The organism is Burkholderia sp. S171, from assembly GCF_009766085.1.
Taxonomy (GTDB): Bacteria; Pseudomonadota; Gammaproteobacteria; order Burkholderiales; family Burkholderiaceae; genus Caballeronia.
In genome coordinates this window covers 1-57,671 of sequence record NZ_LMUF01000047.1, presented here as the reverse complement: position 1 = coordinate 57,671, position 57,671 = coordinate 1, and the positions used below count along the sequence as shown (strand labels likewise).

The 57,671-nt window shown below is 60.4% G+C and carries 53 protein-coding genes (1 of these 53 running past the window's edge); 28 read left to right on the top strand and 25 right to left on the bottom strand.

The window, feature by feature from the left end; all coding sequences use genetic code 11:
* From GSQ93_RS25505 to GSQ93_RS25495, 3 genes are all read right to left on the bottom strand, one after another.
* Positions 1-798 carry the 5' portion of a GGDEF domain-containing protein gene (locus tag GSQ93_RS25505; protein ID WP_158938426.1) on the bottom strand. Its footprint begins 429 nt before the window's first position, so 798 of the gene's 1,227 nt are visible here — the first part of the coding sequence; the start codon lies at positions 796-798; its stop codon lies off the left edge, out of view.
* A gap of 162 nt (positions 799-960) precedes the next feature.
* Complete coding sequence (locus tag GSQ93_RS25500; protein ID WP_158938425.1) at positions 961-1,566, bottom strand: pyridoxamine 5'-phosphate oxidase family protein; 606 nt, start codon at positions 1,564-1,566, stop codon at positions 961-963.
* 84 nt (positions 1,567-1,650) lie between these two features.
* The gene (locus GSQ93_RS25495; RefSeq protein WP_158938424.1) at positions 1,651-2,442 is read right to left on the bottom strand and encodes a substrate-binding domain-containing protein; all 792 of its coding nucleotides are present in this window, start codon (positions 2,440-2,442) and stop codon (positions 1,651-1,653) included.
* 677 nt (positions 2,443-3,119) lie between these two features.
* Between GSQ93_RS25495 and GSQ93_RS25490 the strand changes: the two genes are divergently transcribed.
* The 7 genes from GSQ93_RS25490 (at position 3,120) to GSQ93_RS25460 (ending at position 10,660) form a co-directional block, all read left to right on the top strand.
* Positions 3,120-3,563, top strand: a complete 444-nt coding sequence (locus GSQ93_RS25490; protein ID WP_158938423.1) for a hypothetical protein — start codon at positions 3,120-3,122, stop codon at positions 3,561-3,563.
* A 109-nt stretch (positions 3,564-3,672) separates the two neighbouring features.
* Entirely contained in the window at positions 3,673-4,371 is a 699-nt protein-coding gene (locus GSQ93_RS25485) for a response regulator transcription factor (RefSeq protein WP_158938422.1), read from the top strand.
* A 26-nt stretch (positions 4,372-4,397) separates the two neighbouring features.
* Entirely contained in the window at positions 4,398-5,768 is a 1,371-nt protein-coding gene (locus GSQ93_RS25480; protein WP_158938421.1) for a FecR domain-containing protein, read from the top strand.
* Positions 5,769-5,777: 9 nt separating this feature from the next.
* Positions 5,778-8,228, top strand: coding sequence for a CHASE2 domain-containing protein (locus GSQ93_RS25475; RefSeq protein WP_158938420.1), 2,451 nt, complete (start codon positions 5,778-5,780; stop codon positions 8,226-8,228).
* A 19-nt stretch (positions 8,229-8,247) separates the two neighbouring features.
* On the top strand, positions 8,248-8,829 hold the full coding sequence (locus GSQ93_RS25470) for a DUF4136 domain-containing protein (RefSeq protein WP_158938419.1): 582 nt from the start codon (positions 8,248-8,250) through the stop codon (positions 8,827-8,829).
* Between the two features lie 159 nt (positions 8,830-8,988).
* Entirely contained in the window at positions 8,989-9,807 is an 819-nt protein-coding gene (locus GSQ93_RS25465; protein ID WP_367889782.1) for a MipA/OmpV family protein, read from the top strand.
* A 259-nt stretch (positions 9,808-10,066) separates the two neighbouring features.
* The gene (locus tag GSQ93_RS25460) at positions 10,067-10,660 is read left to right on the top strand and encodes a cupin domain-containing protein (RefSeq protein WP_367889781.1); all 594 of its coding nucleotides are present in this window, start codon (positions 10,067-10,069) and stop codon (positions 10,658-10,660) included.
* 103 nt (positions 10,661-10,763) lie between these two features.
* Here the strand turns inward: GSQ93_RS25460 and GSQ93_RS25455 are convergent, their stop codons facing one another.
* Both GSQ93_RS25455 and GSQ93_RS25450 read right to left on the bottom strand, forming a co-directional pair.
* Positions 10,764-11,396 carry an NAD(P)H-binding protein gene (locus GSQ93_RS25455; protein WP_158938417.1) on the bottom strand — a complete coding sequence of 211 codons (633 nt, stop codon included), beginning with the start codon at positions 11,394-11,396 and terminating at the stop codon, positions 10,764-10,766.
* A 46-nt stretch (positions 11,397-11,442) separates the two neighbouring features.
* Complete coding sequence (locus GSQ93_RS25450) at positions 11,443-12,273, bottom strand: SDR family NAD(P)-dependent oxidoreductase (protein ID WP_158938416.1); 831 nt, start codon at positions 12,271-12,273, stop codon at positions 11,443-11,445.
* An 87-nt stretch (positions 12,274-12,360) separates the two neighbouring features.
* Between GSQ93_RS25450 and GSQ93_RS25445 the strand changes: the two genes are divergently transcribed.
* The 3 genes from GSQ93_RS25445 (at position 12,361) to GSQ93_RS25435 (ending at position 15,111) form a co-directional block, all read left to right on the top strand.
* A complete protein-coding gene (locus GSQ93_RS25445; RefSeq protein WP_158938415.1) occupies positions 12,361-12,963 on the top strand; it encodes a TetR/AcrR family transcriptional regulator in 603 nt (200 codons plus the stop codon).
* 245 nt (positions 12,964-13,208) lie between these two features.
* Positions 13,209-14,390, top strand: coding sequence for a DUF2235 domain-containing protein (locus GSQ93_RS25440; protein WP_158938414.1), 1,182 nt, complete (start codon positions 13,209-13,211; stop codon positions 14,388-14,390).
* A 130-nt stretch (positions 14,391-14,520) separates the two neighbouring features.
* Complete coding sequence (locus GSQ93_RS25435; protein ID WP_216857672.1) at positions 14,521-15,111, top strand: GNAT family N-acetyltransferase; 591 nt, start codon at positions 14,521-14,523, stop codon at positions 15,109-15,111.
* Between the two features lie 61 nt (positions 15,112-15,172).
* On the opposite strand, the gene GSQ93_RS25430 is transcribed toward GSQ93_RS25435, so the two are convergent.
* On the bottom strand, positions 15,173-15,499 hold the full coding sequence (locus tag GSQ93_RS25430) for a cupin domain-containing protein (protein ID WP_158938413.1): 327 nt from the start codon (positions 15,497-15,499) through the stop codon (positions 15,173-15,175).
* 51 nt (positions 15,500-15,550) lie between these two features.
* Complete coding sequence (locus GSQ93_RS25425; RefSeq protein ID WP_158938412.1) at positions 15,551-16,186, bottom strand: FMN-binding negative transcriptional regulator; 636 nt, start codon at positions 16,184-16,186, stop codon at positions 15,551-15,553.
* 122 nt (positions 16,187-16,308) lie between these two features.
* On the opposite strand from GSQ93_RS25425, the gene GSQ93_RS25420 reads away from it, so the two are divergent.
* From GSQ93_RS25420 to GSQ93_RS25410, 3 genes are all read left to right on the top strand, one after another.
* Complete coding sequence (locus tag GSQ93_RS25420; RefSeq protein ID WP_158938411.1) at positions 16,309-17,844, top strand: PLP-dependent aminotransferase family protein; 1,536 nt, start codon at positions 16,309-16,311, stop codon at positions 17,842-17,844.
* Between the two features lie 163 nt (positions 17,845-18,007).
* Positions 18,008-19,591: a hypothetical protein gene (locus GSQ93_RS25415; RefSeq protein ID WP_158938410.1), complete on the top strand. Its 1,584-nt coding sequence runs from the start codon at positions 18,008-18,010 to the stop codon at positions 19,589-19,591.
* Positions 19,588-22,578: a tetratricopeptide repeat protein gene (locus GSQ93_RS25410; RefSeq protein ID WP_158938409.1), complete on the top strand. Its 2,991-nt coding sequence runs from the start codon at positions 19,588-19,590 to the stop codon at positions 22,576-22,578. Before GSQ93_RS25415 ends, GSQ93_RS25410 begins: the two co-directional genes overlap by 4 nt.
* Positions 22,579-22,742: 164 nt before the next feature.
* Here the strand turns inward: GSQ93_RS25410 and GSQ93_RS25405 are convergent, their stop codons facing one another.
* The 3 genes from GSQ93_RS25405 to GSQ93_RS38285 all read right to left on the bottom strand — a co-directional run bounded on the left by GSQ93_RS25405 (position 22,743) and on the right by GSQ93_RS38285 (position 25,870).
* Complete coding sequence (locus GSQ93_RS25405) at positions 22,743-23,945, bottom strand: porin (RefSeq protein ID WP_158938408.1); 1,203 nt, start codon at positions 23,943-23,945, stop codon at positions 22,743-22,745.
* A 135-nt stretch (positions 23,946-24,080) separates the two neighbouring features.
* A complete protein-coding gene (locus tag GSQ93_RS25400) occupies positions 24,081-25,592 on the bottom strand; it encodes a sodium:solute symporter (protein ID WP_158938407.1) in 1,512 nt (503 codons plus the stop codon).
* Positions 25,589-25,870 carry a DUF3311 domain-containing protein gene (locus GSQ93_RS38285; protein ID WP_158938406.1) on the bottom strand — a complete coding sequence of 94 codons (282 nt, stop codon included), beginning with the start codon at positions 25,868-25,870 and terminating at the stop codon, positions 25,589-25,591. Before GSQ93_RS38285 ends, GSQ93_RS25400 begins: the two co-directional genes overlap by 4 nt.
* Before the next feature lie 287 nt (positions 25,871-26,157).
* On the opposite strand from GSQ93_RS38285, the gene GSQ93_RS25390 reads away from it, so the two are divergent.
* The gene (locus tag GSQ93_RS25390) at positions 26,158-26,538 is read left to right on the top strand and encodes a TIGR04076 family protein (RefSeq protein WP_158938405.1); all 381 of its coding nucleotides are present in this window, start codon (positions 26,158-26,160) and stop codon (positions 26,536-26,538) included.
* On the top strand, positions 26,535-27,593 hold the full coding sequence (locus tag GSQ93_RS25385; protein WP_158938404.1) for an aldo/keto reductase: 1,059 nt from the start codon (positions 26,535-26,537) through the stop codon (positions 27,591-27,593). The genes GSQ93_RS25390 and GSQ93_RS25385 overlap by 4 nt, the downstream gene beginning before the upstream one ends.
* A 110-nt stretch (positions 27,594-27,703) precedes the next feature.
* Here the strand turns inward: GSQ93_RS25385 and GSQ93_RS25380 are convergent, their stop codons facing one another.
* Both GSQ93_RS25380 and GSQ93_RS25375 read right to left on the bottom strand, forming a co-directional pair.
* On the bottom strand, positions 27,704-29,020 hold the full coding sequence (locus GSQ93_RS25380; protein WP_158938403.1) for an MFS transporter: 1,317 nt from the start codon (positions 29,018-29,020) through the stop codon (positions 27,704-27,706).
* Between the two features lie 81 nt (positions 29,021-29,101).
* A complete protein-coding gene (locus tag GSQ93_RS25375; RefSeq protein WP_158938402.1) occupies positions 29,102-30,283 on the bottom strand; it encodes a M20 aminoacylase family protein in 1,182 nt (393 codons plus the stop codon).
* Between the two features lie 137 nt (positions 30,284-30,420).
* Between GSQ93_RS25375 and GSQ93_RS25370 the strand changes: the two genes are divergently transcribed.
* The gene (locus GSQ93_RS25370; protein WP_158938401.1) at positions 30,421-31,353 is read left to right on the top strand and encodes a LysR substrate-binding domain-containing protein; all 933 of its coding nucleotides are present in this window, start codon (positions 30,421-30,423) and stop codon (positions 31,351-31,353) included.
* Here GSQ93_RS25370 and GSQ93_RS25365 read toward each other — a convergent pair.
* Positions 31,336-31,809, bottom strand: a complete 474-nt coding sequence (locus tag GSQ93_RS25365) for an Lrp/AsnC family transcriptional regulator (protein ID WP_158938400.1) — start codon at positions 31,807-31,809, stop codon at positions 31,336-31,338. The genes GSQ93_RS25370 and GSQ93_RS25365 overlap by 18 nt on opposite strands.
* Before the next feature lie 121 nt (positions 31,810-31,930).
* On the opposite strand from GSQ93_RS25365, the gene GSQ93_RS25360 reads away from it, so the two are divergent.
* Complete coding sequence (locus tag GSQ93_RS25360; protein ID WP_158938399.1) at positions 31,931-32,830, top strand: DMT family transporter; 900 nt, start codon at positions 31,931-31,933, stop codon at positions 32,828-32,830.
* 279 nt (positions 32,831-33,109) lie between these two features.
* Positions 33,110-33,967, top strand: a complete 858-nt coding sequence (gene dapA, locus GSQ93_RS25355; protein ID WP_158938398.1) for a 4-hydroxy-tetrahydrodipicolinate synthase — start codon at positions 33,110-33,112, stop codon at positions 33,965-33,967.
* A gap of 52 nt (positions 33,968-34,019) precedes the next feature.
* Here the strand turns inward: dapA and GSQ93_RS25350 are convergent, their stop codons facing one another.
* A complete protein-coding gene (locus GSQ93_RS25350; protein WP_254074049.1) occupies positions 34,020-34,883 on the bottom strand; it encodes a hypothetical protein in 864 nt (287 codons plus the stop codon).
* 281 nt (positions 34,884-35,164) lie between these two features.
* Here GSQ93_RS25350 and GSQ93_RS25345 point away from each other — a divergent pair, with 281 nt between their 5' ends.
* Positions 35,165-36,313, top strand: a complete 1,149-nt coding sequence (locus GSQ93_RS25345) for a CaiB/BaiF CoA-transferase family protein (protein WP_158938397.1) — start codon at positions 35,165-35,167, stop codon at positions 36,311-36,313.
* 42 nt (positions 36,314-36,355) lie between these two features.
* On the opposite strand, the gene GSQ93_RS25340 is transcribed toward GSQ93_RS25345, so the two are convergent.
* A complete protein-coding gene (locus tag GSQ93_RS25340) occupies positions 36,356-37,909 on the bottom strand; it encodes a sensor histidine kinase (protein WP_158938396.1) in 1,554 nt (517 codons plus the stop codon).
* Between the two features lie 225 nt (positions 37,910-38,134).
* Between GSQ93_RS25340 and deoC the strand changes: the two genes are divergently transcribed.
* From deoC to GSQ93_RS25300, 8 genes are all read left to right on the top strand, one after another.
* The gene (deoC, locus tag GSQ93_RS25335) at positions 38,135-39,148 is read left to right on the top strand and encodes a deoxyribose-phosphate aldolase (RefSeq protein ID WP_158938395.1); all 1,014 of its coding nucleotides are present in this window, start codon (positions 38,135-38,137) and stop codon (positions 39,146-39,148) included.
* A 47-nt stretch (positions 39,149-39,195) separates the two neighbouring features.
* A complete protein-coding gene (locus GSQ93_RS25330; RefSeq protein ID WP_158938394.1) occupies positions 39,196-41,589 on the top strand; it encodes an aldehyde dehydrogenase family protein in 2,394 nt (797 codons plus the stop codon).
* Positions 41,590-41,672: 83 nt separating this feature from the next.
* Positions 41,673-42,158 (top strand): RbsD/FucU family protein, encoded by a 486-nt coding sequence (locus tag GSQ93_RS25325; protein ID WP_158938393.1) that lies wholly within the window; start codon positions 41,673-41,675, stop codon positions 42,156-42,158.
* Positions 42,155-43,114, top strand: a complete 960-nt coding sequence (gene rbsK, locus GSQ93_RS25320; RefSeq protein WP_158938392.1) for a ribokinase — start codon at positions 42,155-42,157, stop codon at positions 43,112-43,114. Before GSQ93_RS25325 ends, rbsK begins: the two co-directional genes overlap by 4 nt.
* Positions 43,115-43,129: 15 nt before the next feature.
* Positions 43,130-44,164 carry an ABC transporter permease gene (locus GSQ93_RS25315; RefSeq protein ID WP_158938391.1) on the top strand — a complete coding sequence of 345 codons (1,035 nt, stop codon included), beginning with the start codon at positions 43,130-43,132 and terminating at the stop codon, positions 44,162-44,164.
* 75 nt (positions 44,165-44,239) lie between these two features.
* A complete protein-coding gene (locus GSQ93_RS25310) occupies positions 44,240-45,244 on the top strand; it encodes an autoinducer 2 ABC transporter substrate-binding protein (RefSeq protein WP_158938390.1) in 1,005 nt (334 codons plus the stop codon).
* Positions 45,245-45,320: 76 nt separating this feature from the next.
* Entirely contained in the window at positions 45,321-46,850 is a 1,530-nt protein-coding gene (locus GSQ93_RS25305; protein ID WP_158938389.1) for a sugar ABC transporter ATP-binding protein, read from the top strand.
* Positions 46,847-47,920 (top strand): ABC transporter permease, encoded by a 1,074-nt coding sequence (locus tag GSQ93_RS25300; protein ID WP_158938388.1) that lies wholly within the window; start codon positions 46,847-46,849, stop codon positions 47,918-47,920. Before GSQ93_RS25305 ends, GSQ93_RS25300 begins: the two co-directional genes overlap by 4 nt.
* A 79-nt stretch (positions 47,921-47,999) precedes the next feature.
* On the opposite strand, the gene GSQ93_RS25295 is transcribed toward GSQ93_RS25300, so the two are convergent.
* From GSQ93_RS25295 to GSQ93_RS25250, 10 genes are all read right to left on the bottom strand, one after another.
* On the bottom strand, positions 48,000-48,209 hold the full coding sequence (locus tag GSQ93_RS25295; protein WP_216857670.1) for a type II toxin-antitoxin system HicB family antitoxin: 210 nt from the start codon (positions 48,207-48,209) through the stop codon (positions 48,000-48,002).
* A complete protein-coding gene (locus tag GSQ93_RS25290; protein ID WP_158938387.1) occupies positions 48,206-48,925 on the bottom strand; it encodes a DeoR/GlpR family DNA-binding transcription regulator in 720 nt (239 codons plus the stop codon). Before GSQ93_RS25290 ends, GSQ93_RS25295 begins: the two co-directional genes overlap by 4 nt.
* Before the next feature lie 142 nt (positions 48,926-49,067).
* On the bottom strand, positions 49,068-49,997 hold the full coding sequence (gene mdcH, locus GSQ93_RS25285) for a malonate decarboxylase subunit epsilon (RefSeq protein WP_158938386.1): 930 nt from the start codon (positions 49,995-49,997) through the stop codon (positions 49,068-49,070).
* Positions 49,994-50,635 (bottom strand): malonate decarboxylase holo-ACP synthase, encoded by a 642-nt coding sequence (locus tag GSQ93_RS25280; RefSeq protein ID WP_158938385.1) that lies wholly within the window; start codon positions 50,633-50,635, stop codon positions 49,994-49,996. The genes mdcH and GSQ93_RS25280 overlap by 4 nt, the downstream gene beginning before the upstream one ends.
* Positions 50,620-51,456, bottom strand: coding sequence for a biotin-independent malonate decarboxylase subunit gamma (gene mdcE, locus GSQ93_RS25275; RefSeq protein ID WP_158938384.1), 837 nt, complete (start codon positions 51,454-51,456; stop codon positions 50,620-50,622). Before mdcE ends, GSQ93_RS25280 begins: the two co-directional genes overlap by 16 nt.
* Positions 51,456-52,301 (bottom strand): biotin-independent malonate decarboxylase subunit beta, encoded by an 846-nt coding sequence (locus tag GSQ93_RS25270; protein WP_158938383.1) that lies wholly within the window; start codon positions 52,299-52,301, stop codon positions 51,456-51,458. The genes mdcE and GSQ93_RS25270 overlap by 1 nt, the downstream gene beginning before the upstream one ends.
* Complete coding sequence (locus tag GSQ93_RS25265; RefSeq protein ID WP_062086412.1) at positions 52,298-52,600, bottom strand: malonate decarboxylase subunit delta; 303 nt, start codon at positions 52,598-52,600, stop codon at positions 52,298-52,300. The genes GSQ93_RS25270 and GSQ93_RS25265 overlap by 4 nt, the downstream gene beginning before the upstream one ends.
* 15 nt (positions 52,601-52,615) lie before the next feature.
* Positions 52,616-53,473: a triphosphoribosyl-dephospho-CoA synthase gene (locus GSQ93_RS25260; protein ID WP_158938382.1), complete on the bottom strand. Its 858-nt coding sequence runs from the start codon at positions 53,471-53,473 to the stop codon at positions 52,616-52,618.
* A gap of 4 nt (positions 53,474-53,477) precedes the next feature.
* Positions 53,478-55,154: a malonate decarboxylase subunit alpha gene (gene mdcA, locus GSQ93_RS25255; protein WP_158938381.1), complete on the bottom strand. Its 1,677-nt coding sequence runs from the start codon at positions 55,152-55,154 to the stop codon at positions 53,478-53,480.
* 46 nt (positions 55,155-55,200) lie between these two features.
* Complete coding sequence (locus tag GSQ93_RS25250) at positions 55,201-55,941, bottom strand: GntR family transcriptional regulator (RefSeq protein ID WP_158938380.1); 741 nt, start codon at positions 55,939-55,941, stop codon at positions 55,201-55,203.
* Between the two features lie 191 nt (positions 55,942-56,132).
* Between GSQ93_RS25250 and GSQ93_RS25245 the strand changes: the two genes are divergently transcribed.
* Entirely contained in the window at positions 56,133-57,446 is a 1,314-nt protein-coding gene (locus tag GSQ93_RS25245) for an MFS transporter (protein WP_158938379.1), read from the top strand.
* Positions 57,447-57,671 lie beyond the last annotated feature (225 nt).

The window sequence follows — 57,671 nt, the reverse complement described above, 5'->3', positions numbered from 1 at the left end:
CTGCTTGAAGTAGTCGATGTCGCACAAGATCACCGCGAGCTTGAGCTTGTATCGGCGGGTACGCTGGAGTTCGGCGTCGAACAACACGTCGGTCAGGTACCGCCGGTTGAAGCAGCCGGTGAGATAGTCGCGCACAGAGAGGTTGCGCAACAAGGCGTGCTGGCAGAATTCATCGCGGACGAGGCGATTATGGCGGCGGGCGGTGACATAACCGAGCACGTTGGTGAAGGCCAGAAGCATCGACGACGTCAGCAACGACGACGAGTCAAGCGTCTTCGATGCCGCGCAAATCGCGATAAACGCGATGGTCGCGGCCAGAGATATAAGCAAAGCCCAGAGCAGCTTGTTCTGAATGAAGTTGTACACCACGATCAACAGGATGCACATGGACATGCAGTGCGCCGCCATGCCGTTGGGACGAAGCCAGGTGATCAACATGAAGGAACTGAAGCCGACCACTTCGAACGCACTCGCGGCTGCCCGGACGGCGGCGAGGGAAACCTTCGGAAAGCTTACGATGCGAAGACTGATTACGCCCGTCAACGCAACGCAGCAGCGCGCCAGGAAAAGCACGAAGGTCGTGCGGGAATAACCCAGGGCGGCTATGTCTGTAATCGCGAAAGCGACGTAAAACAAGGTGCAGAAGACGAGCGTCCGCATCAGGGAGGTATGGTTTGCGATCCGGTGATGGCGCTGAAACTCTTTTTCCACTGACGCGTCTTCAAACTCGGACCATAGACGGTCAAGCTTGAAATTCGTGTCTGCGTCGAAGCGTGGAATTTCGGTTGGTTCTGCCATCGCTCGCCATGTCTGATGTCGCGGTTGGGGCAACATGATAAGTCATTTTTTATGTCGCGCCCCATGCGCCGGCGTCTGGGCAAATGCAATGTCGAGCTTATATCGAGGCCAGCGTCGCTATCGTGTCACGCAACCACACGTGCGCCAAATCGGCCTGACTGCCTAGTACAAGTCGGTCTTGAGCCGTCCGGGCAGTGCACGATCGTAGGCGTCGCTATCAAAAGTGGCGTCGCTTACGCTTTTGAGCAGGTCGCCGGCCGAGGGCAAGCGCGAGCGGTCCACGTATTTCTCCCCGTTCCACAAGTCCGATCTCACGACCGCCTTCGAACAATGGAAATACACGGACTCCACATGCACGAGGATCACTGTGCGCGGCGGCTTCCCGTTGACGCTGAAGGAGTCCAGCAGCTCGCGATCGTCAGCAATCGATGCACGGCCATTCACCCGCATCATTTCTCCCACGCCCGGCACGAGAAACAGCAAGGCCACGCGCGGGTCGTGCACGAGGTTCCTGAGCGTATCGATGCGGTTATTACCCGGGCGGTCGGGAATGGCCAGCGTATGGGCATCGAGGATCCGGACGAAGCCCATTGCATCGCCCTTGGGCGAGCAGTCGAGCCCGTCTTCTCCCGCCGATGCCAGCATCACGAACGGTGACGCAAGGATAAACGCCGCGTAGTCGTCGCTGATGAACGAAATCTCCTTGCGCACCGAACGCTCGTTCGGCTTGCCGTAGATATCTTCCAGTTGCTCGACGCTCGTCAACATGCTCGCTCCTTCAATGACCGGGGTTCAGCCTATACATTAGCAGGCCCGGCTGAACGTATCGTGACGTAACGTGACCTGACGTGACTAATGCGGCGCGACTGGATCGAGGCCTGTTTGCGTGACGACGGGCGCCGCTTCCGGCGAAGCGAGATACACAAGCAGAGCCCTTGCTTCGGCCGGATGTTGCGAGCCCACGGGAATGCCGGCCGCAAATCGCGTAATCGATTGCACGGACGCGGGGATCTTGCCAACGAACGTTATGCCCGGCACGGGCAGCAGTTCACTCACTTGCTGGAAGCCGAGTTCGTAGTCGCCATTGGCTACCACCGACGCCACCGGAATCTTCGGCACCATGGTCGCCTTCGGCCGGATCTGGTCCTCAATCCCCAAGCGCTTGAACAACTCGTTCTGTATGTACACGCCGCTCGCGCTGTCGGAATAGGCGACCGACTTCGCGTGCAGCAGCGTCTCCTTCAACGCTGCAACCGTGCTTATGTCCGGCTTCGGCGCGTCAGCGCGCACGACCATGCCGATGGCCGAATCGGCGAGTTCCACGCGTGAGCCCGGAATTACCTTGCCTTGTTTGATGAGGTCGTCGAGCGCGTAGCCGACCATGATCACCACGTCCGCCGGTTCGCCCCGGGCCAGCCGGTTCGGGATCGCTTCGGGCGCTTTGCCCATGGACGGCCCAAGGGCAGTGTCTAGGGTATTGCCGCTTGCCGCGGCGAATTTTGGCCCGAGGATTTTGTACGACGCCGTGAATCCGCCCGAGCTCATGACATGCAATTCGGCGGCATTAACAGTGGTCGCGATGGTCGCGGCTGCAACGCCGCCAATGAACGCGAATGCGGAAAGCTTCAGCAAGAACGATTTCATGGATGACCGTAAAGAGTGGATGAGTCGATACCGTTTGCGCCGACGCAGTTTAAACGCATCGAAGGTAATGGTCGTTAGGGGACACCCCGGGTTATTCCGCGCAGGAGGACGCGCAAACGGCTTCCGACTTAGCCTGACGATTAACTTACCGCGAAAGCAAACGTTTTACTTTCGACGCCCTCGACATGCACGCCGGGGCTTTCCCGTTGAACTGTCAAATACTGAAAAGTGCGTCAAATAGCGCAGTGATTGGCGTTAGAGTGCGTCATCGAAAGACATTTTTGGTTTGTCCTTCGGTCAATAATATTAGTGGGGAAAAACGTGCCCGGCGCCACGCGCCGAGGGATGAAAACCCATGAAGGCGAATCGAATTACTCAGCGCTGAGAGGCGGGTTCGCCACGCACAAGACGTCAGTTTTCGGGGATATCAAGTGAATATCAAAACGCCATACCAAGGAAATCGTGCGTCGATAATAATCGACGCGGAAATAGTCCATATTGAAGCAATCATGTCTCGTTGTCTCGCGATGGGAGCCGATGGCGCAATTTTTCAAGCGAACTATTGGCGCAACCGTTTATTGACGCTGAGGGATTCCGGTCTGAGCCATACGCAGGACGTCGCGGTGCAATCGCTTTTAAGCGATCTCGTGGCGTGTCACTAGAGCAGGGTGCTTTGAATGTTGAATAAATCCAGGGGCGGCCCGCTTGCGTGGAAGTCGACAATCCGGCCAGATCAGTCGGCCGACAGCTTGCGTTTTGTGACGCTGGATCTCGCGTCGGATTCGCATGCTCGCGCGGCAATCGAGGCGTATGCCGATTCGTGCGCGGCCGAGTTACCGTGGCTGGCGGATATTCTGCGAGCACGACTGGAAAAGTTAAACCGTTCGGTAGACCGCGTTCAGAATCGGTTTCCAGGAATTCAAGCGGGACTTCAAGCAGGATTTCAAGCAGGACTTCAGGAAGATGAAGCCGCTCCCATGCCGCTGACTTATTGCGAACAGACGGCGCGGCGATTGATGGCTTTTGCGTGCATGTGCGCGCGGGCACGTGAGGATTACTCAGATGCGGCGTGGGATCACGTCATGAAAAGCTTTGACCGGATGCTGATTCAAATGCGCTGATTTCGCATAAAAAAGTATGATAAAAATGCAAAATAATCTGCCACGGCATTCGGCGCCCAAGCAAAATAAATGACAAGGCCGTTTTGACTATTTAACGGGATATCAGGCAATGCGGATTTGCGTGCTGGACGACGACCTGAGCCAGACGGCGTTCGTGGCTCAGACACTGACGGCGGCCGGGCACCTCTGCCAGGTTTTCACCGAGGGCAAGAGCCTGATCCATGAGCTGAGGCGTCAGCCGTACGATCTGCTGCTGCTCGACTGGAACATGCCCGAAATGCCGGGTGACGTCGTGCTGAAATGGGTCCGGCAAAACCTCACCACGAACCTGCCGGTCCTCTTCCTGACGAGCCGCAGTGTTGAAAGCGACATCGTGCAGATGCTTAATGCCGGCGCCGACGACTACATCCTCAAGCCGGTCTCGCGTCCTGTGCTGCTTGCCCGGGTGGAAGCCTTGTTGCGGCGGATCTACATGCATCAGAACGAGGTGACCGAGGAAACCTACGGCATTTATCGATTCGATCTGACTACCCAGACCGCACGGGTCAGCGACGCTCTGGCCGCCCTGACGCAGAAGGAATTCGAGCTTGCGCTGCTGCTCTTTCGCAACCTGTCGCGGCCGTTGTCACGCTCTCACATCCGCGAATCGGTGTGGCGGCAGGATGTGGATATCCCGTCGCGCACAATCGATACCCATGTCTCGCAGATTCGCTCCAAGCTGGTGTTGCGACCGCAAAACGGCTACCGCATAACACCCATCTATAGCTACGGCTATCGGCTGGAAAAAGTGGGGAATGATTCGCCGTGAACGGGTTCTATAAAAAAGCGCGCGGTGTGAACGTTTCAATGGCGGTAGCCGGTGCCATCGCCATTGCGTGCTCGATCCAGCCGGTCTACGCCAAACGCGCTCCGCCGCAGGACATGACGCCCTATGTGGTGCGCGCGAACGATTCGCTCTATACACTCGCCGACCGCTATATGCAGAGTCCCGCCGACTGGCGGCTGTTGCGCGACATCAATCACGTTGCGAATCCGCGGCACCTGCAGGTCAATGCCCACCTTTCCATGCCCACCGCGCGGCTCAGGCAGACGTTGCTGACGGCCCGGGTGGTGGCGGTGCGCGGTAGCGTCGACAAGTTCGGCACAGCGGGCGCGCCAGCCATGCCGGTGAGTGCGGGAACGCTGCTCATGGAAGGCGATGAAATCAGCACCGGCCGCGACGCGTTTGTTTCCATGCTGCTACCTGACGGCTCGCATGTCGTGCTGCCGTCAAGCAGCCGGATCCAGATCGGACGCATGCGGACCACGCTGCTGACGGGCGCGGTCGATCGCCAGTTCGACCTGAAGCAAGGCGAGGTGACGACCGATGTCACGCCGTTCAAGAACCCGCGCGATTCGTTCCGGGTCATCACGCCGTCGGTGGTGGCAGGCGTGCGCGGCACGCGTTTCCGGGTGAATTACCTGGCGGCGGAAGATGCGACCAGCGTCGAGGTGCTGGCGGGCAAGATCGGCGTGGATGGGGCAGGGGCTGACGGAGCGGTTAATGGCACGTCCGCGCCGCTCCCAGTCCAGGGCGGCGCGCAGACGCTCGTGCTGGCCGGTTACGGGAACCTGACGCGCACGGGCAATGCCGCGGGCGCGTCGGTGCGGCTGCTCGATCCGCCGGATATCGTCGATCCGGGCAAGTTGCAGCGCGCCTCGCAAGTAAGCTTTGACCTGACACCAGTCGAGGGCGCGGGTGCATACCGTACCGAGATCGCGACCGATGCCGATTTCCTCGACCTGCTTCGCGACCAGCGCACGACAGGCCTGCACGCGGCGTTCGACAACCTTCCCGACGGCAACTATTTCGTGCGCGTCTCGGCCACGGACACGCACGGCATTGACGGTCTGCCGCAAGTGTTCACGTTCAGCCGTCATCTCGATACCACCAACGCGGCGGCCACGCCTATCGAAGGGAATGGCTACGCATTCCGCTGGCATGTCGATGGCGGCGCGTTGGGCGCGCGGTATCGGTTCATCCTGTCGGATCATGCGGACCTGAGCGCGCCGTTGATCGACCTGCTCGACGTGTCGGGCGGCGAGATGTCGGTGGCGCATCTGAGCCCCGGAAAGTACTACTGGACGATTGTTGTCGATACCTTCGAGAACGGCCGGCTCCTGTCGATCCCGAGCGAAATCCGGTCGTTCACTCAAACACGGTAGGCGCTATCCATGCCATGGCGCTTCTCCTTCCATAACCGGCGCTGGCCGGGTCCGTCGATCGGCAAGCGCTTCTTCCTGGAATGGACGCTGATTGGCGTGGTAGGCGTGGCTGCAGTGCTCTTCGGCGTGGTGAGTCCGCTGACGGAACGCGCCAGTTTCCTCTTCTACGATCAGTTGTTGTTGCACGCGGCGAGCCGTCCGTCGAGCGGCATTGTCGTTGTGGCGATCGATGACGAGAGCATTGCGGAACTCGGGCGCTGGCCGTGGCCGCGCGAGACCCACGCGGCGCTGCTGACGCAACTTGCGAAGGCGAAACCCGCGAGCGTCGCGTACGACGTGCTGTTCACTGAACCGTCTCCCGGCGATGCCCCTTTCGCCGAGGCCATGAAGCATGTGCCGACCTATCTGCCGTTGCTCGTTGACCGGCTGCCGGTCAACCAGAACGAGCCCGCCGTGGTCGAACCCGTCCCGGTGCTGCGCGCGGCGGCGGCGGGCGTAGGCCATATCGATCTGGAAGTGAATCACGACGGTATCGTGCGCAGCGTCTCGCTGTTCGAAGGTGGCGGCAAGGCGTGGTGGCCGAGCATTACGGTGCCGGTGTATCAGGCGTTGCGCGGGCCGGATGCAGCACTGCCCGGGATTAAACGAGCTGCTGCAGATGCCGGGTTTGCAGCGTCCGGACCGGCGGTCGCGGGCGATCTGAAGCGCGCGCATCGGATGATGATTCCGTTCTCGCGCGCGTCGCTGGATTATCCACGGGTGTCGTTCGCGGCCGCGATGCAGGGAGCGGTCCCGCCGGAGTTCTTCGCAGGCAAGATCGTGCTGGTCGGCGCCACGGCGGCCGGCCTGCGCGACCGCTTCGCCACGCCGATATCGGGGGAAGTGGGCGAGCTGCCCGGTGTCGATATCTACGCGACCATCCTCGATGCGTTGTTCGACGGCCGCGCCATCGAACCGATTGGAAACAAGGCGGCCGGTTGGGCGAGCCTCGTGCCGGTCGGCATCCTGCTTGCGGCCCTGCTGGTGGTATCGCCGTTGCAGTCGCTTATGCTTACGATCGCGCTGGCCTTCGCCAGCTTGATGGCGAGCGCCTGCCTGATGTATTTGCGCTCGCGCTGGCTCTCGCCGGTGCCGGCGCTCGGCGGACTGGCGCTGATCTATTTGCTGTGGAGCTGGCGGCGTCTCGAAGTCGCGATGTCGTATCTCGGACAGGAACTGCGTCTGCTGGCCGCCGAGCCGAATCTGCTGCCGGGTCCCCAACCGAAACCCCATGGCACGGCGGGCGACGTACTCGAACGTCTGATCGCACTCACGCGCCAGGCCGTGCAGCGCCAGCGCAATATGCGGCAGTTCATCTGGGACAGCCTGAACAGCTTGCCGGAGCCGATCATGGTCTGCGATCCCAATGGCCGCATCCTGATGGTCAATGATCCGGCGCGGCTGCATTTTGGTCCCTTGCAGTTCTCCGACCTGTCGATCATGCAGCTCTTCGGTGAGTTCCATTTCGTGCGTCTGGTCGATGAAGACAGCAGCGGCGCGCTGCCCAGCGGCATGCAATGGCCGTCGATGCTCGACCCGCGCGTCGAGCGTCACACGGCCGTGATGATGCATGGCATTGAAGTGCGTGATCGTCATGGCCGCGATCACATGTTGCGATATGCGCCGTGCACGACCAGCACGGGCGAATCGCTCGGGTGGATTGCGAGCTGGGTCGATATCACCGCGCTGCACGCTTCCGAGCGCCAGCGTGACGACATGCTGCATCTGCTGTCGCACGACATGCGCTCACCGCAGGCGTCCATTCTCGCGATGCTCGACACCGAGCGGCCGCACATCGACTCGAAGTCGGCGATGGACCTGATGGAACGCGTGGAACGTTATGCGCGCCGCACGCTCGCATTAGCCGATGACTTCGTGCAGCTCGCCCGCGCCGAGTCGCAGCATTACAGCCTTGAACTGCTGAATCTGCATGAGCTTGCGATCGACGCCAGCGATGAAATCTGGCCGCTCGCGAACGCGAAGGACATCGAGGTGCGTTGCGATAGCGAAGGCCAGGCCTTCTGGGTGTTGGCGGACCGGTCGCTGATGACGCGCGCGCTCATCAACCTGCTTAGCAACGCGGTGAAATACAGCCCGTCGGGTACGCGCGTCGACTGTATCGTCACGGAGAGGCCGGGCGCGATTGTGTGCGTGGTGCGGGACGCGGGCTACGGTATTGCGCTTGAGCAGCAGGCGCATTTGTTCGAACGCTTCCGGCGCTTTCATCTCGATGGCCAGCCGCCGAGCGATGGAACCGGCCTCGGGATGGCGTTCGTGAAAACGGTGATCAGCCGCCACGCCGGGGAGATAGCAATTCGAAGCGCGCCGGACCAAGGAACCACAGTGACGATCACCTTGCGCTCACAGCAAATCGAACCGCGCGAAACAAGCGGCGAAGAACCCGCTGCGCAGAAGCAATGAACGTTTTTTGGGGAACGAAGTGAACATACGATCGATCGCAAGCGCCATTTTCCTTCTCGCGCTCCTGGGCGGGTGCGCCGGCGAGCCGCCAGTGAGGATCAGCGCTTACAGTGCGTCGAGCGGAGATTTCGCGACGAAGAGCGTCAAGACCTACGCGTTGCAATCGTCAAGCGTCGAGCCTCGGGGCGACGGCACAGCCGCTGCCGCTGATTACGTCGCGACCGCTCGCTGGCTTGATGAAGCACTGACCGCTAAGGGCTTGCGGCAGGCGCCTCCGGCCAGCGCGGATTATCTCGTCAAGCTGGGTTATGCAACGCGTCCGCAAGCCGTGCGCGTGCACGCAGAGTGCACCGGCGCACCCGAAAGCGCATGCGACGACGTCGCGCCCCAGAAGGAATGGTTCGGTCGCAAGCGTTACGTTCATGCGCTGACTATCCAGTTTGTCGATCGGTCGAGCGGAGCGCTGAGTTACCAGGTGAGCGTGACCCGCACGGATCGCGATCCCGCCGGCGGCGCGGCGCTTCACAGCCTCATGAATTGTGCGTTCGCGGACTTTCCCATGCACAATGCCGAGCGACGCGAGATCGCGCACTGTGATTAGCGGCTAGCGGAAGATCAGCATGCGCGATATTGGCGCGCGGAGATTGGCGTATTCTTGCGCCTGAACGAAGCGGCGAGCATTGCAGGCGACCACGCCCAAGCCGCTGATGACGTTCAGTCCACACGAGCCCGAAGGACTCGACATGCCAGGGAACCCGCAGTGAAGTTTGCCAATTTTTGCCGTTGCACCGTAGTCTCGTTCACTTGCGTGTGGCTGACGAACGCATTCGCCGACGAGCAGAGCGTGACCCCCGATACCAATGCCACCGCCGATACCAACGCCGCCGGTCTGTGGAAGATCTCGATCGGCCCTGCGTTGATGGTGTCACCGAAATACCCCGGTTCCCGCGCGTTCCAGGTGCTGCCGCTGCCATCGCTCGATATTTCCTACGATGACCGGATCTACTCGCAAGGTCTCGATGTACTCGGCATCAACCTGCTGAAAGGCCCGGCTTATCACTTCGGGACGGCAATCAGCTTCGATTTTCAATCGCGTAATGAATCCGACGATCCGCGTCTTCACGGCCTGGGTAATGTGCATTACGGGCCCAAGCTGAAAGTGTTTGCGGATTATTCGGTGTCGCTGTTGACGGGTTCCGTCGCGGCTTATCAGGACATCGCGGGGACGGGGCAGGGGCTGCTCGTCAGTGGGGATCTGGTGGCGAATATGCCGCTTACGTCGAAGCTGCTGGTGTCGGTTGGGCCGGGCGTGACGTGGGCCAATGCCGTCTATAACCGTACGTTGTTCGGCATTTCCGCCAGTCAAAGTGCTGCTTCTGGTTTGCCGGCCTATGACACGAGTTCGGGCATCCGGGACGTTCATCTCAACACTTACGTCAGCTACGATTTTTCGAAAAAATGGGTAGGGTCGGTCTCGCTTACGGCCGGCCGGTTGGAGCACAACGCGGGCCATAGCCCCATCACCGAGCAACGAACGGAGTTGAATTTTCTTGCTGCGGTGAATTATCGGTTCAAGTGATTTAGCGATTGAGGTTGTCGTGGTTCGGTCTGGACTTCGCGCCACGCCTAGGCGCTCGTGCCCGGCAAGATATGGAGCGCTCGCCTAAGCTCGCTGTGAAGAAATACTGCACATACAATGTTGCTCCATCGCACTTTCTAGCGCTGCTCGCTCGCCGCTCCGTAAGATACTGAACGCTGTACATTCCCCTGTGGGTTGGCTTGTCGAGGTATTCGGTGAGCCTTGCCAAGGCGATTTGCTGCCCGCTTGACCGTCTGCGGTGCGCTCCATATACTTATTTTTGTCAATTGAGACTTTACAAGCGGGTGGCTACATCGTGATTGGCGAGAGACTGAAGGAATTGCGAACCGCGCACGGTTTGTCGTTGCGGGACCTGGCAAGTCAGGCAGGTGTATCCGCAACGTTATTGAGCCAGGTCGAACGATCTGTGACTGATCCCAGCCTGGAAACCATGCGGCGACTCGCTGGCGTATTCGGCGAATCCGTCGCGTCCCTTTTTACCGCAACAGCGGCGCCGTCTGTGTGGATCAGCCGGCCCGGCAATCGCGCACGACTCATCGCCCCCATGGGGCAGGTGACGTACGAACGGCTCACCGCAGGTAACGGGCAGCTGGAAGTGCTGCGCGCCGTGCTGGATCCCGGACAAACCTCCGCCGAAGAACCCAGAGGTCACGCTTCAACGGAGTGTGTCTATGTGGTCGCGGGCGAACTCATCGCGGAGATTGCGGGTGTCGACTACACCGTTGTTGGTGGTGAAAGTGTTTCCTTCGATGGTCGTCTGGTTCATCGATATCGGAATGAATCGGACAAGCAAACCGAGATCATCCTGTCGGTGACGCCGCCGAATCCTTGAGCGGGGTTTTAACGCGGAATCGGGTCCAGCGGATTTCGGCCAATCGAAGCTTGCGTCAGGCGAGCTTTTCTCAACAGAGCCATCCCGCGCTCGGAAGCAGTTCTCAGTTCATTTCTTGAGCGTTGATCCAACGACACCCCACTTTTGCATCGATGACTGCATCGAGCAACGTAGCAGCAATCACATCTGCCGGATTGACACGGAATTTCTTCGGCAGGAGCGGAGCTAAAAATCGAAGCAGCGTCAGCGCTGCTCCCTCTGCAGCCCTGGCTTCATTTCGCTCGCCGCCAATGAGACTGGGTCTGCAGATCGCAAGCGACCGGAACCCGATTTCCTGGATGTCCCGCTCAACCTCTCCTTTGGTCCTGTAGTAGAAGCTCATGGAATCTGGAGATGCACCCATGGCAGTCACAATCGCATACGTCTCTACGCCGGCGGCATGCGCGGCTTTCCCCAATGCGATAGGGAGCTCGTAGTCGACATAACGGAACGCTTCCTTCGAGCCGGCTTTTGCCTGAGTCGTCCCCAATGCGCATATGACCGCGTCCGGCGTGTACGACATCAGACGCGGAACAAGTTCCTCCAGGCGTGGGCCAACCGGGTTGACCAGTCTGTCACTCGGGGCCAGCGCTTTCCGTGTGGGTGCAATCACCTCCGAAAACGCGTCGTTGGCGAGCGCGAGCTTCAGTATCCTGCTTCCCACCAACCCCGTAGCACCGAGCAGTAGTAGTTTCATTTTCACGCCAGGGCCTTGACCGTTTTCCCCAAACCGCTGCTTTAAGTTAAGCGCGTTGTTTGCCTTGAGCCGAGTTTGACACGGTTTCCCATGTATCCCAGTTGCTCAACCGCGCCGCATAGGTCGCCCGGAACTTCGCGATTGTTGCTGAACCTAGCACCAGGCGAAGCGGCGGCTCACTGGCGTCCACGGCTTCGAGGATCGCTGCGGCGGTTGCTAGCGGATCGCCAACATCGCCGGATTTGAACGACGAGCGAATGGCCTGCCGTATCGGATCGTAGGCCGCTATGGTTGGCGGGGATTGCACCGACGCGCTAAACCCGGTGGCGAATTGCCCTGGTTCTATGATCGTGACTTTGATGCCGAATGCAGCCACCTCACCTGCCAGTGCTTCCGACATGGCCTCGATCACAAATTTGCTGGCGGTGTAGCTTCCACCCGTCGGGAAACCAATAACGCCGCCAATGCTCGACAGCGTCAGGATGTGACCGCTGCCCTGCGCCCGTAAGATCGGCAGCGCTGCCTGAACGACCGACAGTGTCCCGAACACATTGGTGTCAAAGTTGGCTTTCACTTGCTCGTGCTCCAACTCTTCGATTGCGCCCATATAGCCGTAGCCGGCGTTACACAGGATGACATCGAGTCGTTTGAAATGCCCGTGCGCTTGACTGACGGCTTCGAACACGGCATCGCGATCCGTTACGTCGAGCGGCATGACCAGGATCGAATCGCCATAAGTCTTGACGAGTTCATCGAGCGCGCTTGGGTTTCGCACCGCGGCCGCAACCTTGTCGCCGCGTTTCAGGGCTGCCTCCGTCCAGACGCGGCCAAAGCCTCGCGATGCACCCGTGACAAACCAGACCTTTGATGAAGACATATAAGTCCCCTAAAATTGCACTGAGTGTAATTTATCGCACTGAGTGTAGGCTTGTCAAGAAGCTGATCGATCGTCAGAATCGCTACGATGAATAGCAAAGAACCCCTCCCAAACGACCTGCGCGAACGCAAACGCCGTTTAACCTTTGATCTGATTACTCAAACCGGCCTGAGACTCTTCAGGGAGAATGGTTATGAGGAGACGACACTGGATGCGATCGCGGCGGCATCGGGGATATCGCGGCGCACTTTCTTCTACTATTTGAAGTCGAAGGAAGACCTTTTGATGGCGCACGAGAGCGGTAACTTTCCGCACGCGCTGCGTCCGACCTTCCTCGCGCAGTCGCCGGACCAATCACCCATCGACGCCGCCAGGAAGACTTTCCTGACCCTTGCTCCGCTGTATGACACTCAAGAGTCACTCGCCGCGGACCAAATACTTCGATCGATAGAAGCGCTTCGGCTACGCAAAGATGCGCTTTTTGTTCAGTTGGAGGACGTACTGGCAGAGGCGATGTATGAATTGTGGCCGGATCCGATCCGCAGGCCTGCGCTACGTCTGGACGCCATGATCACCATGGGTACGCTTCGGTTTGCCAAAGAGAATTGGCGGCAGGGAAATGGGGATCATCCGTTGACGTATTACATCGACGAGGCCTTCGATCTTCTCGATTGCCAGTCGAAGCGATGAGCCTGCTGCGGGAGAAATCGAACGGGACGATGTCTTCGCCATCGATCATGGTTTCGACCCATTGATGGACAGCCACAATACAGTCAGGATAATTAAGTATCTAACGTGCGCCCGCTCGGCCGTCACGAAGTGATCCGGAACACTTCGCCGGGTGATCCAATCTGATCTGCCAACGCACAAGCTTTTGCCAACTGGGCGGCATTGCATGCAACATCGGAGCAACGCTACTGACCGAAGGGGAATCGATGTCAAAGACTATTGTCTTTTGTGCCGATGGCACGTGGAACGGTCCTGACGAGCAAGCCACGACCGACAGCAACTCCCCCGACGACACGCAAGGCTGCGAACCTCAACTGACCAACGTCTGCAAACTCTTCGCGTGGCTTGACGGCGCCCTGCTTCCCGGCGGAACCAACTGGGGCGGCGTGGAGATGGAGAAGTCCCGTCAGGACGCGAAAGGCACACCGAACCAGATAGCCAAGTACATCCACGGGGTAGGCAATTCACAGCAGTTGCTGGACAAGGTGGCCGGTGGCGCGTTTGGCGTGGGCGTCGTAGCCCGCATTGCTCGCGGTTATACCTATATCTCGCGTAACTTCGTGCCAGGCGACAGCATCGTGATTATCGGCTTTAGCCGGGGCGCGTATACCGCACGCGCGCTGGCAGGCCTGATTGCGGGAGAAGGTCTGCTGCGGCCAGACTTCGCTGCCATTGACGACGACACGCGTTACGACACCGCGGTGGCGGCTTGGTACCGCTGGCGCCACGGCCACGACACGACGTTCCAGAAGATAGCGGACGGGTTGATCGAGTTGCTGGAGATCCACAGTGCCTTCTCGAACGCGCGGAATCTGGATGCAAGTTCTTTTGTTCCGGTGAAAATCACCGCGGTTGCAGTCTGGGATACGGTCGGTTCGTTGGGCATCCCGATCTACCACGCGGGCGCAGCGATTGATCTATTTCGTTTCTGCGACACGGCCTTGAGTGGCAACATCAACCTGGGCGTGCACGCGGTATCGCTTGACGAGCAACGCAAGCCGTTCGAACCGACGTTGTGGGATGCCAACCCGAACGTGACGCAGGCGCTTTTTCCGGGAGGTCACTGCGACGTCGGCGGAGGCTACCCTGAACACGGCCTGTCCGATGGCCCTCTGCTCTGGGTCGTTGATAGGCTGCAACATCCTGATGTGGGATTAAAGTTCGCGCTCCGACCTCCCGTTCCAGTCATATCCGAACCTTTGGGCCCGCGACATCGAGCGTGGGCGGGGAATCCTGTATGGCTGGCGGCCGGCGTTTCCCCGAGAACCTTCCCGAGTGGCATGGTCATCAATGACGCGGTTCGCCAGCGTATGAACGGCCAACCTGAAGACCTGGACGACACGCAGGGACCACAGCCACCTTACTCACCGGTTAACTTGCCCGCATAGGTACAGGTACATTGTGTGAAACCAATTAAGTGAGTATGCCGATGAGCGCTAAGGCCGCCAGCGTCCGGTCAACGGGTGCTTAGCGGCTGCTTAGCGGGCCTCCGTTAGATGATTTTCAATTAGCGCGAAAGTGACCGCCCTGGCCGTTGATGCTCACCGGTCCGGATTTTTTGAAGACAATTTGATGATAGAAATTCAACGTCCGACGTTAGACGATTCGGAAGAACTCTTGGCTTTTGAACTTGAGAACAGGGCCTATTTTGAGAAGTGGATAAACGCGCGTGACGAAAACTACTATAGCCTCAGCTCCGTAAAGCACGCGATTGCCGAGGCACGAAGCGACGCACACGCCGACAAGGCGTATCAGTTTTTGATAAAGCGGGATGGGATCATTGTCGGCCGGGTGAACCTTAGCGGAGTTACTCGTCCGTATTTCAACAAGGCATCGCTCGGGTATCGAATTGGCGAACGCTTCGGCGGGAACGGGTACGCATCCGATGCAGTTGACCTGATACTGAAGACGGCGTGTGTAGATCTGGGGCTATGGCGAATAGAAGCGACCGTTCGGCCCGAAAATCAGGCGTCTTCGCACGTTCTAACGCGCAACGGATTTGTGAAGTACGGAACAGCGCGTCGCAGCATGCAGCTACATGGAGTCTGGTACGACCTGGTGCATTTTGAGTGCCATCTCGAACCGCGAGGTCATACCGTGTCAGCATGAAGCCGTCGAGTGACCAATACCGGTCCGAATAAGGACTTCGCCACGCACATCGGGCAAAGCCTTATACAGCGTAGCAGAGCAGAAACAGGCAACCTTTATTGCTACGGAACAGAACATCGGCGGTACCTGTTTCTGCGACACCCGCCCAGCCAGCGGTCAAAACCTGACCGTTCTGAATGGCTTCCCCTTCCAGCATGAAGATGAACTCCGGTCCATCGTGCCGATGAGTGGGAAAGACCGCGCCGGGCTCGAAGCGCACCAGCTGCATGGCGCGGCCATTCGCCTTGCCGAGGTTTTTCACTGCTACGCCAGCCGCAAATTTCGAGTCTTGCCAATGGGCGGTGTTGCTGTCGGTGAAGGTGAACTCCGCTTCCTGTCGCGCAGTCATGGCCGTCCTCCTGGTCTGGAATTTCGCCGGGGTGTTGTTAAAGGACGCGGTTTATCGTTGTTTCTCCGCAGCGCGCTCAAGCATCACATCGCCAATCCGGTTGCCACGCGCCTTGAGTGCGTCCCCAGCACCTTCGATATCACGGACTTCCTTATTCTGGCTGAGCTTGCTTTTGCCGATGAGCCGGGTGATATCGATTTGCACACCCACAATCGCTTTAACCATTGTGTCGATAAATTCCCTCGGCGCATCGCCCATCTTCCAAGGTTCGGGCTGCGTTGCCTCGTGCGTGCGGGTGAGACGGGCGATCACGCCGCGTACATATTTTTCATCGTCGCGAATGGTGATGCGTCCATGCGCATGAACCACGATGTAATTCCAGGTCGGCACCTGCTTGTGCGTTTCATGCTTGCTCGGATACCACGTGGGGGAAACGTACGCGTCACCCGCACGGAAGACGACGAGAACTTCGTCACCATCGACGACGTCCTGCCACAACGGATTGCTCCGTGCGACGTGCCCATGCAGCACACCCAGCTCGCCTTCGGTCGATGAAAGTTCGAGTGGGATGTGATTGGCGTCCAGGCCGCTCTTGCCATTCGTAATCAGGCTGCCAAACGGATTTTGCACGATAAGTTCGTGCATCACGTCTTTGCGCGACTCGTTGAAATGGGCGGGAATATACATGCTTGCTCCAGAAGATTTCTGTTCTTCACCCGTGCAAAGGGTGTTCGTATTGCACGCAAGTGTGTCCCAAAACTGGTTTATCCTGTAGAGCCAATTTGAATCATTTCTATTAAACCAGAATCATGGCGAGAACTTCCCTGGTAGTAGACGTTCCCGCGCTCGGCGCACTCGAACGCGGCGCGGGAAACCTGTCCGGCCAATTGGCGCAGTTGCTGCGAGAGGCGGTACACAGGGGAGAAATCAGGCCCGGCGACGCCCTGCCGTCCACGCGGCTGCTTGCGGCGTCTCTGCAGGTCGCGCGTGGAACGGTGGTGGAAGCCTACGAGCAGCTGATCGCCGAAGGCTTCCTCGAGTCGCAACGAGGCGCGGCCACGCGCGTTGCGGAGGCGTTGTCGGGGACGCGGGTTCGCAAAGCGCAGACGGCCCGCACGCAGGCATCGCGGACGAGTTTGCCTGAACCGGCGGCGCGCTTTGCCCAAGTGGCGCGCGAATTCAGTCCCTTACCGCCGATGCCATTTGCTATCTCGGTCCCTGTTGGCCTGACGGCGCCCGCCGATATCTGGCGGCGGCTTGGCAACCGCGTGCGCGCCAAAGGCCCGGGCGCACCAGCCGGCTATGACGATCCGAAAGGCGCATTGCCGCTGCGCGATGCGATTGTTGCCTACGCGCGCAAGTCACGATCGGTGCACTGCGAAGCCGGCCAGGTGATCATCACCAGCGGAACGCAGCAGGGCTTGTATCTCGCGAGCCAGGTATTGCTGGGCTCGAAGGATCAGGCGTGGGTGGAAGATCCCGCGTATCGCGGTATCACTGCCACGCTCGAGAATAACGGCCGGGGCAGTGCAATGATTCGGGTGCCCGTGGATAGTGAGGGCATCGATGTGGAAGCAGGGATCAGGCAAGCGCCGCACGCGAAAGTGGCGTTCGTGACGCCATCGCATCAATATCCGCTCGGCATGCCCATGAGCATGGCGAGACGCAGTGCGATCCTGGCGTGGGCACGCACGAACGACGCATGGGTAGTCGAAGACGACTACGACAGCGAGTTCCGCTACGAGGGTTATCCGTTCCCGTCGCTGCATAGCTCGGAGCCGGACCGGGTGGTCTATCTTGGTACGTTCAGCAAGATTCTGTTTCCGTCACTACGACTGGGGTATGTGATCGTGCCGCACGATCTGGCCGATGCGTTTTGCGGCGCGCGTGTCCTGATGGACCGGCACCCGCCGAACGCGGATCAGCACGTTCTCGCGGCGTTCATGGCCGATGGGCACCTCGAGCGGCACATCAGGCGGGTGCGCAATGTGTACGCGAACCATCGGGCACAGCTTATTGCTGCAATCGACACGTTGTTGCCGCCAGAGGTGGCATGGGTGCAGCCCAGTGACCAGGGCATGCACCTCGTTCTCTGGCTCGCGGAAAGCCTGGACGACCGCGAGGTGGTCACCATGGCGGCGCGAGCCGGAGTCGCGGTACGGGCGATATCGCCGATGTTTTCGCCGGGAAACGGCCGGCCCGGCCTGGTCCTCGGGTTCGGCGGATTCAGCAATGCACAAATGGAGGAGGCCGCGAAGCGGCTCGCGGAAGTCATTATTGACGCCGTGAGATCAGGCGTGAAACGACGAGACGCTGGAAGCCTGCAATCACGCGGAAAGGTCTGACGAGGCTGCACAACGGCCGGTGAGTCTCATCTGCTAGTGGGCTGAACTCTGATCGTCGGCTTGAATGTTCCAACCATCAAGTTCTTCATTTGTCTGCCGATATTGATGCTGTGGCGCAAAAATTATTGATTAAGCGCCGGCCACTTTATCACTCGAACTTTCAATGAAGAACAACGTAAGTCGTCGCGCAGCTGCCGCGTTTGCCGTGTTGTGCTTGAGCGCGTGCGCGCACAATCCCGCACCCCCAGCGGCAAAAAGTACAACGCCCAGTCCGCAGTCCGCGCAGGCCGCGAGCATCGCGAATTTACCGCCGGACGTGCTTGCTACCTGTCAGCACATCTCTGTTGAAGTGGCCGCCGGCCATATCGCGGACGCGGCCCGGATCGCCAACGAATGTCTGGCTTCGCACAGCCTGCCGATTGCCTTGCGGATCGGGGTGTTGCAACAGTTGACGCTCCTCGACATGGCACTTCACGATGACCGTGCCGCTCTCGAGACGCAGCTTGCCGCGATCGAACTGATGCCGACCCCTACCGATTTGCAACTGCTGTTGCTCTCGCGTCTGTATCAAAGCAATCAACGCAACGATGAGAGTCTCGCGACGCTCAACCGGATCCGGGATGCGCACGAGGCTGCGCATGACATCGATCGTGCGCTCGGCATGCCCTACTATCAGCAACTCGGCACGACGCTCGCTGCTATGGGGCGCCGTCAGGAATCCATCGACGCGTTCACGAAGGGCATCCCGCTAGAACCGGCGCTCGCGGATGTCTATCGCAGACGCGCAATCGAACGTGATGCAACCGGCGACGCCGCAGGTGCGCGGGCGGACTACGTGCAGTTTGCCCGTTGGGCGATCGATCCAGGCATCGATGCGCCGACGCGCGCCAAACTGACTTCGCTAGGTATTGATCCCGCGAGTGAGCGACGCCATCCGTTCGGCGACGCCAATCCGCTGCACGCGGCCGACGTGCAGCAACTGGAGAATGCACAGCAGGCGCTAAAGTCAGCCGCGACGACGCAGGCGAAAGCAGAGGCTTACAGCAATATTTCGATATTCTCCGACGGCCTCGATCGGAATGCGGAGGCACTGACGGCGATCGATGCAGCGATCGCACTCGCACCGGACTCGACGAGCTATAAGCAGTCGAAAGTGACGACGCTGGTGGGTCTGAATCGCATCGGCGCTGCCATCGCCCTTGCCGCACCGATGCGCAAACAGGCGCATGACGAGGCCGCAATATCGGCGACCCCGTCAGTGGTATATCGCAAATATGTCGAGGTCTCGGGTTCAGCGGCGCTGGCCTACATGCAACAGGAGAATTGGGCGGATGCAATCGAGGCGCTGGCCGATACAGCCAGGGGCTCGGAGGCATTCGATCAGGACTACATGGCATCGCTCTATCTGTACGTGCGCGCAAGAAGCGCAGGTGCGGCGCCCACCAACGCTTTTTTCGAAGACTACATCCGGCGCGCTTCACAGCCGGTCTTCGGGAATTATCGCCGCTGGCTGCTGCTGTACGTGCAAGGCCGTGTCACGATCGATCAGGTGTATATCCAGGTCATCTCGCTCGGGAATTCCGCCGCTATCCAGAATGCGCTCGCCGAGACGTGGTTCATGGCCGCTGGCTATGAGCGGTACGTGAAACACAACGACGCTGCGGCGCGCGCTTACGTGGGTCGCCTGAACGACCTTCAGCCGTACGGGACCAACGAGTGGATGGTGGCCAAGCGAGGCGGCGTGTGACAGCATATTTCGCCGATCGGATTCATTGTTCGTCGCTGCGTCAATCGGCGTTGCGTTCGTTCTTCGCGTCGCTCGCGCTGACGTCGGCGGTGACCGCATCTATCGCGTTGATCGCGCCGGGCGCGGCCGAAGCGATGCCGTCTGTTGATCGAGGCGCCACTCATCCGACGCAACCGGTTGGGACCGTGTCGTTTACCGTGTTCAGCGATCCGACGACCCCATGCGTCCTGCGATTCGCCGCTGGCCAGCAATGGGCGGCGCCGCCGCTTGCGACGACTGCACAGCTGCTCGCGGCATGCGGTGCGGAGGCTGCCGCCGGCAATCGCGACGCGCGCGTTGTCTATGGGCAAATGGTGTTGTTCGGATTTGCGATGCGGCCTGACGACGCCGGTCTCGCGATGTTGAAGCAGGCCGCGGTGGATGGCTCGCCAGCAGCGCAGCGCGTCGTTGGCTCGCTTTACCGCGACGGCTCGCGTGTGCCGAGGGACTACGCGGCCGCGCGTCGCTGGTTGGCCCTCGCGGCGGACAACGGCGATGGTGCCGCGGCCGCCACGCTCGGTCTGATGGACTACAACGGCGAGGGTGGCCCGGTCGACTTTGTATCGGCGTACGCGGACTTTGCACGGGCTGCCGGGAATGGCGATCCACACGGTGCGACCAACGCCGGGCGGCTGCTGTTCAGTGGCCGTCCTGGCGTGCCTCGCGACCTGCCCGGGGGTGTCGCGTGGTTCATTCAAGGAGCGCTGCGCGGCGACCCTGATGCGGAGTTTCTGCTCGGCATCGCATTACTGCGCGGTTCAGGTGTCTCGCAGGACACCCACAACGCTGCCGGGTGGCTCAACGCGGCGGCTGCGCAGAATCATGTCGAAGCGAGAGCGGCGCTTGCTGATCTGTATCTGACTGGGACAGGTGTCCCGCGTGATGCACAGCGCGGCTTTGCGTTGATGTCGATTGCTGCGCAACATGGGTCGGTCTATGCACAGCGCCGTCTCGGGGAACTCTATGCCGGCGGCGGCGGCGTCTCACGCAACCCTATGCTTGCGCGTGCATGGCACCGGAAGGCTGCGCTCGATGGCGACGTGGTCGCGCAGTTCGACTTGGCGGTTGAGTATCGAATGGGGCTAGGCGGTCCAATCGATCTGAACACTGCAATCGGATGGATGCGCGGCGCTGCTCAGGCGGGCCTCGCAGCGGCGCAAAACGATCTTGGCACCATGCTGCAGCATGGGGAAGGTGAAGCGCAGAATCTTGTCGAAGCGCATCAATGGTACGAACGGGCGTCCGCACAGGGGCTTGGGGTCGCGTCGTTCAATCTTGCATTAATGGCTTACTCCGGGCTCGGCATTCCGAAGGATCGTGCGCTCGCTTACCGGTTCGCTCGAACCGGCGCAGAGCGTGGTTATGCGCAGTCCGCGGTGATAGTCGGCCGGATGTTATTTGCCGGCGATGGTGTAGCGATCGATAAAGCGCAGGCGCTGACCTGGTACCGCAAGGCGGCGGATGAAGGAAATGTCGCAGGCGCGCGCGCGGCGGGCTGGCAGTACATGTACGGTAACGGTGTACCGCGCGACGAAGCGCTCGGCGAGCAATATCTCAAGCGCGCCGCGAGCGCAGGTGATGCACAGGCGCAGACGATGCTCGGGTTGTATCTGCTCAAGCGCCCGTCGTCTTCCGACAGGGATACGGGGAAGGCATGGCTGGTTAAGGCCGTCGCACTGAAGTACGGTCCTGCTTATTCCGCAATGGGCGATTTATACGCCAAGAACGTAGGCGCGACGCCCGATCAGGCCACGGCGGTCGAATGGTTTACGCGCGGCGCGGAATTGAACGACCTGGCGTCGCAGCGCGTGCTGTGCCTCGCTTACGCGAACGGCTCGGGTGTTGCACAGAACGCAGAAAAGGCGCAGCGCTGGTGCTCGGCGGCCGCGCGCGCGGGAGACACGCTCGCGATGCGTCTGTTGGCGGTGGGCATCGTGCAGGGCCGCGACGCGGCAGCCAGTGATCGCGTGTACTGGCAGTGGCGCCTCGCGAGTACGAGCGATCCGGTCTATGAGTCGATCCTCGGCGAATCGTACGATCGGGGCCGCGGCGTAACCGCCGACTTCGGCGCAGCTGTGTATTGGCTCCGCCGTTCGGCGGAGCAGGGTAACGCTTCTGCGCAGGACTCGCTCGCGAGGCATTTGTTCGCGGGGCTCGGCGGCCAACAAGACAATCACGAAGCGTTCATGTGGGCGAGCCGGGCGGCGGCCGTCAGTTCCGATGCAATGGAGTTGCAAGGCAAGGCCTATCTGTCTGGACGCGGCGTTGAACGGGACGTTATTGCTGCACGTAACTGGTTCGAGAAGGCGGCGGCGGCCGGCTCGGGCGAGGCGGCCAGCGAGCTCGCGAATTTATACGAGACAGGCATCGGTGTGCCGCACGATGACGCGCTGGCGCTAAGCTGGTATCGCAAAGGCGCTGCGTTGAGATCCGACACAGCGGCGATCGCGCTGGCGTTGCGTGCGCAGGCCGCAGGGAATACCGCGTCGCTCGATGAGCGCTCGGCGTACTGGCTTGCCATCTCCATCGATAAGGTGACGCCAACTGCCAGTGGCAGGCAGCCAACGTCTGCCGCGAGAGAAGACGGCAACGCAGCGTGGGACGCACTGTTGTCCCTGAATGACGCATTGCTTGGCAGCCCCTTGCAGCAGTACGAAACCGGTATGCGCTATCTGTTGGGCGATGGCGTGACGCGTGACAAGGCGCTGGGCGACGCGTGGCTTCTGCGCGCGCAGACCAGCTTTGCGGTTGACCCGGGCTTGCGCGTTTATGCGGATGCGGCTCGGGTTGTCGAAGAACGTGTTGGTGCAGGGTTGACAGCGGCTGAACAAGCGCGGGCTCGTCGATTGGCGGCCAATTTGCTAGCGACTGTTCCAGTTGACGCAGCCTCGATCCTCGGGTGGAAGGGGTCGATACAACCGCAGCTGGCGACACGTTTATCAGAGTAATTACCGTAATTGAACTGGCTCCGCCTGCTGTCGAGACACCTTTGTACGAGTCCCCCTGAAGCTGAGGCTGATGCCCCTGGAGGAGCGTCAACACGGGCCGGCTTCAAGGGTCTCAAAGTGAAACAAATCTGGGTCGGAGTTAGGTAAATGCCGACAGCGCCGCTTTAGAACGCGTGCGTAATCCCCACCGACACCAGCACCTGTTTCGCCGAGCTGGAGTCCACTCCGGCACCTGCAATTTCCGCTATCGCCGTCCTCCCCACATTGGCTCCCGCCGAGTTGAAGACCGGCGCTATGCCATCTCCACCCGCTTTCTGTAACACGGCTACGGCGAAGAGGCTGGTGCGTTTGGAAATCGAGTAGTTCGTGCCCAGGTTGATCTGCTGGAAGGTCGGTTTCAACCCTTCGTAATCCGCTTTGCCCGCGTTATAGATATAAGCGCCTCCCACCAACAGCGCCGGCGTGATGTGATACGTGGCCGTGACTTCGTAGCTGTCGAGTTTGAAATCGCTGCCGCTACCGGCATTGGCGAAACCATTGGCCACAAAATACTGGCTGTTCTTCAGAGTCGTATGCGAATAGACCAGCCCCACGTTTGCGTTGCCTATGGAATAGGACGCGCCCGCGCTAAGGACTTTCATGGCGTTCGCGTCTTGTAGCGCAACGTAGTTGCTCAGCGATCCTACATAGTTACCATTGGACGCGTACACACCGCCCGTTCCGTTCGCGTTGGTCGCAGGCGTGTTGATATCGAGGTAACCAGCCGCAAACGCAAAGGGGCCCGCCGTGTAGCTAGCGGCCAGCGCCCAAACGCGGTTCGTCGAGAAGTCGCCCGCCTGACCACCCAGGCTGAACATGCCGTCCATTTGCAAGCCGTTCCAGACCGGGCTCACATACTTGATTACGTTGTTGATGCGGATCGACTGGTTAAGGTTGTCCAGGTCGCCGAAGTGCGACCCATAGCCCGTTGCAAAGTTATTGCTCGACGGAAACATGCCCACCGTATCCGACAGCGAATCGTACTGACGTCCAAGCGTGATGGTCCCGTAGTTATTCGTCACTCCGACGAACGCCTGACGACCAAATTCCGTGCCTCCCTGGCCCAATCGCCCGTTCTGGATGTTGAAGCCGTTTTCCAAAGTGAAGATCGCTGCATTGCCGCCGCCCAGGTCTTCACGGCCTTTTAATCCCCATCGATTGCATCCGGGTGGTGCACACGTTTCAGTCTCGTACACGGGCCCCTTGCCGGTGTTATTGACGTAGGTAACCCCTGCCGTCACGAGGCCGTAAAGCGTCACGCTGCTTTGGGCGAATACGACTTGAGGCGACGCGATTAACGCGCCAATACAGAACCAGCTCTTTTTCACGGCGATCTCCAGAAGGCGTGTCGAGGGTGCAAAGCGGGACGCGTTCGCCATGCGCTGATGGCGGCTTGGGCGAACGCGGATAAGGCGAAGGAAGGTCTGAACGCGAGTCAGGGATCGCGTATCAGGGATGGCGTCTCACGCACCAAGCTTGTAGCCGGTGCGGGAAGTTGCCGGCGGCGCGGCGCTATCCAGCAAGCCGATTCCAATGGCGGCCGGCGCAGGTGCCGGCGTGACAAGGCTGACAAGAATGGTCACGCCAGCGTTGATCGCCATCGCGATCAAACCGGGTTCCCACTGCGGCCAATGCGAACCCCAGTAATGCGCGGAAAACGGTGCGAGCAACGCGATGAATCCCGCGAGCATGCCGGCCAGAACGCCTGTCGCACTCGTGCGTCTCCAGAGGAAACCGAGAAACACGCCGGGAGCGAGCATGCCGATAGCCGAGTACGCATCGAGGAGAATCTTGACCAGCGACCCCTTCTGCGAGAGCGACAAGTACACGGCCACGGCAGCAAAACACACGAGCGAGGCCCGCGACAACGCCAGCGATTGACCTTCGCTCAGGCGCGGGACGAACGGCCGCACGACATTGCGCGTGAAGATTGAACCCGCCGCGACCAGCAGCAGGGCACCCGGTGCAAGGGCGAGCAGGAACCCGGTGCCCGCCACAAGCCCGATCACCCAGGACGGATAACGCCCCGACACGAACTGCAGCAACGCGGCATTCAGGTTGTCGCCGGGCGGATGCGTATTGGCGAGCAGCGCCGCAAAGCCGAGCAGGATGATGAAGAAGTACGCGAGCGAATACAGCGGTTGCCAGATGGCATTGCGTCGAATGGACGTCGCGCTGCGCGCCGAATACGACATCTGGAACAGATGCGGAAACACCCAGTTGCCGAGCGCGATGTTGATCGCGGAGGTCATCAACCAGATGGCGGTGGTGGGCGAGCTTGGGTCGACTCCCGGAAACTTGCCGATGCCCGGATGCTTCGCTTCGACCATGCCGAAGATATCGAGTAGCGACCCTGCGCCGACTTTGCTGGCCACGGTCGCACTCAGCAACACCACCACGATGATCATCAGAACGTCCTTCACGCCGGCAGCGAACGCTGCCGAGCGGATCCCCGCGACGAACACGAACGCAATCATCAGTAGTCCTGCAACGATGGTTGCCGTGCGGCTCGAGATGGCGTCATCGAGTGTGAGTTGCACGATCAATCCAAGGCTCACCAACTGGATCTGGACGTACACGATCAGCGACGCGATTCCGATCACGCCAGTGATCACGCCGAGCCAGGGCGCGTCGAAGCGCGCTGCAAAGAAGTCGGCTTGCGTAACGAGTTTGCCGAGCCGCCCGGCTTTCCAGATCCGGGGCATCAACCAGTACCCGACGGCGTAACTCATCGATACAGAACAGAACGCAAGGTACGCCGGTGCGCCGAGCGCCCATGCATAGCCGGAAATACCCAGCACGGCGAAGGTGGTGTAGACCTCGCCGGCATTCATGAACCAGAAGATCAGCGTGCCCAGGCTGCGTCCGCCGACGGCCCACTCGGCGAGCGTTGCACTTTTGCGCGTACGCCGCCCGTAAGCGACTGCGCCGACTACGGTCGCGAGCAGGATGCACAACACGATGGCTATTTTCACTGCGCATCTCCCGTGGAAGCGGAGGTTTGTTCCAGGAAGGCGGCTTCCTCGTCTTCTACGCCCGCACGGCGATCCATGAAGAACACCAGCCCTATGACGATGCTCGCCAAGACAATGCCGGCCATCTGCCAGAACATGGGGAAGGGCAATCCAAACGGCCTTGTGGCGATGTCGTTCACCACTGGCGCCAACGCGGCTTGCCAGATGAACGGAATGACCAGCATCCATCGATACCAGTAACGAGGGCGACTTCGCTCACTTTGAATGTTGCTGTTCATGCCACCTCCTGTAAGTTATGACTGCACATATTGTGAGATGAAGTGTGCACTCAGGCAGCACACAAATTCAAGCGTGTCAAAAACAAATAACGGTGTTTTTTTACTTAATGGCGCTGAATTGGCCCGATTCGCTGATTGACCGGACGCGGCAGTGCAGTATTGACGTACAAAAAAACGATACGTACACTCACGCAAAATGTATGTTCAGGCTGCACGACATTACTTCGCATGCCGATGCCGCGCGACTGCTGAGCCGTTATCGCCATCGTTATCCCCAGGAGATATCCATGCCTTCCACGCAAGATCCGACCGGCTCTGCGGACGATGTTTTTGAGTTATACGACCTGCGTGTCGAGGTCGTCGCACCAGACGGAGCGAAGCTGTATTGCGGCGCAAAGGTGGGTGACTACTTCGAGCTGAAGGGCGAGATGCTTTATCTGCCGCCCGGTCAGGGCTTCTCTATCTACTCGCTCGCCGCGCTGCTGCCGCTGCTTGCATCCAAGCAACGGCGGCTGCATCCGAACGACTGGATGAGCACCGATGCGGAAGTCGCCTGTCCCGATCCCAACTGCCCCTCGCGTTTCAGGATCGTGCGCTCAGGCCTGCGCCGCTTTAGCCACACCGACACCACGGCCGTCAAACTACCCTCTACGGAGCAACAGCAATGAGTTCGCAGTACAGCATCGACCTCGCCCCCGGCTACACCATTTCGCGCTTGCTCAAAGGCGGCTGGCAGCTCGCCGGTGGTCACGGTTCGGTCGATCGGGAAGCGGCGATCGCCGACATGGCGGCCTACTACGAAGCCGGTATCACGACGTTCGACTGCGCGGATATCTACACGGGCGTAGAAGAAATGATCGGTGAATTCCGCCGTGATTACCTCGCTCGCAACGGCGGCGAAAGTCTTCGCAATTTACGTGTTCATACCAAGTACGTTCCCGATCTCGCGACCCTGCCCACGCTTGATCGCCAGCAGGTCGAGCGGACCATCGACCGGTCGCTGGTTCGCCTGGGTGTCGAACGGCTTGACCTCGTGCAGTTTCATTGGTGGGACTACACCGTGCCGCGTTATCTCGAGACGGCGCACTGGCTCACCGAGTTGCAGCGGGCAGGAAAGATCGCGCATCTTGGCGGTACCAATTTCGATACCGCGCGCACGCGCGAACTTGTTGAAGGCGGCACGCCGCTTGTCAGCATGCAGGTTCAGTACTCCTTGCTGGATCAGCGGGCGCTGCCGGCACTCTCGCCGTATTGCGCGAGTGCACGCATGCAACTGCTTTGCTACGGGACCGTCGCGGGAGGTTTTCTATCGGAGCGCTGGCTTGGCCAGAGCGAGCCGACCAATGATCTCGAGAACCGGTCGCTCGTCAAATACAAATTGATGATCGATGACTTCGGCGGCTGGGATTTGTTTCAGCAGCTTCTATCCGTGCTGAAGGGAATGGCGGAGCGCCATGCGGTGTCCATCCCGACCATCGCGATGCGCTGGGTGCTTCAGCAACCCCAGGTCGCAGCGATTATCGTCGGCGTGCGGCGTGGCGATCACTTGCCCGATCACTTGCGCGTGATGCAGGGGACGCTCGACTCCGCCGATCTGGCGGCACTCAATGCCGTATTGGCGCAGCGCCGTTTGCTTGATGGCGATGTTTACAGCAGCGAGCGAGATCTGGAAGGACGCCACGGACGGGTCATGAAATACGACCTGAACGAGACGCCTCATTGATTGCGTTGTTGTGTGTTGAGCCCGCGCAGACATTCGCGGCGTTCGCGAGCTTGGCTATGCGGCGAGCAGCTTCATTTGAAAAGCGCGGTTCTGGCTCCGCGCCTGCCCAACTAATCCAGCGCCTTCTGCGACTTTTCATCCATGAATGCGACGGCGATCAACCCCAGCAGACCGCAGCCGATCACATACCACGCGGGCGCCAGCGTGCTGCCGGTCGCCACGATCAGCGACGTCACGAAGAATTGCGCGAAGCCGCCGAAGATCGCTACCCCGAGGCTATACACCACGGCCCCGCCCGTTGCTCGCACCGAGCGCGGGAAGAGCTCGCCGAGCATGGCGCCCACGCCGCCAATGTTGATCGCGTGCACCGACGAAAGCAGCGTGACGACGGTGAGCAGCGTGCTGGTCGTGGGCCATCGGTTCAATGCAACGAAGGCTGGATAGATCGCGAGCAGCAGCACGACGCGCGAGCCTTGCGCAAGCGTGTTGCGTCCGAAGCGGTCGGTCAGGTATCCGCCAACCGGTGCGAGCACAAAAATAATCGCGCCCGATACACACCCTGACAGCATCGCGATGCCAGGCGGCAGGCCAAGCGTCTTGACGGCGTAGATCGACAGGTAGAACACGATGATGAAATGCGCCGATGTTCCGGCAATCGTCAGTCCAAGACCCATCAGCACGGCGCGCCGGTGATCGCGGAGAACATCGAGCAAAGGCAGCTTTGGCACTTTCTCCTTCGGCGTGTGCATCGGCTCTTCTTCGAGCGTCTTGCGCAGCCACCAGCCGACCGGAACGATCAGCGTGCCGATCAGGAACGGTACGCGCCATCCCCAGCTTTCGAGTTGCGCTGTCGTGAGCGTTGCCGTCAGCGCGACGCCGGTCAACGCGCCCGCGAGCGCGGCAAGACCCTGGCTCGCGAACTGCCACGATGCATACAGGCCGCGCCGGTTGGGCGGCGCTTGTTCGAGCAGAAGCGTCGTCGATGCCCCCACTTCGCCGCCCGCCGAGAATCCCTGAATGAGCCGCGCGATCACCAGGATCACGGGTCCTATAAACCCCGCTTGTCCGTAGGTCGGCGCGACCGCGATCATCGCCGTGCCGACTGCCATCAGCCCGAGCGTGAGCACCATCGCTTTCTTGCGTCCGGCGCGATCGGCGTACATGCCGATCACAAGCCCGCCGACGGGCCGCGTGAAAAAGCCGACACCGAAGCTCGCAACCGCCAGCAACAACTGCCCGACCGGATCGTGTACGGGAAAGAACAGCTTCCCGATCAACAGTGCGAAGAACCCATAGACGGTGAAGTCGTAGAACTCGAGCGCGTTACCCACTGCTGCCGCAGTGACAAGCCGCGCGCGGCTTTGTTTGCGGCGGCCCAGCGCCGCGCTCGGAGTAGCGTCGAGGGTTGATACGGTCGGTATGCTCATGTCTTCTCTCGAAACGCGGTCGTGCTGCAGGTGGGGGCGGGTTTGAAATGAGGCTCGGACGATTCAGTCGGCCAGATACGCTTAATCGGCTAGATACGCTTCGGTCAGGCGTACCCAGTAGCTCGCGCCGATGGCGAGAATGTCGTCGTTGAAGTCGTAGCCGGGGTTGTGGACCATGCAGCTTCCCTTGCCCTCGACGCCATTGCCGATCCACGCATACGCAGCCGGCACGACTTCGGCCATGAACGCGAAGTCCTCGCTGCCCATGAGCGGATGCGCCTGGGTATCCACACGTTGCGTGCCGAGCATCTTCTGCGCGACTTCGGCAGCGAACGCGGTCGGTTCGGCATGATTGACGAGCACGGGATACCCCCATTCGTAGTCGATCTCCGCCTCCACCCCGAACGACGCCGCCTGCGCGTGCACGAGCGCCGTAATGCGTTTGCGCAAGAGATCGCGCACCGTGTGATCGAGTGCGCGGATCGACAGTTTCATCTCGGCGGTCTGCGGAATCACGTTGAAGGTTTCGCCGGCTTTGACGCTGCCAACCGAGATCACCGCCGACTTCTGCGAATCGATTTCCCGGGCCACGATGCTCTGCAGCGCGAGGATAATGCCCGCCACTGCGGGCATGGGGTCGCGTGACAGGTGGGGCAGCGCGCCGTGCCCGCCCAAGCCGCGCAGCACGATCGTGGCGCGGTCGGCTGAGGCCATTGCGGGGCCGGTGCAGAAGTTCATGCCGCCGGTTTCATAGCCTGGCATGTTGTGCAGGCCGAACACGGCGTCGCAGGGAAACTGATCGAAGAGACCGTCCTCGATCATCGCGCGTGCGCCGCCGTAGCTTTCTTCGGCCGGCTGAAAGATCAGCGTCAACGTGCCGGAAAACTGCCGGCTTTCCGCCAGATATCGAGCGGCGCACAGGAGCATCGCGGTGTGGCCGTCGTGACCACAGGCGTGCATGGTCTTCGGGACGGCGCTGGTGTAGGGAAGGCCGGTCGCCTCTTCGATGGGCAGCGCGTCCATATCGGCGCGCAAGCCGATGCGCCGGCTGCCGCTGCCTAGTTTCAGCACGCCGACCACGCCCGTCTTGCCGAGGCCGCGCGTTACTTCGTAGCCCCACTGCGTGAGCAGGCTGGCGACGAGGTCGCTGGTCGCCCGCTCCTGGAACGCGAGTTCTGGATTGGCGTGGATCTGGCGCCGCACCGCGATAAGGTCGGGCGCAATGGCGGCAATTCCGGGAATGACGGGATCGACTGACAGCATGACTAACTCCTTATTACGTTTCGATATTTCAGCGTGACTGCTTCCGGTCAAGCATATAAAGTCACAAAGAAAACCAAAAGACAGTTAATTAAATTTGTGACTACTACCAGTTGTCGGTATAAACCCTTTAATCTCCGATGAAATACCATCAGTTGCGTGCGTTCCTCACCGTTGCCGAACAGGGCAGCATCCGCGCGGCGGCGCGTAGCCTGCATCTTTCTCAGGCCGCGTTGACGAAGGCGTTAAAAGAACTCGAACAGGACTTGGGCGTGCCGCTCGTGCTGCGCACCGCGCGCGGCGTGCAATTGACCGCGTTCGGCTTGCAGTTGAGGATTCGGGCGCAGATGGTGGTGAGCGAGATGCGTCGCGCCGAAGACGACATCGCGCATATGAAAGGCGAAGTGACCGGCAGCGTGGCGGCCGCTGTCACGCCGACCGCCGCGCTGTCGATTCTGCCTAAAGCGTTCAGCGCGTTTCGAAAGAAGATGCCGCATGCACGCGTGAGTTTTATCGAAGGATTCCCGGGCGTTGCGTTGCCGCGTTTGCGCGACGGGTCACTTGATTTCGTGGTGGCGGTGGTCGTGCCGGAGCATCTCGGGCCCGCGTTCGATTACATCGAGCTATACAAGATCAGTTCGGTGGTGGTCGCGCGGCAAGATCATCCGCTAGCGCACTGCACGTCCCTGGCTGAACTGGTCGATGCGGAATGGCTGTTGAATCCATCGCCCGAAAGCTCGACGCGCGGACTGCTCGATTTCTTCGCCGCGTCCGGTCTGACGGTGCCGCAGAAAGTTATCGAGTGCCCGAGCTTTGTGATTGCGCACGGGTTGCTGCGTGGCTCGGATACCGTTGCGTTGTTGCCCGAGCCTCTGCTGGATCAACCGTGGGTGCGCGAGGGTATCGCCGTGTTGCCTATAGCCGACCTGCCGCCGCCGATAGCCATCGGCGTAGTGACTCGTCGCGACAGCCCGCTGACGCCGGCCGCTGCGTTGCTGCTCGATTGCTTGCAGGACGCGGTGACGTCGTTAAGGTTGAACGTCCCGGCGCGCCGTTCAATCCAGGGGCGGTAAGCGGCGTTCGACAGGCGTCGACTTGATGATCGCCGTGCTTGTCTCGGCGCGCTCTGCGACCTTCGACAGAATCTCGTCCAGTTGCTCGATGGTCTTGAGAAAGAGCCGGCAGACAAAACAGTCGTCGCCGGTGACCTTGTCGCATTCGACGAATTCGGGAATGCGCCGGATGGCTTCTTCCACAAGGTGCAGTTGACCCGGCAGTGGCTTGACCCGAACGATGGCCTGAAGCGTGTATCCGAGCGCACGCGGGTCGAGCCTGACGGCGAACCCCTGGATCACGCCACGCGCTTCGAGCTGGCGCACGCGCTCGGCTGTGCTGGGCGCAGACAAGCCAATCCGGCGCGCGAGTTCGCTCATCGCGATCCGGCCGTCCTCGGATAGAACGGCGAGCAAGTCGCGGTCGGTCTGGTCGAGCAAGACAAGACCCGGCGGGGAAGAAAGGCGATTCTTCAAATGGACCTTCGATTTGAAGTTAAAACGTCGATGTCCGCTTATTTTACACATGGAATCACGCTTGGCCGCCCACTAAACTTACTAGACAGATTGGAGCTGGCACCACTTGAAAGGCAAGGCGATGAGCTCAAGAGAAATGCGCGTTGGCTGTGTAGAAATGAGTGTAGCGATGCTGATATCCGGCACGGTCGGATGGCTCGTCGTGTCGTCGCAGCAAACGCCGCTGAACGTCGTGTTCATTCGTTGCGTGTTCGGCGCAGCGACGCTGCTCGTGATCTGTGCGCTAAAAGGGATGTTGCGCAAAAGCTTGTTTTCATGGCGCATGCTTGGACTGGTAGCGCTCGGCAGCGCTACGATTGTCGGCAACTGGGTGCTGCTGTTTGCGGCCTATTCAAGAGCCTCCATATCGATGGCGACCGCCGTCTATAACACCCAGCCGTTCATGCTCGTTCTGCTCGGTGCCGTGGTGTTTCGCGAACGGATCACCTTGCGCACGATTCTCTGGCTCGGCGTCGCGTTTTTGGGCCTCGTGCTGGTCGTGCGAGTGGAGCCCGCGGTGTTGGCCAAGCCCGGTGAATATCTGGAAGGTATCGGCTATGCGCTCGGCGCGGCATTTCTCTACGCGATCTGTTCGATCGTGACGAAGCAGCTCAAGGGAACGCCACCGCATTTGATTGCGTTGTTGCATGTGGCGCTGGGCATCATCATGCTTGCGCCGTTCGTCGATTTCCAGCATTTGCCCACCACCCCGAATCATTGGGCGGATCTTGTCGTGCTCGGCGTGGTTAACACCGGCATCATGTACGTGCTGCTTTATGGCGCCATCCAGAAACTGCCGACCGCGGTGACGGGTGCGCTGTCCTTCATCTATCCGGTCGTGGCGATCATTGTGGACCGGGTCGCGTTCGGACAACGATTAGGATGGCTGCAGATTGTTGGTGCGGCGCTGATTCTGCTGGCGGCCGCTGGAACAACTCTAGGTTGGGAACTCACGCCGCGAAAACGCGCGGCTTTTGAGTAGCCGATTAGCAAGCGTTTTTCTCGATCAACAAGCACATCCAGCAAGCTGTTACGGCAACTATCCGTTATGAACTCGCATCACATTTCTGCGTGCATTGCCCGAGATCACTTCAACGTGATCCGACCACTCGCGTCCGCAAATTCCAAAGGCAAAAAACCGTCGCTCATCTGACCGGAGCGCTGTTCCGTCAGGTGCGACGGAACAGATGCGGTCACTCGATTTCCATCCCTGTTCTCTGATGCCCTGACGGTTTTTATCGGTCAAACAGGAGAGTATGGAATGTCGATTTTTTCTGGTATCTGGATTCCGCTGGTCACGCCGTTTTCAAACGGACGTATCGATCACGACGCGCTGCGAAACCTGGTCAGGTCTTACATTGATGCCAAGGTGACAGGGTTTGTTGCATTGGGAACCACGGGCGAGCCGTCGTCGCTCGATCACGCTGAGCAGGCACAGGTGCTGGCGACCATCCTGGATGAGACGAAGGATCTTCCGGTCGTGGTAGGGCTGGCTGGAAACAACTCAGCGGAGCTTCGCGAGCGCGCTCTTCGCTTGAACGAGCTTCCGATTTCCGGTTTGCTTGTCCCTGCGCCTTACTATGTGCGGCCCTCGCAGGCTGGCTTGACGAGCCACTTCACCACCCTCGCCGATATCAGCACGGTTCCTCTGATTGTCTACGACATTCCCTATAGAACAGGCGTGCGACTGGACCTCGCGACCCTGTTGACGCTTGCCGCCCATCCCAACATTCAGGGAATCAAGGATTGCGCCGGGTCGCTGGAAACGACGCTTGCGTTGATCCTCGATGGACGTTTGTCGGTGCTCGCGGGTGAGGACCTGAATATGTTCAGCACATTATGTCTTGGCGGCCACGGCGCAATCGCGGCGAGTGCGCATGTGCGCGTGGCTGACTTCGTTGCGGTTTATAACGACATCAAGGAAGGCCATCTTGATCAAGCGCGCGAGCGGTTTCATCGGCTAGTACCGTTGATACAAGCACTCGTGTCCGAGCCTAATCCGGCACCCGTGAAGTGTGCGCTTGAGGTCTTGGGGGTGATCCGTCAGGAACTTCGTGCACCGATGACGCAAGCGACTGACCGGCTGCGTGGTCAGCTTGGAGTCTTGCTGTCGAGCTAGCTGAGAATCAGCGCGGTAGCCGGCGCATGCGATTCACATGAATAGGCCCGCGCTATTTCACCAAATGCAGTCCCTTCGCCAGCACGATGCCCTTTTCGCGGTTGATCAGCCAGATATCGCCGACGTTCGCGTGCAGCGTTGCCGTGCGTGTGGTGATGTCGGTAGGCTCTTCGTTGCTCGGGTCGGTATGGTCCTTGGTCATCGTCAGATAAGGCGGCACCACGCGACAGATCAACACGAGCGCGAGATCGCCGTCTTCTTGGGAGAACGCGTCCGGCGAGAGCACGAAGCGCCCATGTACTGTCGTCTTGTTGTGCTTGTTGACGGGATCCAGTTCGATGATATCGATGTTCTGTATATAGCCCTTCGATTTCGCTTCGGCCGCGACCACGAGCTTTCGGCCACGGGGCCCGGTGATGGTCCTTTTGAGGACGATCGCGTAGGGGTGATCGCTGTCCGACAGATCCACGTCTACCGTCATCACGCGAACCTTCGATCGATAGCGGATTCCATACGGTGCGGGCACCACGAACGCCAGGTCGCGGCTTAGCTTGGCGTCCATCAATGCGGCGTCGTGCAGCGTCTTCGGCAAAGCATCGCCAATCAAATCTTCTACTCGATGCGTGAACGAGAGCGTCTTGCTATCGGTAAATTTGCGCGCCAGCGCGTCCCTGACGGCGGCTGGATCATCGCCGGGGAAACCGGGCGTCACTACAATGCCGACTGGCGTAACGTCCTTTGTCTGTGCGGGCGTAGCGACCGCGCTGCTGGCGGTTTGAGCGTGCGCAGTCACACACAGGCAAAGAAGCGCGCAAGCGGCGCCTACGCTCGCTTGCTTGAAGTTCTGAAGACGCATTAGCAGACTCCCATGGACATGATCGCGGACCGCCTGGTCTTCGTGCTGCAGGAGCAGCATTCGAGTCAATTCATTGCAATTCAATTCTATTCAATGGTACCCGGCTAGAAAAGATAAATGGGGACATTGAGGCGAGGGCTCAGTATTAAACGTAAGGTGAAGGAGCTTGTCGGCTGATGACCGGGGAGGTGTAAAGTTTCCCGAATCGAAGAGCATCGGGAATTCAGGTGCATAAGAGAAACGCTGGTTTCGAACAACCTTTCCGTTAGGGAAACCTATATGAAGTCTCCCGCAATTTATCTGTCGCCGAGCCGGGATTGTTTATCGCGTGGGACGTCGCGATGAGCGGGCCGCTCAAGGGGATTCGCGTGGTCGAGATGGTCGGGCTCGGGCCGTGTCCGTTCGCCGCCATGATGCTCGCCGACATGGGGGCGGAAGTGATCCGCATAGATCGTCAGCCGACTGGCGGCGCTACGCCGTATCCCATGCAAGGCACGAGATTCGATGTGATGGCGCGTGGACGCCGCTCGCTCGCGCTGGATCTCAAGCAACCGGAAGGACGCGAGCTGGCGCTGCATCTTGTTGCTCAGGCCGATGCGCTGATCGAAGGTTTTCGCCCTGGTGTGATGGAACGGCTTGGCCTCGGGCCGGACGTGTGCCTGGAACGCAATTCGAAGCTTGTGTACGGCCGTGTCACGGGTTGGGGGCAGGATGGTCCGCTGGCCAAGACGGCAGGGCACGATCTGAATTACATCGCGATGAGCGGGATGCTGCACGAGATTGGCCGCAGCGATGCGCCGCCGGTGCCGCCGCTGAATCTGGTCGGTGACTTTGGCGGTGGCGGCATGATGCTCGCGTTCGGCGTGTTGTGCGCGCTGCTGGAAGCGCGCGGGTCGGGCAAGGGCCAGGTGATCGATGCCGCGATGGTCGAAGGCTCCGCGCTCCTGGGCGCGATGATCTACGGTTACAAGGCGTTTGGTGCGTGGGCGGGCGAGCGAGGCTCGAGCATGCTTGCCGGCGGCGCGCATTTCTACACTACCTACGCCTGCGCGGATGGCAAATTCGTGTCGGTTGGGGCGATCGAACCGCAGTTCTATGCGTTGCTGTTGAAGCTCTGCGATATCGACGATGTAGCTTTTGACAGCCAGATGGACCGCGCGCAATGGCCGTCGCTGAAGACGAAAATAGCGGCCGTGTTCGCGACAAAACCGCGACAGGCGTGGTGCGAGTTGATGGAAGGCACGGATGTCTGCTTTGCGCCCGTGCTCGATATGGATGAGGCGCCGGAGCATGCGCATAACCGGACGCGTGGGACGTTTATTAACGTGGACGGGGTGACGCAACCGGCTCCGGCGCCGCGCTTTAGCCGCACGGTGCCGGAGGTGAGTTCACCGCCCTCGAGTCCAGGGCAGGATACAGACACGATCCTGCGGGACTGGAACGTGCCGGGCGAGTTGATTGGGAGGTTGCGGGAAAAGAAGGTGGTGTAAGGGGGCCGCACTTTCAAGAGGGAGAGCCTTGCGCAAGCGCACTCACCCCGCCGGAAACCGCACCACAATCCGGCTGAACGGCACCGACCTGTCGACGGTCACCGAGCCTGCGCCCTTGCCGGCATACGTAGTCACAAGCCGCATGCCAAGCCCCGTACCCTGCGGTTTCGGGAAGTCGATGGGAAAGCCGTCTCCCTCGTCCTCCACGGTCAGCAGCACGGCATTGTCGGAACGTTCCAGCTTCACGCGCACCGTCCCGCGTCCGTACTTGAGCGCGTTGGTTACAAGCTCCGCCGTCACCAGCCCGAGCGGCGCGAGCCGCGCGGCGGGCAGCACGATCGACTCTCCTTCCAGCGATACCTCTCGCCCCGCCGCCAGTTCAGCCAGATCGGCCGTCAAGCCACGCAAGTAACTGGTGGCGTCCGTGGCTTCCGCGCCATCGTCCTGATAGAGCCGGTGATGCACCGAACCCACCGTGCGCACGCGCGTGGCTGCCGCCTGCAAATGCGTGGCAACGGATTTATCGCCGGCAAGATTCGCCTGGAGCGCGAGCAGCGTCTGCACAAGCTGAAGACTGTTGCGAACCCGGTGATGGACCTCTTTCATCATCAGCGCCGAATTGCCAAGCAACGTCTCCTGGCTCGTTACCAGCGCGGCGAGTTTTTCCTCGTTCTCGTGCCGCTCGGTGACATCGCGCATGGTCAGCACGATGCGCTTCACGCGCTCATCGGTATCGAGAATAGGTGCCACCGATACATCCCACCAGCGGGCATCGCCGCTGCGGGTCGGGCAGGGACCTTCGAACCGGACCGGTTCACCCGCCGCAGATTTTGCCAATGCCTGCTGGACTTTCAGGCGTTGATCGTCGGGCCACAGGTCGGCGCACGTTGTCCCGCCGACCTCCGCGAAGTCGTCGATGCTCAGCGCGGCTAGGCCGTTGTCGTTCATGAATTCGATACCACCATCCAGCGACAGCACCTGGATGCAGTCGGTGCTCGCGTTCAGCACGCTGGTGGAGAACAGTTCGTCGGCGCCGGTTTGCGATTCCGCGGCCAGCCGTTCGCGGCTCATGGAGATGACGTTCGCGATCGCTTCCAGGAAAACGATGTCGGTTTCGCTGAAGTCTTCGTCGTCGGAGCTATCGGCTTCGAGCACGCCGAAGGTTTCGGGAATGCCGCGAATGGGGACGTTGATGGCGCGCTTGATGCCGTGCCGCGCCAGCAGATCGGGCGTGCGGAAGCGATGCTCGGTGCCCAGGTGATTCGATAACACCGGGCGTCCGCTGACGAATGCGTGGCCGGCGGGACTGGCGTCGTCGGCGCCGAGTTCCGTGGTGCCAATGTCTGCCGCGTCCCAGCCAACGCCCGCTTCCAGCACGAAGGTTTCGCTTTCGGGTTGATAGCGCAGCACCTTGGCGAAGCGTGAGTGCAGTCCAGCCGATACGGCTTTGCAGGCTTCATCGAGGAGCACGTTGGCGCTGTGTACGCGCAGCACGGACGTCGCGAATTGCACGGCGATCTCGTGTTGCATGCGCAAGCGGCTTACGGACCGGTCGACGGCACTGCGGATCGTTTCTTCGGGTGGCAATGCATCCATCGGGTTCTCCTTGACCGCGGTGTCGCCTACGCATTCTTCCGGCGATTGGTGCTTAGGGGTCAATTCTAACCGTGGAGATTAAAAGGCTACAGATTTGGACGCAGCGTTCAGCTACGAACGACCTCTCTCGGTATAATCCCGAATGTTATAATCGTAACAACAAGGTGTTAGAATAATGCATCGATTAACCGGAAAATGTTGTGCGCTGCACAACCGGCCATGCTCATGCTCGATGTTGCTTCCCAACCTGTTGTCCCATTGCGCGGCAAACCGCTCTTCCATCCTGAGCAGCAGCAACGCAATCCTGGCGTGCCGCTGGACCTCTCTTGGCTAGACAGCCTGCGGGTCAACCAGTCAGCAGTCGCCCGGCGAATCAGTACGCTAGGCACGCGCCGCGCCGTTAAAAAAGATGCCCAAGCCGCCTGGCTGCTCAAAGCCGTCACTTGCATCGACCTGACCACTCTCAACGGCGACGATACCGCCGCCCGCGTCGAGCGCCTCTGCGCCAAAGCACGTCGTCCGATTCGCGACGACCTGCTCGAGTCGCTCGGCATGCCGCCCGGCTCCATCAAGACTGGCGCGGTGTGCGTGTATCACCGCTTCGTCGGCACAGCAGTTGCAGCGCTTGCCGGTAGCGGCATCCCGGTCGCGGCCGTTTCTACCGGCTTTCCCGCCGGCCTGATCCCGCATCCGCTGAAGTTGAAGGAGATCGAGGCGTCGGTGAAAGACGGCGCGGCGGAAATCGATATCGTCGTCACGCGTGAACATGTGCTCACCGGCAACTGGCAAGCGCTCTACGACGAAATGCGCGACTTTCGCGCGGCGTGCGGCGCGGCGCATATCAAAGCGATTCTTGCCACCGGCGACATCCGCACGCTCTCGAATATCGCCAAGGCGTCCATGGTCTGCATGATGGCCGGTGCCGATTTCATCAAGACGTCCACCGGCAAGGAAGGCGTCAACGCCACGCTCGACGTCTCGCTCGTGATGGTGCGCATGATTCGCGACTACCTTGAACGGACCGGCGTGATGATCGGCTTCAAACCAGCGGGCGGCGTGTCCACCGCCAAGTCGGTGCTCGAATACCAGATCCTGATGAAGGAAGAGCTCGGCCGCGAGTGGCTCGAACCCGAGTTGTTCCGCATTGGCGCATCGAGTCTGCTCGCCGATATCGAACGGCAACTCGAGCATCACGTCACCGGCCGCTATTCGGCTTTCCATCGACATCCGGTTGCTTGATCTGGCTACCTAAGTCAGCACAGCATCATCTCTTACACGAGCTCCCCATGAGCGTAGCCGACTACTTCAACTCGATGGATTACGGACCTGCACCGGAAGACGACGGCGCCGCGCGCGCCTGGCTGGATCAACACGCGACCGGCTTTGGTCATTTCATCGATGGCGCTTTTCGCGCGCCTCTGGCGGGTGAGCAATTCGACTCGCTGGAACCCGCGACCGGGCGCGTGATCGCGAGCATCGCGCAGGGCGATCAGGCGGATATCGACGCAGCGGTCGACGCCGCGCATCGTGCGTTGCCCGCGTGGCAAGCGCTGGGCGGTGCGGGTCGCGCACGGCATTTGTATGCGCTTTCGCGCATGGTGCAGCGGCATGCACGCTTGTTTTCCGTGCTCGAATCGCTGGATAACGGCAAGCCGATCCGCGAGTCGCGTGACATCGATATCCCGCTTGTGGCGCGGCACTTCCTGCATCACGCGGGCTGGGCGCAGTTGCAGGATCGCGAGTTCACAGACTGGGCGCCGCTGGGGGTGATCGGCCAGATCGTGCCTTGGAATTTCCCGCTGCTGATGCTCTCGTGGAAGATCGCACCGGCGCTCGCGCTGGGTAATTGCGTGGTGTTGAAGCCCGCCGAATACACCCCGCTGACCGCGCTGTTGTTCGCTGAACTGGCAGCGCGTGCAGGCTTGCCCAAAGGTGTGCTGAACGTAGTCACCGGCGACGGTCGCACCGGCGCTGCGCTGGTCGACCATCCGCGCGTGGCGAAGATTGCGTTCACCGGATCGACGGAAGTGGGCCGGCAGATTCGCGTGGCCACGGCCGGCTCGGGTAAGTCGCTCACGCTTGAACTCGGCGGCAAGTCGCCGTTCATCGTATTCGACGACGCCGATCTCGACAGCGCCGTGGAAGGTGTCGTCGATGCAATCTGGTTCAACCAGGGCCAGGTCTGCTGCGCAGGTTCGCGGCTGCTGGTGCAGGAAGGCGTGGAGAAGCGCTTTATCGATAAATTGAAACGCCGCATGGACACGCTGCGCGTCGGGACGTCGCTTGACAAGGGCATCGATCTGGGCGCGATCGTTGATACGGTGCAACTTGAACGCATTCGTTCGCTCATCGAGCGCGGTGTTCAGGAAGGCTGCGAGATTCATCAGCCCAAAGGCATGCGCATGCCGGAGCAAGGCGCGTTTTATCCGCCCACGTTGGTGACGAACGTTGCACCCGCGTCCACGCTCGCGCAAGAAGAAATCTTCGGGCCAGTGCTGGTGACAATGAGCTTTCGCACGCCTGACGAAGCGGTCGCGCTGGCGAATCATTCACGCTATGGGCTGGCCGCGAGCGTGTGGAGCGAGACGATTGGTCGTGCGCTGGATATCGCGCCGCGCCTGCAATGCGGCGTGGTCTGGATCAACGCGACCAATCTCTTCGATGCCGGTGTCGGCTTCGGCGGGTATCGCGAATCGGGCTTCGGGCGTGAGGGCGGACGCGAGGGGATTTACGAGTATCTGAAGCCGCGTGCGTGGACTAAGCTGGCCGTTCGCTCCGCGCCTGGCGAGCGAGTTGCGCAGCCTTCCGCTTTTGAAGGCGACACGAATAACGTCAGCGCGCTCGACCGTACCGCGAAGCTGTTTATCGGCGGCAAGCAGGTTCGGCCGGACAGCGGTTACTCGCGGCTTGTGCATGCGCCGTCGGGGGCGATCGTTGGTGAAGTCGGCGAGGGTAATCGCAAGGACGTACGTAACGCCGTAGCCGCTGCACGCAGCGCTGAAAAGTGGTCGCAAGCCAGCACCCATAACCGCGCTCAGGTGCTGTATTACCTCGCGGAAAACCTGTCGGCGCGAGCGGACGAATTCAAGAAGCAACTCGTGGCGCGAACCGGCGTGTCTGCGGCCGAGGCCGAGCGTGAAGTCGAAGCATCGATCACGCGTTTGTTCACCTACGGCGCGTGGGCCGACAAGTTCGATGGCGCGGTGCATTCGCCGCCGCTAAGAGGCGTCGCGTTGGCGATGCATGAGCCCCTCGGCGTGATCGGCGTGGTGTGCCCGGACGAAGCGCCGCTGCTGGGACTCATTTCGTTGATTGCACCGGCGCTTGCGCTGGGGAATCGCGTAGTCGCGGTGCCGAGCGAAACGTGCCCGATGATGGCGACCGATTTCTACCAAGTGGTAGAGACATCGGATGTGCCTGCGGGCGCGTTGAACATTGTCACCGGTGAGCGTCGGGCGCTGGCATCGACTCTGGCAAAACATGACGATGTCGATGCATTGTGGTGCTTCGGCGGAGCGGATTTATCGACGCTGACAGAGCGCGAATCGGTGGGCAATCTGAAGCGCACGTTCGTTGACTACGGCCGCGTGTTCGACTGGTTCGATGCTTCAAGCGAAGGCCTGCCGTTCCTGCGTCAAGCTGTGCAAGTGAAAAACATCTGGATCCCGTACGGTGACTAAACGTTAGAAGCTACGGGTTCAAATAGAATCATGAGCGATGACCTCGCAACACAGCGAGGCACGCTCAACATGAAGGAGACGTAATGCTGAAGAACCTCGATCCGCTGCTGAACGCCGACGTCCTGCACGCGCTGTGCGCAATGGGACACGGCGATGAAGTCGTGATCTGCGACGCCAATTTTCCGGCCGATTCCGTCGCGCGCCAAACGGTGCTTGGCCATGTGCTTCGGCTCGACGGCGTGAATGCGCCGCGTGCGATCCGCGCGGTGTTGTCAGTGTTGCCGCTGGATAGTTTCGTCGATCATCCGGCCGAGCGCATGGAAGTCGTCGGCGATGCCAACGCGCTTCCCGCCGTGCAACGCGAAGCGCAAACCGAAGTGGATGCCGCCGAAGGACGCGCGACGCCCTTTGCTTCCATCGAACGTTTCGCGTTTTATGAACGTGCCAAGCAAGCGTATTGCGTGATCGCGACAGGTGAAGCGCGCGGGTATGGTTGCTTCATCTTCAAGAAGGGCGTGAACCTCGCGCCCGATGCACCGGCCGCTTCAGATTCGGAGAGCGCGCGATGAACCGCAGCGTCGTCATCCTCGGCATCTACGTGACGGATCTCACGTTCCGCGCCGAGCGTATGCCGCTGCTTGGCGAGACTATCGCCGGATCGGCGTTTGCGATGGGGCCGGGCGGTAAAGGATCGAACCAGGCGGTAGCAGCAGCACGCGCCGGTGCCGACGTAATCTTTTGCACACGCCTCGGCGCCGATGCGTTCGGCGACATCGCACGCTCGACATGGGCCGCTGAAGGCATCACAGCGCGCGCAATAACGACGGATGGCGTGGCAACAGGCGCGGCGCATATCTTCGTCGACGACGCCACCGGCGGCAACGCGATCATCGTTGCGGCGGGTGCGGCCGGACGCTTGTGCCCCGAAGATGTCGAAGCGATAGAAGCCGATATTGCGACCGCCGCCGTGTTCGTCACGCAGCTTGAACAACCGGTTCCTGCTGCGCGACGTGGACTTGAACTTGCGCGCCGTCACGGCGTGACGACCGTGTTCAATCCGGCGCCGGCGCTACCGCTCGACGACGACATCTTCCCCCTTTGCGACTACATCACGCCGAACGAAACCGAAGCAACGGCGCTGACCGGTATCAAGGTTGCGTCAGTCGATGACGCCCGCCGCGCCGCCGATGTCCTGCTAGGAAAGGGCGTGCGCGCCGTGATCGTGACGCTGGGCGAAGCGGGCGCGTTGCTGCATACGCCGGAACAATCGGTGCTGGTGCCGGCCTTCAATTGCGGTCGCGTGGTCGAGACTGCAGGCGCGGGCGATGGCTTCACCGGCGGCTTCGCTGCAGCGCTTGCACGCGGCGAAAGTCCGTTGAACGCCGTGCGTTTTGGTTGTGCGTTGGCGAGCTTGTCGGTCACGCGTCCCGGCACCGCGCCTTCAATGCCGACGCTCGCTGAAATTGAAGCGGTGCTTCTTGGTGAACCTGTGAAGTCCGGCAGCGCGTCGGCCCACCAATCCTGAACGGAGGAGCGCTCGATGAACCCATCGAAATGGCTCGCCGACCGGCAACTGAACTTCCTGGTCGCGGTGAACTTGCTGGTCGTGCTAGTCGCGACGGCGTTATCGCACGGCCAGTTCGTCGATATCGACAATCTCCAGTCCATGGGCAGCCAGTTGCCCGAACTGGGCCTGCTCGCGCTCGGCATCATGCTCTCGATGGTGTCGGGTAACGGCGGTATCGACTTGTCGGGTGTCGCGCTCGCGAACCTGTCCGGCATGGTCGCCGCGCAATTGCTGCCGATGCTCGTTTCCGCCGATAACTCGCCGTCGCTTTACACAGCCGTGTTCTGCATGATTACCGTGATGCTCGGCGCCATTGGCGGCCTGATGAACGGCGTGATTATTGCGCGCCTGAAACTCACGCCGATTCTCTGCACGCTCGGTACATCGTTGCTTTTTACCGGCATCGCCGTGGTGTTGAGCAACGGTGCATCGGTACGGGTGGAATACGTCGATGCCCTCTCCGACATCGGTAACGGCACCTTTCTGCAAGTGCCTATCTCGCTGTGGATTTTCGCGGTCACGGTGTTGCTGCTCGGCTGGGTGTTGAAGCGCACGCCGTTCGGTTTGCGGCTCTATCTGATGGGCACGAATCCGAAAGCCGCGTTCTATGCCGGCATTCCGCGCGACCGCATGCTGATCCTGACGTACGGCATGTGCGGCGTGCTCGCGTCGCTCGCCGGGCTCATCAGCGCGTCGCATACGTCGAGCGCGAAGTGGGACTACGGCAACTCGTACTTGCTGATCGCGATCCTGATTGCGGTGATGGGCGGCGTGAATCCGGCGGGCGGTTATGGCCGGATCACCTGCGTTTTTCTGGCCGCGACCGTGCTCCAGTTCTTGTCGAGCTTGTTCAACTTGCTGGGCGTTTCGCAGTTCTTTGGCGACTGTGCGTGGGGCTTCCTGTTGCTGGCATCGCTGGCGCTGGCGGGTGGAGAGCGCGTGCGGGCCATCTTCGGCCTCGGCGGCGCTGCACCCATTTCGAAGGTGCCAAAACCACCGGCAGCGTGACCCAAAAACCAAGCTTTCCCGGCTTCAAAACTTCACCTCATGTGCATCACAGACAAACCATAACGGAGACAACGCATGAAACTCAATCGAATCGCCATCGCGCTCACCGCTGTCACGCTTGCGGCCGGAGCTATTGCTGTCGCGCAGGCCGCGACCGATCAAACCATCGTCACGGTGGTCAAGGTCACGGGTATCAACTGGTTCAACCGGATGGACGACGGCGTGAAGGAATTCGCCAAGGACAACCCCGGCGTGAACGCGTATCAGACCGGACCGGGACGCGCGGACGCTGCGCAACAACTGAAGATCATCGAAGACCTGATCGCGAAGAAAGTCACGGCGATCGCGGTCGTTCCCTACGATCCGCCCACGCTTGAGCCGGCGCTGAAAAAAGCGATGGATCGCGGCATCAAGGTCGTCACGCATGAAGCCGACAACGAGAAGAACACGATGGTCGACATCGAAGCTTTCGACAACACCGCGTATGGCGCAGGCCTGAATGAACGGCTTGCGAAGTGCATGGGCGATCAGGGCAAATGGGCGGTGCTGGTCGGCTCGCTCGGCAGCCGCTCGCAGGTTCAGTGGGCGGATGGCGGTATCGGCAATGCGAAGCAGAAGTACCCGAAGATGGATCTGGTCGAGCCGAAGCTTGAAACCAATAACGATGGCGAACGTGCCTACCAAGTTGCGAAAGAAGTGCTGCGCAAGCACCCGGACCTGACCGGTTTCCAAGGGTCGTCATCGCTGGATGTGATCGGCATCGGGCGCGCGGTGGAAGAGGCCGGCAAGATTGGCAAGATCTGCGTGTACGGCACGGGCCTGCCGACGGAAGCCGGCAAGTTCCTCGAGAGCGGTGCGATCAACGGCATTGCGTTCTGGGATCCGAAGCTCGCCGGTATCGCGATGAACAAGATCGCGAAAATGCTGATCGATGGCAAGACGGTGGAGAACGGTGCGGACCTGGGTCTGGTTGGTTATAACAAGGTCACGGTCACCAAGGGTCCGGGCAAGGGCATTATCGTGCGCGGCACCGGCTGGGTCGACGTCGACAAGACCAACTACAAGCAGTATCCGTTCTGATTTTTTGCGAGAGCAGTAAAGCGCGCACGGCTGCCGTGCGCGCTGTCTTCAGGAAGTTGAAAGGGTAGAAGGTTCAATGATGAGTACAGCGCCGCTTCTCGAAGTCGTCGATATCCACAAGCGTTTTACAGGCGTGTATGCGCTGCGTGGCGTGAGCCTTTCGTTCCAGCGCGGGCAGATCTATCACCTGCTCGGCGAGAACGGCTGTGGCAAGAGCACGCTGATCAAGATCATCTCCGGCGCGCAGCCGCCCGATCAGGGCGAGCTTGTGATCGAAGGCGTAAGGCACTCGCGGCTTGCGCCGCTCGAGGCGTTGTCGGCGGGTATCGAGACCGTGTATCAGGATCTTTCGCTGCTGCCCAACATGAGTGTGGCAGAGAATGTGGCTTTGACGTCCGAACTCGCCGCGCATGCGGGGCGGCTTGCGCGGACCTTCGATCGCCGTGCGCTGGCTCGTACTGCAGCACGTGCTTTGGAAGCGGTGGGCTTGCCCGGCGATGCCGATTTTCAGGCGACGCTCGTCGAGCAGTTGCCGCTGGCGACGCGGCAACTCGTGGCTATCGCGCGTGCGATTGCGAGCGAGGCGAAGTTCGTCATCATGGATGAGCCGACCACGTCGCTCACGCAAAAGGAAGTCGATAACCTGATCGCGGTGCTGGCGAAGCTGCGCGCTGACGGCGTCGCCGTGCTGTTCGTGAGTCACAAGCTGGATGAGTGCTATGCGATCGGCGGTGAAGTGATCGTGCTGCGCGATGGTCAGAAGATGGCGCAAGGGCCGATCGAGAATTATACGAAGGCGCAGATTGGCGAGTTGATGACAGGTAAGCAGTTATCGAACGAGCGATATCGGCAGGCTGAAGTCATGGACGGCCACGAGATCGTGCTGGATGTGAAGGCGCTGTCGCGGTCGCGCCAGTTCGCCGATGTCACGTTCTCGCTGCATCGCGGAGAGATTCTTGGCGTGACGGGTTTGCTCGACTCCGGGCGCAATGAATTGGCGCGGGCATTGGCAGGTGTCGCGCCGGCGGATAGCGGCACGGTGACGCTGGATGGTTCCATCGTGCGGCTTAAAACACCGTCCGATGCAAAGTGGCAACGCATAGGCTATGTGCCTGAAGACCGCTTGAACGAAGGGCTTTTCCTCGATAAATCCATTCGCGACAACGTCATCACCGCGATGATATCGAGTTTGCGCGATCGCTTTGGACAGGTTGACCGGAAGCGCGCGCGCGAGCTTGCCGAGCGCACCGTGAAGGAGTTGCAGATCGCGACGCCTGACGTCGATAAACCGGTTCAGTCGCTATCGGGTGGCAACCAGCAACGCGTGTTGATCGGCCGATGGCTTGCTATTGATCCACGCGTCTTGATCCTGCACGGTCCGACGGTGGGCGTGGATGTGGGATCGAAGGACATTATTTACCGCATCATGCAGCGCTTGGCTGAGCAGGGTATTGGCATCATTTTGATCAGCGATGACTTGCCTGAGTTGCTGCAGAACTGCGACCGAATCCTGATGATGAAGAAGGGGCGTGTCTCGAACGAATATCGTGCGGGGCAATTGACGGAAGCCGATCTTTATCACGCTTTACTTTCAGAGGCAGCATGAGCGAGTCACTTCATCGCGTTGCTCAGACATCGCAAGGCGCTTCCGCGCTAAAGCCGGCATTGGCAGAGGTTGCGCCGCAGGTGCAGCGGCCCAGTTTTATTGGGCGATTGATGCGCAATCCTGAATGGTTCACGCTCGGACTGATTCTTGTAACGTGCCTGGTGGTGGGCACGTTGAATCCGCGCTTCTTCCAGTTCGCGACGCTCTTCGATTTGCTGCATTCGGGCACGACAGTATCGTTATTTGCGCTGGGGACGCTGGTTGTGCTGGCATCGGGTGGTATCGATGTGTCCTTTACTGCGATTGCCGCTTTTACGATGTATTCGATCACCAAGGCCGTGTTTGCCTGGTGGCCTGACGCGCCGTTTTTTGTGATTCTGGTTTGCGGCGCGGTGGGCGGCGTGTTGCTTGGATTGATCAATGGCGTGCTGGTGCATCGGCTGAAAGCGCCTTCGTTGATTGTGACCATTGGCACGCAGTATTTGTATCGTGGGTTGCTGCTGACGTTTGTAGGTACGCAGTTTTTCATGAATATCCCGCATAGCATGGATAGCTTCGGCCAGTTGCCGCTATTTTTCTATCACACGAACGATGGGCTTCGGGCGGTGTTGCCGGTCTCGGTCATTGCGCTTTTTCTTGCTGCGGGCGTGACGTGGTGGCTGCTCAACCGGACGATGATGGGGCGCGGTGTGTACGCGATGGGCGGCAGTTTGCCGATCGCCGAGCGGCTTGGTTATAACCTGCGGGCCATTCATCTGTTCGTGTTTGGATACACCGGGATGCTGGCGGGGATTGCCGGGATTCTGCATGTATCGACGAATCGGCTGGCGAATCCGTTTGATCTGGTTGGGACTGAACTGGATGTGATTGCGGCGGTGATTCTTGGCGGCGCCAGGATTACCGGTGGGACGGGGACGGTGGTAGGGACGTTGTTGGGCGTGGTGCTGGTTACGTTGATCAACAGCGTCTTGATTCTGATCGGTGTACCGAGTACCTGGCAGAAGGTGATTATCGGGGCGTTTATTCTGGTGGCGGGGACGTTGTTCGCGCTGGGGAGGCGGGCGGCGTAGGGGTGGTTGGTTTCGCTTACGGGCGGTCGTTGATTGAATCGCCCGGAAAGTTTGCCGGGCCAACCGCGCGTCCGTGAAGCTAAGGGTCGATACCGTTCTCTTTGCAGACATCGAGGAATGCGGCCAACGACTTGGCGCCTTCGGTCTTGAGCGAGGGAATGTCGCTGGCGTAGAAGTCCGCGCCTCCGTTCAAACCAAGAAATTCGCCGCGCAGCATGTCCGTATCGGGGTCATAAGTGGCCACTGCGAGATGGCCGCCGTTGTTCAAGTTATCCGTGGTTTTGCTCACTTCCGAATCTCCATCCCCTTCTCCGTAATCAGCGAATTAAACTGATCCAATTGCGAAAACCGCACCGCCTTAACCTTCCCCAACTTGCTGGCATCGACCACCAGATGCCGTTCAACCGCGCTTTCCATCGCAGCCTGTTTGATCGCGACCTCGTGAAAGTTCCAACACGTCACGCCCCGCGCTTCATCCACCCCGCCGGCCGAAATAAACGCCTTGTTGATCCCCATCCGCCGCAACGTCTCGATACTTTCATCGCTGGAAAATGAATCCGACGAGGGCGCATAAACGCCGCCCAATAAAATCATCCGCACATTGGCCTTGCGTCGCAAAATCTCGGCCACGTTCAGCGAATAACACAGCACGGTTAAATGCATGTCAGCCGGAATGAGCCGCGCCAATGTGGTCAGCGTCGTCCCGCAATCGATGAAGATGGTCTCGTTGTCAGAAAGCAGCCGCGCGGCCACCGCCGATGCCTCCGCCTTGGCCTGGGCAAAATGATCCTTCTCTTCATCGATCGTATAACCCGCGCCGTTCGGGACATCCGAAGCGCGAACGATATAACCGCCAAGATAAGTAAACGTCCCCGGACTCGACGCTATGTCGCGGCGGACCGTCATTTCCGATACATCGAGCAAGGTCGCCGCATCGCGAAGACGCATCACACTTTGCTCACGCAAAGCATCGGCAAGAACACGCAGACGATCGCTTTTGGTCATTCGCTGAGGACAGTGGACGCAAGGTGCACGTCGTAAATGTGGTTGTTAGATTTTGCTCGCTAGATGAAATGATTATAACAAGCGAACCCTCGAAAAGTGATCGGGGAAAACGCTTTGCAATGGCGGGTGGATGAACCCGGGACTATCCGGCGGCGCGGGCGCGGATCAGCGCGGCGGCCGATGCAATCGAGGTCTGTTCTATCGCAACTTTGGCGATTCCCGGCAGCGCGTCTTCCGCGAGTTGGGTCAGCGTGCGCCCCGGCGGCATTTCAACGAACACGCGTGCTCCAAGTTCGCCCAGCACGATAGTGGAGTCGTGCCAGCGAACGGGATATCGCAGGTTCGTCGCGAGGTCGGTACGGATCGCGTCAGCCTGGCGCAAAGGCCGTGCGCCGCGATTGCTGATGTAGGAAATCGTCGGCGCATGCAATGCGATCTGGGTCGCGGCTTCGGTGAGTTCGCGAGCGGCATCGTCGAGAAGTACGCAGTGGGACGGCACGCTGACTGTCAACCGCTCGGCTTTGCGCGCGCCCGCTTCGAGCGCGCGTGCACGCACTCGGTCGAGATCGGCGTCGGCGCCTGCCACTACGATCTGTCGCGGAGCATTCAAATTCGCAATGTAAGCGGCCTGCGTAGGGGCAGTCGCGATCACCGCCTCAAGCTCACGCTCGCTAAGACCGGAGACCGCGAGCATGCCGTAGCCCTGCGGATAGGCCCGCTCCATCAATTGCGCGCGAAGGTACAACAGCCTCAAGGCGTCGCCGAAAGATAGGGCATTGCACGCAACCGCCGCGCCATACGCGCCCACCGATAAACCCGCTACCGCATCCGGCTCGATGCCTTCATCGCGCAGCGCTCGCACGGTAGCCACGCCCGCAACAAGCAAGCTGATCTGCACGGCGACGGTTGAAGTCAACGCGTCGGCGTGATCGAGCGAGAGCACGTCCGTATGCAGTACATCGGACGCCTCTTTGATGGTTTCACCAATGCGCGCGTGCGGCGTCGCGCCGCCAAGCGTGTGCAAAAAGCCCGCGAATTGTGAGCCCTGACCGGGGAAGAGGAACGCGATCATGCCGCTTGACTCGTCTGCCATGGATCGGCGACGAGCTTCGGGCCATCGGCGCACCGCAGCATCACGCGTGCGCCAGGATGCGCATATTCGGCCAGCGAGAACGCGCCGTCGAGCGTCTGGATTTGCATATCGATGCGCGTGCTGTGGTCGAGCGCGGCTTGGGAGAGGGTATCGAACAAGGCTTTCGCCGTGGTGCGGTCTAGAGGGTCCGGCGCACGCATCAGAAGGTCGAGGTCACTTGTTTGCGTGACCGTAGGATATCCGCTGGCGAGTTCAAAGCCGACGCTGCCGGTAGGTCCCCAAATGTAGCCGGTCGCATTGCAGATCGGCGCGATTGCTTGCAGCAATGCAAACGTGGGCAACTTTGCGCGTGTCATTGAGGGCTTTGAGTTCGCAAGAAGCGCTTCCGGCTCAACGACCCGCTCAACATAACGCGGATCAAGCCACGAGCCGAAACGCTCGCTGCGTATTTCGCCACGAATGCCAACCGCGATCAACCCGCTCACCGACATCGCCCGTCGAACCACCACGAACGGTGCGCGTTTCAGCGATGCTGCGACCCATGCCGGGGCATCGGAGAAATCAAGCGTCCCCGGCGCGAGTTGCAACAGGTCGTGCGAATTCACGACGCGTCCCATTGCTCCGCCATGCGCTTGCGGACCTCTATTGAAGCCGCGCGAATTTGCTTCGCCTCAGCCGATTGCAACCGCGATGAGAGATCGCGCGGACCCTTCCGTGCATCGTCAATAGCAGCGATCAACGAAGACTGCACACGGTCGATATCTTCGCGCCCGGGCGCATCTGCATTGATGCCGGCGATCAGTTCATGCAGCAGCCCCAGCTTCGCGTAAGCGCTCATCTTGTACGACATCGGCAACACGCGGTCGCCGAGTTCATCGAGTCCTTCAACACTACGGCGCGTGACTCGTGCGGCCGCTTCCTTGCCCATGGCATGCACGGCGATGCCGTCCGCATCCAACGCGATGATCCGGTTCGCCTGATAACCATGCGCGAGGAACGCGCCGGACATCGCCGGGCCGACAATCAACGCGATCACAGGATGACCCGCGAGCCGCGCGCTCGCATAAGCATCGACGCCGGCCGCGCACGCGAGATGGACGCCCAGCAGTTCTTCGCGACGACCATACGCCTGACTTTTCACATCGACGATAGCCACGATTGGACGCTTCACCGAAGCATCGCGGTCCGCATCCATGACATTGCGTACGGCGCGCGCGAGCAACCAGCCTTGTTCGAGGCCGACCACGTTATCGGTCGCACGCGGAAAGCGGTTATGCGGATCAGGAACGATGGTGATGAAACTTGCGGTCGTGTTGCCAAGCGGTGCATCGGCGCTGCGGATCGGGCCTTCTTGGCCTTTGTTGCCCGAAGCCGCCCCTTCATTCGACGCGTTCGACGTCAATGCGTCGAACCAGATTTGCCCACGTGATGCGCTCATCAAACCTCTCCTTGCCAAAGCGTTCGCAACACATCGGGATCGATCGCCGATGGGTCTACGCGCGCAAGCCGTTCAAGTTGTGCATCGACCTGTTCTGTCCGATGGCTCGCCGGCACACCGCTTTTGAACGCGCTGAGCACGGCGTCAAGAACCTGATCCGTATCGTCTTCCACGAGGGTGTCGACCAAGCCCACGGCCGCACGTTGTTCGCCGCCGATCATCGACCAGATGAGGCGCCGGTCGTGTGAATCGAGTTCTTCTACGCCCGCTTCCTGTTCAATGACTTCGGGTCCGTTCATCCCGAGCCGTGCTTGCCGAGTCATGATCAGCCGGGTGCACAACGCTGCTGCCAGCGACATCCCGCCGAAGCAGCCAACCATGCCGCCGATCACGCCGACCACCGGCACGTACCGCCGCAATGCGACTATTCCCGCCTGAATCTCCGCAATCACCGCGAGACCGAGATTCGCTTCTTGCAGTCGGACACCGCCGGTTTCGAACAGGATGACTGGGAGGATCTTGCGGCCTGCTTCGAATTCGCGCACGGCCATTTCAAGCGCCGCCGCGATCTTCGCACCGGACACTTCGCCAATACTCCCGCCCTGGAAAGCAGGCTCGATCGCCGCGATGACCGCCGCTTCGCCGCCAAGCGTACCGCGTGCAATGACCGCGCCGTCATCGGCCTGACAGACCACATTCTGCATGGCGAGCCACGGCGATTCGAGCCGGTCGAACGGTCCGATCAACTCGCGGAAGGTGCCGGCATCGAGCAACGCACGGGCACGTTCACGCGCGGTCAGTTCAATAAAACTATGCTGTGCAATGAAGGTATCGTGGCCGCTCATGATGCGTCTCCTTCGCTCGCTTCCACTGCTTCGGCGAGCCGCAGCATGACGACCCCGGGCGTTGCGCCGAAGTCGTTGAGTTCGAGGCGTGCGGCGCCGTCATAGCGCGAGAAGAAACGGTCCAGCACGCTTTTCCACACGTGTTCATAACCGTCCACGCTCGTGCGGATCACGACTTCCGCGTGTTGGCTCTCGGACGGCGACAGCAGGATCTCCAGGTCGCCCGAGCCGACCACGCCCACATGCGCGCGTTGCGGCACGGGGCGGGTGGCGGGATATTCGTAGCGCAAGTTTTCCATGACGTGTTCTCCGCGTCAGCCGACGCGCGGCAGGGTATCGAGGAAGAGGGTAGCGGCCAGCAAGTCCGCCGCGCCTCCGGGAGATGCGTTCAATTCGGTCAGGCGTTGGTCGAGGCGGGCGAGTGCGGCGCGGCCTTGCGGTCGTGCTGCGCCGCCGGCTTGCAGTGCATCGCGCGCGCCGGCCTGCGCTGCCTCAAGCGCGACTTGGCCGCCGCGATGTAGCAAGCAGGTATCGTCGAGCGTTGCGATGATGGCCAGCAGTGCGTCGAGCCGTGCCTCGTCTTCGGTCGCGCCGTTTACACGTGAGCGATGCAGCGCGGGCAGGCCGGCTTCCTGCACGTGCGGAAAACCTTCCACCGCCTGACCGCGTGCGCCAGCCACACCGAAGCGCTGAATAACACGCGCACCGTTACTCATCGCGTTCGGTGCCGGTGCGAAACGGTCCTCGAAACGGGCAATGACTGCCGCTTGCGCGCAGAGTTCGAAGGGCTCACCCAACGGACGCATTGCGGCGGCTGCGCATAACAAGCCAACAATCCAGATCGCCCCGCGATGCGCATTGCTGCCATTCGTTGCCCGCAGCATCGCCACTTCACCTTCACGGCCGATACGCGCAAGTTGTTCACGCAACCGTTGCGAAGGTTTTTGATCAACCGCTGCGCGCGCCAGCGCGAGAAAAGTCGGCCGCAGCGAACGCGCCGAACGCAGCATGGTGTCCAGATCGAGATCACGATGCGCACCGCTGCCGCGACGGTCCACCAGCGCAGGTTTCGGCGTGAGACACGCTTCATCGATCAGCGCTGCAACCGCGAGATCCGCGAGCGTTGACGGAGCGCAAGCGACATCGATAAAAACAGGTTGAGTGCAAGCCATCGCATCACCAGCCGCGAAATTTTGCCGGCGGCTGATACAGCCCGCCAGACCACGCGACCAGATCGTCGATACTCCGTGCCGCCAGTAACGAGCGCTTCGCTTCGCCGCACCGGATGCCCAGGTCTTCCGGGTACGCAACAATGCCACGCCGCCGCAATTCCGCCGTCTTGACGGGGTCGGCGCGCATGCCGATGGGCGTCACCCCCGCAACGGCGCGCAACGCCGCGCGCCGCTCTTCCACGCCTTCTGCGGCGTGCAGATAAGCGATTCCTTCTTCGGTCACGACATGGCTGACGTCGTCGCCGTAGATCATGACCGGGGCTATCGGCATGTTGCTTTGCTTGCCGACAGCGATGGCATCGAGTGCATCGACAATGGTCGGCTCACCGCCCTTCTTGAAGGTCTCGGCGGTTTGCACGACGAGCTTGTGCCCGCGTCCGATATCGCTGTTCGGCCCATCGTTTTTCATTAACTTCAACCATGCTTCGCTCGAATGACGGCGCCCGCGCGGATCGTGTCCCATGTTCGGCGCACCGCCGAATCCGGCGAGGCGACCGAGCGTGACAGTCGATGAATTCGCGTCGGCGTCCATCTGCAACGTCGAGCCGATAAACAGATCCACGCCATATTGACCCGCGAGCTGGCACAACACGCGGTTGGATCGAAGGCTACCGTCGCGGCCGGTGAAAAACACATCCGAGCGTGCTTCGATGTAATCCTCCATGCCCACTTCGCTGCCGAAGCAATGCACGCTTTCCACCCAGCCGCTTTCGATAGCGGGGATCAGCGTGGGGTGCGGATTGAGCGCCCAGTGCGTGCAGATCTTGCCCTTCAGCCCATGCGCTGCGCCATACGTCGGCAGCAGCAATTCGATCGCGGCGGTGTCGAAGCCAATGCCGTGGTTCAACGCCTTCACGCCATAACGCTCGTAGATGCCGCGGATGGTCATCATCGCCATGAGAATCTGCAGCTCGCCGATATGACGCGGATCGCGTGTGAACAGCGGTTCGACCGCAAACGGCCGGTCAGCCTGCACGACGACATCGACCCACGAGCCGGGGATATCGACACGCGGCAGTTCATCGACGATCTCGTTCACCTGCGCCACCACGATGCCATGACGGAACGCGGTCGCCTCCACAATAGTCGGCGTGTCCTCGGTGTTCGGACCCGTATACAAATTGCCGTGGCGATCGGCCTGCACTGCGCAGACCAGCGCGACTTGCGGCGTCAGGTCGATGAACATGCGCGCATACAGTTCTATATACGTATAGATCGCACCAATCTCGAGCTGCCCGTCTTCGAGCAACTGCGCGACGCGCAGGCTCTGCGGCCCCGCAAACGAGAAGTCCACTTTGCGCGCGATGCCACGTTCGAACAACGTCAGATGCTCGGGCCGGCTGATGCTGGATATCAACAGATGAACGTCATGCACGCGCGACGGATCGAGCTTCGCGAACGCGCGCGAGAGGAAGTCGGCTTGCTTCTGGTTGTTGCCTTCCAGCGCAACACGATCGCCGGATTGAATCAGTGTTTCGAGGGCGTCGACAATGCGCTCTGCCTTGAGCACGCCGTTGTCGAGCCAGCCTTCGATAGCCTTCAGGCGCCGGGCCTTTTCCAGCGCACGCGTGTTCCACTGGCGCGGTGCTGGGTTGATGCCGGCTTGTGCGGGAGGATTCATGCGGGGGCCTCAGTGTTGAGCAGGATCAGCGAAACGAAATCAGCGCTTAGTCTGACCGTGAAGTGGAAGGACGGCGGCGCTTCTTCGGCTGCGTGGCTTGCGCCTGCATTTGCGCGTCGTGGAGAAAACGATAAACCAGTTCGCCCGTCGCGAGCAGATGGCGGGCGACCAGCGTTTGCGCGGCTTCGGTATCGCGTGCATGCAGTGCGTCGAGAATGGCTTCGTGCTCGGCGTCGGACTGCCCCTTGAACGTGGGCATGCCGAACTTGAGCCGCAGATAACGCTCGCCCCGCCGATGCATCGTACCAATCAGCTCCATCAGGTGAGGGCGCTCGGCGGGCGCGTACAGGCTCATGTGGAACTGCTCATTGCGTACTACATAGAGCGCCTGATCCTGTTCGTTGGCCGCGGCCTCTAGCAATTGGCGCGCCTCGGCCAGCGTTGCCTCGGTATGACGTTCGATCGCAATACCAATCGCCAGACTCTCCAGCGACGCGCGGATTTCGTAGATCTCACGGGCTTCATCGGGCGATTGCAGGCTGACCGACGCACCGCGATTCTGCTCGATGGTGACCCAGCCCTCGCTGTCCAGTTGCCTGAACGCCTCACGCACCGGAATGGCGCTGACAGAGAACTGCTTGGCAATTGCGTCTTGGCGCAGCGGCTCGCCCGGCAGCAGGGTGCCTTCCACGATCGCTGAGCGTAACGCGTCCGCTATATAACGCGACGTGCTCTGGCGTGGCTCGAATTGCGCTTCGCGAAACAGGGGATTCAGCTCGTTTTTCATGCTTTTTTCTACCGAAGCTAGGTACAAGTGCGGAGTGGTCAACAGCTCGTTTTCAAATATTATATATGAAAATGCACTTTTAGGGCTTGTAACGCAAACCCGGTGCTCAAGCGCAGACGCCCGGATTTTGCCAACAGAGCGCGTCGTTCATATCAGGCACATACAGGTTTACACCTATCAGGAAGACAGTCATGCCAAGCACGCTGGAACGTTCGATAGGCGCCACCCGGCGCACGCGCACGCCACTGAACCGGACACAGATCGTAGGCTTCTGGGGTGCCTGGGCCGGATGGACGCTCGATGGCATGGACTCGTTCATCTATGCACTGGTGCTGGCGCCCGCGCTGACTGAGTTGCTGCCGAAGTCCGGCTACGCAGCCACGCCCGCGAATGTCGGGCTGGCCGGCTCGATCCTGTTCGCGCTGTTCCTGGTGGGTTGGGGGCTGTCGTTCATTTGGGGGCCGCTTGCCGACCGTTTCGGACGCACCAAGGTGCTCGCTGCGACCATCTTCACTTTCGCGATCTTTACCGGTCTTGCCGCAACTTCACATACTGTTTGGGAGCTGGGCATCTACCGCTTTCTTGCGGGCGTGGGGATCGGCGGGGAGTGGGCGCTGGCCGGGACCTACGTGGCGGAAGCGTGGCCGGAGGATCGTCGCAAGATGGGCGCGGGGTATCTCCAGACGGGGTATTACGCGGGCTTCTTCATGGCCGCCGCACTGAACTATACGATCGGCGCGACCTTCGGCTGGCGCGCGATGTTCCTGGTCGGAATTGTCCCGGTGATCGTCTCCATTGTCGTGCTGCTGCGCGTGAAGGAAACCGAGAAGTGGCAAAAGGTTGAAGCGACGGTGGTCAAGGTCAAGCAGGCAAGCTCGTTGCGAGCGATCTTCTCGCCGCAATACCGGCAGCGCACTATTGTTGCGACCGTGTTGTTGACGGTTGCGATTATTGGACTGTGGGCGGGCGCGGTGTATGAACCGTCGGCGGTCATTCAGCTTGCAACGAAGGCTGGCATGACGAAGGCGGATGCATCCAAGACTGCATCGATTGCGACGGGTTTACTGTCCATCGGCACGATTATTGGGTGTCTCGCGTTGCCGCCCCTGGCCGAGCGCATTGGCCGCAAACTCACGCTCGCGGTGTACTTTGTCGGGATGGCGGTGTCGATTGCACTGGCGTTCGGCTGGGCGTTTTATCTGGAGAATGGGCTGGTGCCGTTCATCGCTTTGTTGGTGGTGCTCGGTTTCTTCGGCGGCAATTTTGCGTTGTTCAGTCTTTGGCTGCCGGAGCAGTTCGAGACTCGAGTTCGCGCGACGGCGTTTGCGTTCTGTACTTCGATAGGACGCTTCTTCGGGGCCATCGTGAACTTCGGGATCGGCGCGATGGTGCTGCATATGAAGACGCTCGGCGTGCCGATTGCGTTGACTGCCATTGCGTTTGTGATCGGGCTGGCGGTGATTCCGTTCGCGCCGGAAACGAAGGGGCAGGATTTGCCAAGTTAAGGTCGCTCGCGGTGGTGGACGGGGGGTTAGGGTGGCGGGTTTGGGAGCAGCGGTCGGGGTCTATGCCGGGTTGCTGCTCTCAGCGTTAGTGGTCTGCATGAGTCGGATTTTCTCTTTATCACTATTAGCCACTGTGCGTGGCGCCCGTCATTTCTGATATGACTTTCCGTGTCAAGCGGTGTTGTTCAGGTTTTAATTTCATTCATATTCGATGTAGCGCTGCAA

Excerpts from the sequence above, each read along its gene's own strand:
- GSQ93_RS25500 (WP_158938425.1), bottom strand. The coding sequence starts at position 1,566 with ATGTTGACGAGCGTCGAGCAACTGGAAGATATCTACGGCAAGCCGAAC.
- GSQ93_RS25495 (WP_158938424.1), bottom strand. The coding sequence starts at position 2,442 with ATGAAATCGTTCTTGCTGAAGCTTTCCGCATTCGCGTTCATTGGCGGC.
- GSQ93_RS25490 (WP_158938423.1), top strand. The coding sequence starts at position 3,120 with ATGTTGAATAAATCCAGGGGCGGCCCGCTTGCGTGGAAGTCGACAATC.
- GSQ93_RS25485 (WP_158938422.1), top strand. The coding sequence starts at position 3,673 with ATGCGGATTTGCGTGCTGGACGACGACCTGAGCCAGACGGCGTTCGTG.
- GSQ93_RS25475 (WP_158938420.1), top strand. The coding sequence starts at position 5,778 with ATGCCATGGCGCTTCTCCTTCCATAACCGGCGCTGGCCGGGTCCGTCG.
- GSQ93_RS25455 (WP_158938417.1), bottom strand. The coding sequence starts at position 11,396 with ATGAAACTACTACTGCTCGGTGCTACGGGGTTGGTGGGAAGCAGGATA.
- GSQ93_RS25450 (WP_158938416.1), bottom strand. The coding sequence starts at position 12,273 with ATGTCTTCATCAAAGGTCTGGTTTGTCACGGGTGCATCGCGAGGCTTT.
- GSQ93_RS25445 (WP_158938415.1), top strand. The coding sequence starts at position 12,361 with ATGAATAGCAAAGAACCCCTCCCAAACGACCTGCGCGAACGCAAACGC.
- GSQ93_RS25440 (WP_158938414.1), top strand. The coding sequence starts at position 13,209 with ATGTCAAAGACTATTGTCTTTTGTGCCGATGGCACGTGGAACGGTCCT.
- GSQ93_RS25430 (WP_158938413.1), bottom strand. The coding sequence starts at position 15,499 with ATGACTGCGCGACAGGAAGCGGAGTTCACCTTCACCGACAGCAACACC.
- GSQ93_RS25425 (WP_158938412.1), bottom strand. The coding sequence starts at position 16,186 with ATGTATATTCCCGCCCATTTCAACGAGTCGCGCAAAGACGTGATGCAC.
- GSQ93_RS25420 (WP_158938411.1), top strand. The coding sequence starts at position 16,309 with ATGGCGAGAACTTCCCTGGTAGTAGACGTTCCCGCGCTCGGCGCACTC.
- GSQ93_RS25415 (WP_158938410.1), top strand. The coding sequence starts at position 18,008 with ATGAAGAACAACGTAAGTCGTCGCGCAGCTGCCGCGTTTGCCGTGTTG.
- GSQ93_RS38285 (WP_158938406.1), bottom strand. The coding sequence starts at position 25,870 with ATGAACAGCAACATTCAAAGTGAGCGAAGTCGCCCTCGTTACTGGTAT.
- GSQ93_RS25390 (WP_158938405.1), top strand. The coding sequence starts at position 26,158 with ATGCCTTCCACGCAAGATCCGACCGGCTCTGCGGACGATGTTTTTGAG.
- GSQ93_RS25385 (WP_158938404.1), top strand. The coding sequence starts at position 26,535 with ATGAGTTCGCAGTACAGCATCGACCTCGCCCCCGGCTACACCATTTCG.
- GSQ93_RS25380 (WP_158938403.1), bottom strand. The coding sequence starts at position 29,020 with ATGAGCATACCGACCGTATCAACCCTCGACGCTACTCCGAGCGCGGCG.
- GSQ93_RS25375 (WP_158938402.1), bottom strand. The coding sequence starts at position 30,283 with ATGCTGTCAGTCGATCCCGTCATTCCCGGAATTGCCGCCATTGCGCCC.
- GSQ93_RS25370 (WP_158938401.1), top strand. The coding sequence starts at position 30,421 with ATGAAATACCATCAGTTGCGTGCGTTCCTCACCGTTGCCGAACAGGGC.
- GSQ93_RS25360 (WP_158938399.1), top strand. The coding sequence starts at position 31,931 with ATGAGCTCAAGAGAAATGCGCGTTGGCTGTGTAGAAATGAGTGTAGCG.
- dapA (WP_158938398.1), top strand. The coding sequence starts at position 33,110 with ATGTCGATTTTTTCTGGTATCTGGATTCCGCTGGTCACGCCGTTTTCA.
- GSQ93_RS25350 (WP_254074049.1), bottom strand. The coding sequence starts at position 34,883 with ATGCTGCTCCTGCAGCACGAAGACCAGGCGGTCCGCGATCATGTCCAT.
- GSQ93_RS25345 (WP_158938397.1), top strand. The coding sequence starts at position 35,165 with ATGAGCGGGCCGCTCAAGGGGATTCGCGTGGTCGAGATGGTCGGGCTC.
- GSQ93_RS25340 (WP_158938396.1), bottom strand. The coding sequence starts at position 37,909 with ATGGATGCATTGCCACCCGAAGAAACGATCCGCAGTGCCGTCGACCGG.
- deoC (WP_158938395.1), top strand. The coding sequence starts at position 38,135 with ATGCTCGATGTTGCTTCCCAACCTGTTGTCCCATTGCGCGGCAAACCG.
- GSQ93_RS25330 (WP_158938394.1), top strand. The coding sequence starts at position 39,196 with ATGAGCGTAGCCGACTACTTCAACTCGATGGATTACGGACCTGCACCG.
- GSQ93_RS25325 (WP_158938393.1), top strand. The coding sequence starts at position 41,673 with ATGCTGAAGAACCTCGATCCGCTGCTGAACGCCGACGTCCTGCACGCG.
- rbsK (WP_158938392.1), top strand. The coding sequence starts at position 42,155 with ATGAACCGCAGCGTCGTCATCCTCGGCATCTACGTGACGGATCTCACG.
- GSQ93_RS25315 (WP_158938391.1), top strand. The coding sequence starts at position 43,130 with ATGAACCCATCGAAATGGCTCGCCGACCGGCAACTGAACTTCCTGGTC.
- GSQ93_RS25310 (WP_158938390.1), top strand. The coding sequence starts at position 44,240 with ATGAAACTCAATCGAATCGCCATCGCGCTCACCGCTGTCACGCTTGCG.
- GSQ93_RS25305 (WP_158938389.1), top strand. The coding sequence starts at position 45,321 with ATGATGAGTACAGCGCCGCTTCTCGAAGTCGTCGATATCCACAAGCGT.
- GSQ93_RS25300 (WP_158938388.1), top strand. The coding sequence starts at position 46,847 with ATGAGCGAGTCACTTCATCGCGTTGCTCAGACATCGCAAGGCGCTTCC.
- GSQ93_RS25290 (WP_158938387.1), bottom strand. The coding sequence starts at position 48,925 with ATGACCAAAAGCGATCGTCTGCGTGTTCTTGCCGATGCTTTGCGTGAG.
- mdcH (WP_158938386.1), bottom strand. The coding sequence starts at position 49,997 with ATGATCGCGTTCCTCTTCCCCGGTCAGGGCTCACAATTCGCGGGCTTT.
- GSQ93_RS25280 (WP_158938385.1), bottom strand. The coding sequence starts at position 50,635 with ATGGGACGCGTCGTGAATTCGCACGACCTGTTGCAACTCGCGCCGGGG.
- mdcE (WP_158938384.1), bottom strand. The coding sequence starts at position 51,456 with ATGAGCGCATCACGTGGGCAAATCTGGTTCGACGCATTGACGTCGAAC.
- GSQ93_RS25270 (WP_158938383.1), bottom strand. The coding sequence starts at position 52,301 with ATGAGCGGCCACGATACCTTCATTGCACAGCATAGTTTTATTGAACTG.
- GSQ93_RS25265 (WP_062086412.1), bottom strand. The coding sequence starts at position 52,600 with ATGGAAAACTTGCGCTACGAATATCCCGCCACCCGCCCCGTGCCGCAA.
- GSQ93_RS25260 (WP_158938382.1), bottom strand. The coding sequence starts at position 53,473 with ATGGCTTGCACTCAACCTGTTTTTATCGATGTCGCTTGCGCTCCGTCA.
- mdcA (WP_158938381.1), bottom strand. The coding sequence starts at position 55,154 with ATGAATCCTCCCGCACAAGCCGGCATCAACCCAGCACCGCGCCAGTGG.
- GSQ93_RS25250 (WP_158938380.1), bottom strand. The coding sequence starts at position 55,941 with ATGAAAAACGAGCTGAATCCCCTGTTTCGCGAAGCGCAATTCGAGCCA.
- GSQ93_RS25245 (WP_158938379.1), top strand. The coding sequence starts at position 56,133 with ATGCCAAGCACGCTGGAACGTTCGATAGGCGCCACCCGGCGCACGCGC.